Here is a 55144-nt window from a genome sequence, read left to right on the forward strand (position 1 = left end):
GGTTCCGTAAAGCTTACAGCTTTGAGTATGCTTTTAAAGCCCCTTTTGATTTGTTAGAAAACCTTGCGGTCTGGCAACTGCAAAGGTTCATTCGAAGAATCGAAAGGAGGTCCCGATGGGGGACGAAAAGAGCTTAGCGCACACGCGATGGAACTGTAAATATCACATAGTATTTGCCCCAAAGTACCGGAGGCAGGTGTTCTACAGCGAAAAACGTAGAGCAATAGGCAGCATATTAAGAAAGCTATGTGAATGGAAATGCGTAGCGATCCTGGAAGCAGAATGCTGTCCAGATCATATCCACATGCTTGTGGAGATCCCGCCGAAAGTGAGTGTATCGAGCTTTATGGGATATCAGAAGGGCAAAAGCAGCCTGATGCTTTACGAGCAATTTGGAGAGCTGAAGTACAAGTATCGCAATCGGGAATTCTGGTGTCGAGGATACTACGTAGATACGGTGGGTAAAAATACAACAAAAATAAAGGATTACATAAAGCATCAGTTGGAACAGGATAAGCTGGGAGAGCAACTGTCGATCCCGTATCCAGGCAGCCCGTTTACGGGCCGTAAGTAACGGTCGAAACGCAAATGTCAGATTGCTATGCGCCTGTTAGGGCGCGGCTGGTAAGAGAGCCTTACAGGCGCATATGAAAAACCTCCGGCTATGCCGGAGGATATTTATTATTTCTCGCGCACGCCTTCTACGGAGATGATCAGCTCAACGTCTTGCGACGCCGGGCCCAGATCGGTGGTGATGCCGAAGTCTTTCAGCTTGATCTTGCCGTTGGCTTCAAAGCCGGCGCGGTAGCCGCCCCACGGATCGTTGCCCTGGCCAATCAGTTTGGCGTCCAGCGTGACCGGCTTGGTCACGCCGTTCAACGTCAGGTTACCGACCACCGCATAACCGTCGCCGCTTTTCTTCACTTCGGTGGATTCAAACTTGGCCTGCTTGTTCTTCTCTACGTTGAGGAACTCAGCGCTGCGCAGGTGCTTGTCGCGTTCGGCGTGGTTGGTGTCGACGCTGGCGGTATTGATGGTCACGTTGACCTTGTCCTTGGACGGATCTTTTTCGTCGAAGGTGAAGCCGCCGTCGAAGTCTTTAAAGCTGCCGTACAGCCAGCTGTAGCCCAGGTGCTGGATGCGGAATTCGATAAAGGCGTGCTGGCCCTGTTTGTCGATCTTGTAGTCCGCCGCCAGTGCGGAACCGGCGCTCAGCAGCAGGGCGCCTGCGGTCAGGCCCAATACGGTCTTTTTCAACATAGCAATCTCCATAAATCCAAAGGTTAATCGGCGCTGCTACCCAGCATCCGTTTCAAAGTGACATCACGATCGATAAAGTGATGTTTAAGCGCGGCCAGCCCGTGCAGTACCGAGAGCACTACCACGGCCCAGGCCAGGTAAAGGTGAATGGCGCCGGCGGTATCGGCTTGCTTCGCCATGCCGGTCACGGTGGCGGGCACGTCGAACCAGCCGAATACGCTGATCGGTTGGCCGTCGGCGGTCGAGATCAGATAGCCGCTGATCAGAATGCCGAACAGCACGGCGTACAACGCCAGATGCGCGAGAATGGCGCTGACGCGAGTGAGGCGACCATAGCTGGCCAGAGGCTTGGGCGGCGGCGAGACAAAGCGCCAGATCACGCGGATCACCATGATGATGAACAGCAGCGCGCCGATGCTTTTGTGGATCTCCGGCGCCTGGTGGTACCAGACGTCGTAATAGCCCAGCGTGACCATCCACAGGCCGAGTGCGAACATGCCGTACACCGTCAGCGCCACCAGCCAGTGGATCAACACTGACACATGGCCGAAACGATCGGCGGTATTTTTCCAGAGCATCCTGTTTCCTTCGATTACCGATTGGCTGGCTGCAATAATTAAACTTTAGGAAACATAAAATCAATAATAAATTTAACTATGTTACTTCTTAGAAATATTAGTCAGTGAATTTGTTTGAGATGTTCGGAGTTCATCAGATAAATCGTTGAAGATGATATTATTTCTTTCACGTAACGATTATGCTAGTTGTTGAAAATTAGGCTTATTATCTATTAATGTCAGCTTTTGTCATTTTACGTAAACCGTCCATAAATTGCTCGGTGGTATTATTTGTTGGCAAAGGTTATGCCTATTTCTCGCGGCGAAGAGCAGGGTGGAAAGATTAATTTTTTCGAACGGTTACGCGAAATCCTCTGCGGCATAACGGCGGACTTTGCTACCATTAGCGCCAAGCGTCGGCTCTTGATGGCCGGTTAACCCAGTGAAATAACAAGGAAACGTCATGGGCCGAACCCGTGTAACCGACAACAGCCTGCGTTTGGCCGTCCTGCTGGCGATGTTGGTGATCATTCTGGCTGGGGTGAAAGCCGCCGCCGACATCGTGGTGCCGTTTCTACTGGCGGTGTTCCTCGCCATGGTGCTGAACCCGCTGGTGGCGATGCTGGAACGCAAGCGCATACCGCGTATCGTCGGGGTGACGCTGCTGGTGACGGCGGTGATTGTGGTCGTGATGCTGTTCATCGGCATGCTGGGCGCTTCGCTGAACGAGTTCGCCCGTTCGCTGCCGCAGTACCGCGGCATGATGATCGAGAAACTGCGCGAGCTGCAGTATTACGCCGATCGCTTCAATATCAGCCTCTCCAGCGAAGCGATGCTGCAATATGTCGATCCCAGCGCGGCGATGAATCTGGTTACCCGCATGCTGGGGCACCTGTCTGGCGCCATGACCAACGTCTTCCTGCTGCTGATGACCGTGGTGTTTATGCTGTTCGAAGTGCAGCTGCTGCCTTATAAACTGCAGCAGGCGCTGGATAAGCCGAATGAAGGCCTCGCCGCGATGCGGCGGGCGCTGGACGGCGTGACGCGCTATCTGGTGATTAAAACCATTATTAGCCTGGCCACCGGGGTGATCGTCTGGATCTTTCTGGCGGCGGTCGGCGTACGCTTCGCCTTTATCTGGGGGCTGCTGGCATTTCTGCTCAACTATATTCCCAATATCGGCTCGGTATTGGCCGCCATTCCGCCGCTGATTCAGGCGCTGCTGTTCAACGGATTGGGTGATGCGCTGGTGGTGGCGGGCGGCTTTATCGCTGTCAACATGGTGATCGGCAATATCTTCGAGCCGCGGGTGATGGGGCGCGGACTGGGGTTGTCGACGCTGGTGGTATTCCTGTCGCTGATCTTTTGGGGCTGGCTGCTCGGCCCGGTCGGCATGCTGCTGTCGGTGCCGCTGACAATCGTGGCGCGCATCGCGCTGGAGACTACCGAGGGCGGCTATCGGCTGGCGGTCATTTTGGGTGACGGTCGCCCGCCGCGTCAGCCGCCGGAGTGAGGTAATTTCTTGTAGCCACGTTGAGCCGTGCGTTGTTAATGAGTTTTGAATAAGCCACCCAACGGTGGCTTAACGCTTCTACTGCTAATGCATATTGTGAACATTGGCTATTCAGTAAAAACTACAACCACTTAGACCACTTTACATAGGCGACACAAACGACAATGGCCCAGATGAGGGTGAGGTAAAAACCAGAGTTTGGGAACACTGAAACGAAAATAACCCCGCCGATAATAATGAGTACGATAGGGATTAGGTAAGCGAACGAGTTACCCAGCCATTCAATCAACCACTTCATTTTGTGAGCACCCAAAGTTCAGAAAGATTTTCTATTTTACTCCTAAAGACTATATGGGTAACAACAGGAATATCACTTCGGTAAATTAGCGGCATCCAAGGGTTCGTAAAATTTATCTTTATCCATATCATTTTCAATATATATGATGCGGTAGTGATTAATGACAGGAATTACGAATGATATAGCTAGTGAAATACTTTTACGAGAACAGTGATAACTGTTATACATACCAAGAAAAGCGGTAGAGTACATAAATGTACCAAGCATAAGGATATGTGCATGTTGATAATGAGGATGAGTTACAACGATCTTTCAAAAAACGGAGGAGAAGCGAAGCTCCACGTCTATGGGCTAGGTACTTTCCCCGTTTTTTCTGGTAGGCAGCCGTACACAAATGATCCTAACTGCACCTACATTGAGAACAGTGCAATACCTGTTGGTCGTTATTGGTTGGTTGACAGACCGAGAGGTAGTCTAGCCAATCAAGTTCGTTCGTGGGTGCTTGACCAGTACACAGGAAACGATCATAGCGACTGGTTAGCTCTGTTCAGTGCTCAAACAATGAGTGACAGCATGTTTGTAAATAGGATCGCACGTGGTAGTTTTAGATTGCATCCGCTCAGACCCGATGGCCGCGGTTATAGTGAAGGGTGCATTACGTTTGTGAGTCGTCTGGAGTTTTACAAGGTCCGTCGCTTCATCCTTGGAATGAAGCTTATTAGAGTTCCTGGGTCACGCAGTACGTTGATGACCTATGGTTTTGTTGATGTGCAAGGGGAGAGCAAGTTTGAAAAATGCATCGCTCGTTAAGAATATAGTACTGTATATTGCATGTTTCATTACTGCTTTCTGTTTCTCTCGCTATGGGATGCCACTGTATGGCTTAACGTCACTCATCATCGATACCTCTCAACAACTCTTTGGCAGGTATCAAACAGGTTTCTATGAAATGGACGCAGATCCACTGACATTCAGTACGCTGATATTCACTGTGGCACTCTATGCCTTGGTTATATTCGGTTTGGTGAAGATGGCATTAAGACAATTCAGATAAATACAGAATGTCCGATGTGTTAATAAAATGGCATCTCACCACTAATAAGTTTGCATTATCGGGAAAGTCGCCTTTTCCTCCATTGCATTTTATTTATTGGGAACTCCGTTGAATAATAGTTCATCCGCCGTAACCATCTCCGATGCCGTCGGCGTAAGAAAGATTTTGCCGTTCACACCGGGCTGCGCAGCGTGTTGCAGCGCCGCTGCGTACTGATATAAAGGGTAAATAGCCGCGGGCGGGCGCAGCGTCAGCTGGCCGCGCCGCAGCAGCTGGAATAGCTGATAAAACGCCGTTTGCCACTGCGCCGGTGCCGCCTGCGCATTCCATTTACGCAGGTGGAACAGCGAAGCACGCAGCTTCAATTCGTCCACCACGCGCCGCCAGTCCACCTGGCGCCCACCCAGCAGGCCCAGCGCCACAAAGTCGCCGCCGGTGCGAACCGCCCGCGCCAGCTGCAATCCGTCTTCTCCGCCGATGCAGTCGATAGCGGCGCGGGCACCAAAGTGGGTCATTTGCGCCAGCTGCGGCGCCTCAATAACGCGCCAGGCACCGGCGGCCAGCAGCGCCGGGCGATGAGTGAGGTTGCGCACCACCACCGCCAGACGAATGCCACGCAGCGCCGTCATCTGTGCCAGCAGCAGGCTAACGGCGGAGCCGCCGCCGTTGAGCAGCAGCACGTCGCCGGCGTTGAGCGGCAGCCATTGCGTCAGCAGCACCCAGCAGGTGAGCGGGTTGATATAGATTTGCGCCGCGCTGGCGTCGTCGATGTCGTCCGGTACCCAGACCACCCGTTCTTCAGGCAGCGTGACGAAGGTTTGCCAGCTGCCGTCACCCGCTACCGCCAGTGCGCGTCGGCCGGTCGAGCGTCCGCTTTGCGGATCGACGATGACGCCTACGCCTTCATAGCCAGGCACCTGCGGCAGGGCGATGCGGTGCGCGTATTGGCCGTGAATCGGGATCAGGTCGGAAGGGTTGATCGGGGCATAGCGCATCTGCAGCAGCAGCCGGCCGGGGCGCAGCGGCGGCCTGCTCGTCTGCTGCAGCGCCAGCACCTGGGCGGGATCGCCGAAGCGGCTGAAGCTCAATCGGGGAAATGACGACGGCATGGGTTACATCACGAAGAAAAAATAGACATCCAGCGCCAGCAGCACCAGCCACAGACAAAGATACAGCACCAGGTGCTCACGCACGTTGTTGACGATAGCCGCCAGTATTCGGTTTAACATTTCAGCCGCCTGAAGAAAGAGACCTTTGATTATAGTCCTTTTCTCGGCACCTTTTATAGCGGGGCGCGCGTGAGCGCTGGAAGAGTGGCGATAAAAAAGCCTGCGTTATCGCAGGCTTGATGTTACACCGCCAGCAGCGCCAGCGGCGTCGAATTCGTTGGTGCGCTGGGCGGGTAGAAATAACGCAGCACGTTATACAGCGAGTAGAACTCCAGCCGGTTGCGCGCGTTGATCTTCTCCGTGATGTGACGCTTGTGCACATACACCGTATGCGAGCTGATCTGCAGCTTTTTCGCGATGCGGTAGTTGGGCATTTCTGCCATCCAATATTTCATCACCGTCAGTTCCTGCGGGCTGAACAGGGAACGCTCTTCGCCGTCATCGGCCAGCGCCAGCGGATTTTCGCGCAGCGTGCGCAAGGTGAGTGGCAGAATGCTTTTATTGAACAGGAACGCGTTATCGGCGATGCGCATTGGCGTTTCGCTGTAGGGGTAAGGCGTATCGAGATAGATAAACAGCAAGGCAGACTGACTGGCTTCCATAAACGCCAGCAGCTGTGCGTCCGCTTCGTTATAGCGGCACTGGTTGCTGAGGTTCACCAGAATGTGGCTCGGCTGAAAGCTGGCCAACAGCGGCGTAGCGTACTCAATGCTGTGGCAGCACTTGATCGTTGTAATCCCACTATCAGCAAAGTAGCTGGCTATACCGACCCGGGTGAAGCAGCATTCGTCCACGACAAGTAGTTTCATGGTGACGTCCTTGTTGAAAGCCGATGGAGCATATCTTCTGTAAAATAGGACTTACACTGCAAGTGTTCAATTCGGAAATTCAAATGCTGAATGCAAGAAATTTCCGTTATCAGAATTTTTACTTGGTATTTAAAAGAGTTAGCAGGTTAATAAATTGTAACTGCCAAATTTTGCTGTCCAGGGCACGACGGCAACCTGGACAGAGAAATCCTTCGCTTAGCTAAATCGTTTCAGACCAAAGCTGGCGACGTCGACCGGCGGCGCTTTGTCCTGCGCGAACAGGGCGGCAATCTCACCCAGCGCGCTGGCGAACTTGAAGCCGTGGCCGCTCAATCCGCTGATGACCATCAGGCGATCGCACTCCGGCAGGGTATCGATAATAAAGTCTTCGTCGGGGCTCATGTCATAACTGCAGGCTTCGCCGTGTAAACATACGCCTACACCCGGCAAAAACTGCCGCAGGAAGGAGAAAACTTCGGTGCCGTCACTGGCGTAGCTACCGAAGGGTTTGCGCTGCTCGGGGGCGTCCATCGGCTGCCCACCGTCGTGTTTACCCACTTTCAGGCCGTCGTTATCCGCCGGGAAGCCGTAATAGTGCGTGCCGTCCTGCGCTTCGACGGTAAAGGCCGGGAAGCGATTGTTCACGCTGTAGCGGCCGTCCGCCTGATGCCAGGAGAAAACCTTGCGCAATGGCGCAATCGGCAGCTGCGGCAACAGCGCTTTCACCCAGGTGCCGGCGGTGACCACGGCTTTTCGCGCCGTGAAACGCCCTTCGCCGGTGACGACTGCAACGCCACCATCGATAGGCTCCACCGCGCTGACCGGGCAGTTGAACAGCTGGCTGCAGCCGGCCTCTTTCGCCAGCTTGATCAGGCTGGCCACCGCCAGCTCGGAGCGCAAGAAGCCGGCATCCGGCTCGAAAACGCCGACGTAACCGTCTGGCGCGCGGAATTCCGGCCAGCGTTGAGCGATCTGTTCGGCACTGAGGGTTTGTGCGTTCAGGCGGAATTTCTGCGCGCTCTGCTGAGCATTGTGAATGAATTCGGAGTGCTGCGGCCCCAAATTGAGCACGCCGCACGACTGGAACAGTTCCTCGCCGGATTGTTGAATCAGCGCATTCCACAACGCCTGTGCGCGCAGCACCAGCGGCACGTACTTTTCACCTTCGCCGTAAGCGTGACGGATTATGCGGGTATCGCCGTGATGGCTGCCGTTGCGGTGCGGGGGAATGGCGCTGTCGATCATCAGCACTTTCAAGCCGGCCCGGGTAGCGTAATACCCTGCCGCCGCGCCGACTGAACCGCTGCCCACCACAATCAAATCATATTCCACGTGCCCCACCCTCTCTGATAGCGATTTCTTATCGCCCCATGATAAAAGGTTGCCGAGCGCAATGCACTGATTGAACGGCGAAAGGCAAAGAAAAAGGCGCCGGGAATGGGTCGCGGCGCCTCAGGGGTTAGGGGACGATGAATCAATGTTTTCTGCGATCAAGATCCTGGTAATCCGTAGCTTCAATCTTGGCGATGCCGGCCTCTAAGATATTGATTAATTGACGGGCGACATCTGTGGTCAGCCAAAGCGTTCTGTCTACTTGGGCTTCTTCTGGCGTTTGGTCTAGTGAAGACAGGTAATGAAGGCGTATCATCATGGCGTCGTAAACGTCGACAGTACTGATATCCCAACCGACAAGCGGGTGCGTCTGAATTACTTCATCATTTCTGTCCATAAAGACCCCTTATTGAGTAGTAACTACCGTGAGTGACTAACGAGGATCAATGCGGCTCATCATCATGAGAGCAATTACAGTATACGCATCCGCTTTCATCGGTGGAGGGGGTTGTCACCGAAATTTGCAAAATAAATATTTATTTGAACAATTATTCTACAAACCGGTATGCGAATTTTTGGATGAATAAAGCGCAGGGCATTATTCCGCGCCGGCTGGCGGCGGTGAACCGTGCAGGCATTTTTCCAGCTCTTCGGCCAAATGGGCGAAATGTTTCTGCGTTTCGGCGTCGCGGTTTTGGCTGTGCGATTCCAGCTTCAGGCTGTGGATCAGCAGTTGGTTGGCTTTGTCATCCAGGCTGAAGGCCAGATAAGAGAAAGCCACTTCCAATACGTTCAGGCGCCTTTTCTGATCGGCAATCAGCGCCAGCAATTCACCAAACGTCATCGCGTCTTCGGATTTCACCTTGTCCGGGGCCATGCTTACTCCTTTGCGTTAAATACAGCGCTGAGGCGGATTTTGTTCCAAAGTAAGGGTAAGCGATGAATGGGCAGGGCGCCAGAAACAAAAAAGCCGGAGAGCGACCCCCGGCAAAAACAGCATTGCAGTGTTATTCTGCGCTGAACCACTCGTCCGCGCTTTCCCAGGTTTCCTGAAGGATTTCCTCGATCAGATCCCGGTCGGTTTTGGCGCCTCCCAGCACGGAGAGGCCGTTGGCGCCGGCATAACGTACTTGCACGACGGCGTCTGGAAACTGGCGATTGACCCGCTTGCCCAGTTCGCCGGTCAGCGCCTCAATGGCACCCGCCGGCAGCGGCCGGGTTTTATCTATAGTGACTTCAACACGCATAATTGCCCCCGAAGCGATTTACTGTTTATTTATACAGTTAACCGGGTGCGGGAGCAAGAGGGCGAAGCAAAAATATCAGTCTTTCAGCGACCAGTTCAGGGTTTCACCGGCCAGGAAGGGGATCACGGATTCATTGCCCAGGGCGATCTCTTCCGGTTGGGTGGTCGGCACGCGCTGCAGCTCGATGAAGTCTTCGTTGAGCGGCAGACCATAGAAGCGTGGACCGTTGAGCGAGCAGAAGGCTTCAAAGTGCTCCAACGCGCCGAGTTGTTCGAACACGGCAGCGTAAGCCGGGATGGCATTCGGCGCGTTGAAGCAGCCGGCGCAGCCACAGCTGGATTCTTTGCGGTGCTTGAGATGCGGCGCGGAGTCGGTGCCGAGGAAGAAACGATCCGAACCGCTGGCGACCGCCTGACGCAGCGCTTCCTGGTGGACATTGCGCTTGAGGATCGGCAGGCAGAACAGGTGTGGGCGAATGCCGCCCACCAGCATGTGGTTGCGGTTGAACATCAGGTGCTGTGGCGTGATGGTGGCGCCGAGGAAACGATTGCCTGCCTGCACATATTGCGCCGCTTCTTTGGTGGTGATGTGCTCGAAGACGATCTTCAACTCTGGGAACTGGCGGCGGATAGGTTCCATGACCTGTTCGATAAAGCGCGCCTCGCGGTCGAAAATATCGACGGCAGGATCGGTCACTTCGCCGTGGATCAGCAGCGGCATGCCGATTTTTTGCATCTGTTCGAACAGCGGGTAAATGCCGGTCACGTCGCTGACGCCGTGGCTGGAGTTGGTCGTAGCGTTGGCCGGATACAGCTTGGCGGCGGTAAACACCCCTTGCTCGAAGCCGTTGACCAGTTCACTGGCCGCCAGGGAGTTGGTGAGGTAGCAGGTCATCAGCGGAGTGAAGTTGTGGCCCTGCGGGACCGCCGCCAGAATGCGATCGCGGTAGGCGCGCGCGGCGGCCACGGTCGTTACGGGGGGAACCAGGTTCGGCATCACGATCGCCCGGCCAAATACCTGGCTGGTATAGGGCACCACCGTTTTCAGCATCTCGTCATCACGCAGGTGGATATGCCAGTCGTCTGGGCGGCGGATTTTCAGAACTTGAGGTTGTGCGGTCATCTAGCTAGGCTCCGGCGGTCAAATACGTCTAATGAAAAGCGAATAATGGGTTTATTCACGCCGGGGTGTAAGGATAAGCGGAAAGTGCCTGAGATGCATCTGTTTGTTGGCGACAAGTTGAAATCAATAGGGCGGCGGGCGCATAGTGGCAGAGATTTCAACGATGCCGACGCCAATACCGTCGACCTTCATCAAGTGGAAAGGGAGAAAGCAATGGAAGTACGCGTTATCGCCACCCTGCAAGCGAAAGCGGGATTTGAAGCCGCCGTCAGCGAAGCGGTGCACGATATTATCGAGCCGAGCCGCCAGGAGTTGGGCAACCTGCAGTATGATTTACATCGCGATCTGGAAAAGCCGGGCGTCTTCGTGTTCTTTGAGCGTTGGGCCAGCAGCGAAGCGCTGGATAAGCATAATGAGACGGCGCATTTTCAGCAGTTCGTCAGCCGGCTTGACGGCAAGTTGGACGTTTTGGACATCAAGAAACTGAAAAAGATAGCCTGAGCCTTTTTACAGGCAAGAAAAAACCCGCCGATGGCGGGTTTTTTTTAGGGTTGCAGATTAACTCATTCGTTAACCGGCTGTGGCTTGGTGGCCGGCGCGGTCGCCTGGCTCACCGCCGAATGGCCGCCTGCCGAGCCTTTGCCTTCAAAGTTGAAGGAAGGGCGCTGCCAGTCGCTGTGCTTGCGTTCTTCCGGCACGTAGGCCGGCGCAGGCGCTTTGGTCATCGGCGCAGTGGCGATGTGTTTGTACAGCACGTCCTGCACGGCTTTCACCGGTGCCGGCTGCTGAGCAACCACAGGCGCAGGTTCCGCGGCGATTGGCGCTGGGACTTTTTCGACCGGAGCGGCTTCTACGGCGGCTGGCGCAGGTGCGGCTTCTGCCACTGGCGTTTCTTCCGCTGGCGTGGCTTCTGCCGGTGCAGTTTCGACCACAGGCTTCTCTTCCACCAGCTTGGCTTCAACCACAGGTTCTGCAGTTACGGCTTCAGCTACCGGCTCGGCTTCCACTGCCGGGGCAGTCTCTTCCGCTTTCGGTTCTTCAACTGCGGCAGGTGCCGGTGCGGCTTCCACCGGCGCCGGGGTTTCCTCGGCCGGGGTGGCAACGACCGGCGCCACGGCTGCAGCTTCTTCTTCCGTTACGGTGACGGCTGCAGTTTCAACGGCGGCTTCTGGAGCCGGCTCGTTGACGCTGGCCGCAGCCTGAGTTTCTTCCACGGCAGCGCTGTGTTGTTCAACCGCTGCGGCGACAACCGGTGCCGCTGCCTGTTCTACGACTTCGGCCTGCACTTCGGCTTCTTCAACCTGAGCAACCGGGTAGCTTACCCAGACTTTGCCCGACGCCATTTCCGGCGAAGCGAACGCGCCCGCCAGCGGCATTGGGGATTGCAGCGGGTAACGCTCATCACGGTAACGGCGGCGGCGCTGGCCGCTGACGCGCAGGTGACGCGGTGAACGACGGGAGCGACGCGGCATGCCTTCGCCGTTGCCGCGGTTTTCGCCCTGGGCATCGTCTTCCGGCTGAACGGCAACGGTTTCCGGCAGCAGCTTGACGCTGTCGTCGGCGGTCGGCTGTGCGTCGGCGGCTTTCGCGACCGGCGCTTTCGGTGCCAACAGCTCTTCCGCTGCACGCTGCAGTTCTTCTTCCGCAGACAGGATGCGCACTTTCTGCGACAGAGGGCGGCGCTGACGGCGCTGCATGTTCTGCTGCTGGCGTTCTTCCTGCTCTTCGTCGGTGCTCTCGACCGCTTCAACGCTTTCCAGCGCTTTCACTTCCTGCTGAGCCTGGCGCTTCTCTTCCTGACGACGACGCTGGCGTTCAGCACGTTGCTCACGACGCTGCTGCTGATCTTCGCGCGGCGCTTTAGCGCTTTCTTCCGAGGCGGTTTCCTCAGCGACCGGTGCGTTCTGCTGCTGGTTGCGGCGGTTACGGCGCTGTTCATCGCGGGATTCACGCGATTCACGGCCTTCACGGTTCTCACGCGGTTCACGGTTGTCGCGCTCGCGATTGTCACGGCCTTCACCGCGCTCTTTACGCTCGCCGCGTTCCGGACGATCGCCACGCTCACCGCGCTCTTTACGGCCGGTGCCTTGACGGCGCTGACCGCGACGATCCTGACGACGGTTTTCACCGTTGCCTTCCGCCTTCGGCGTTTCGGCCGGTTTGGCTTCTTCGACGGCAGGTTGTTCTTCACCGGCGAACAGGCTCTTCAGCCCCCCGAACAGGCGGCCCAGGAAGCCCGGCTTGGCGGCGACCGGCGCTGCGGCTTGAGCCTTGGCGGCGGCAGCGGCAGGCTTGGCCACGGCGACAGCTTCTTCAGCCGGCGGCGGCGCATCGGCGGACAGGGAGAAGGAAGCCAGGGCCGGTTGCTCCGGACGCTTGCGTTCCATCGGCGCATCTTCCAGCGGGCGCTCCATGTCTTCTTCATGCAGCTTCGGCAGCAGGTAGCTCAGAGTAGAGGTTTCCTCACCTTTACGCACACGCAGCACCGAGTAGTGCGGGGTTTGCATCTGATCGTTCGGCACGATGACGGCTTTCACGCCGCCCTGGCGTTTTTCGATCGCGCTGACGGATTCGCGCTTTTCGTTCAGCAGGTACGAAGCGACCTGAACCGGCACGATAGCGTGAACTTCTTTGGTGTTTTCCTTCAGCGCTTCTTCTTCGATCAGGCGCAGGATGGACAGCGCCAGCGATTCGTTGTCACGGATGGTGCCGGTGCCGTTACAGCGTGGGCACACGTGGTGGCTGGACTCGCCCAGCGACGGGCTGAGGCGCTGACGGGACATTTCCAGCAGGCCGAAACGGGAAATGCGGCCGATCTGGATGCGCGCGCGGTCCTGGCGCACGGCGTCGCGCAGGCGGTTTTCCACTTCGCGCTGGTGGCGAACCGGCGTCATGTCGATGAAGTCGATGACGATCAGGCCGCCAAGGTCACGCAGGCGCAGCTGGCGAGCGATCTCGTCCGCCGCTTCCAGGTTGGTGTTGAACGCCGTCTCTTCGATGTCGCCGCCGCGGGTTGCGCGGGCGGAGTTGATGTCGATGGCGGTCAGCGCTTCGGTGCTGTCGATGACGATCGAGCCGCCGGACGGCAGGCGCACTTCGCGCTGGAAGGCGGATTCGATCTGCGATTCGATCTGGTAGTGGCTGAACAGAGGGATTTCACCGCTGTACAGTTTGATTTTGCTGCTGAAATCCGGGCGGCCCAGCGCAGCGATGTGCTCTTTGGCCAGATCGAGAATTTTCGGGTTGTCGATCAGGATTTCGCCGATGTCCGGGCGCAGGTAATCGCGGAAGGCGCGCACGATAACGTTGCTTTCCTGGTGGATCAGGAACGGCGCAGGGCGGCCTTCGGCGGCTTTTTTAATCGCTTCCCAGTGCTTGAGACGGAAGGAGAGATCCCACTGCAGCGCGTCGGCGGATTTGCCTACGCCCGCGGTGCGAACGATCAGGCCCATGCCGTCCGGCAGTTGCAACGAGGAGAGCGCTTCTTTCAGCTCGGTGCGATCGTCGCCCTCGATGCGGCGGGAAATGCCACCGGCACGCGGGTTGTTCGGCATCAGAACCAGATAGCTGCCCGCCAGGCTGATGAAGGTGGTCAAGGCGGCGCCTTTGTTGCCACGTTCTTCTTTGTCTACCTGAACGATGACTTCCTGGCCTTCGCGCAGCACATCTTTGATGTTCGGGCGGCCATGGGAAGAGTAATTGCTAGGGAAGTATTCGCGGGCGATTTCTTTAAGGGGGAGGAAACCATGTCGTTCTGCGCCGTAGTCCACGAACGCTGCTTCAAGACTTGGTTCAATGCGGGTGATTTTGCCTTTGTAAATATTCGCTTTTTTCTGCTCATGACCCGGACTTTCGATATCCAAATCATACAGCCGCTGTCCATCTACGAGGGCAACACGCAACTCTTCCTGCTGAGTTGCGTTAATCAACATTCTTTTCATCTTAACTTACTCGTTATTTTTACATTATCGACAAAGCTGCGGGCAAAATAACCTCATGGCCGGAGTTAAACCGAAAGCCCCGTGTCTTCTCGCAAAGCCGTCAACCTCACGGTTGTCGCCTGCATAGGGGCGCATTATCTCGGTAAGCCTGCTTTTCTTTGTGAAAGACAGCACTTTTACTAGGGGAATAGCCTCTGATTTACGTCGACAGATCTGATTCCATTTGCCGGCCAAGCTGCAACCCGCAGCCCGCTAATTGTTTGATTTCGCATTACGTCTTACGCCATTGCTGCGTTTTTGCGCGATCAGACAAATTTTATAATTCCACCGTTTTCCCTGTTTAACGAGAATCAACGCGGAAAGTGACTGCATTATTCCACTGCTGATGCCGTTATAGCAAGGTGACTTTTCCTTAACTGCGGAAGAAATCGCAAACGTTCAAATCGGCTTGCTGCCTTATTGTCCGCTGGGGTTTCGCCCGCCGTCAGAGAGACAGTTAAGCACAGAAAAAGATGTGGCGCTATTCACGCGCTCTATTTAGAATCCCGCACCATGAAAACGAACAATCCAGCAGTACAATTCATCACGATTTCCGACGACGAAGCCGGTCAGAGAATCGACAACTTTCTGCTCGCTCGCCTGAAAGGCGTGCCGAAGAGCATGATTTATCGCATCGTGCGTAAGGGCGAGGTGCGGGTCAATAAAGGACGCATCAAGGTCGAATACAAATTGGCGGCCGGCGACGTGGTGCGCGTGCCGCCGGTGCGGGTAGCCGAGCGCGAAGAAACGCCGGTGTCGGCCAAGCTGGATAAGGTAGCCGCATTGGCCGACTGCATCCTTTATGAAGACGACCACCTGCTGATCCTCAACAAGCCCTCCGGCACCGCGGTGCATGGCGGCAGCGGCCTGAGCTTCGGCGTGATCGAAGGGCTGCGCGCGCTGCGCCCGGAAGCCCGTTTCCTCGAGCTGGTGCACCGTCTGGATCGCGACACCTCCGGTGTGCTGCTGGTGGCCAAGAAGCGCTCCGCGCTGCGCTCGCTGCACGAACAGCTGCGGCTGAAGGGGATGCAGAAGGATTATCTGGCGCTGGTGCGCGGCCAGTGGCAGTCCCACTGCAAGGCCGTACAGGCGCCGCTGCTGAAAAACATTCTGCAAAGCGGTGAGCGCATCGTGCGCGTCAGTAGCGAAGGCAAGCCTTCGGAAACCCGCTTCAAGGTGGAAGAGCGTTACGAATTCGCCACCCTGGTGAAGGCCAGCCCGATAACCGGGCGCACTCACCAGATCCGCGTGCACACGCTGCATGCCGGGCACCCGATCGCCTTTGACGATCGCTATGGCGACCGCGAGTTCGATCGCCAGCTGGCGGGTACCGGCCTGAAGCGGCTGTTCCTGCATGCCGCGGCGCTGCGCTTTGAGCATCCATCCACCGGCGAAACGATGCGCATCGAAGCGCCGATGGACGAAGAGCTGCGCCACTGCCTGCAGGTGCTGCGCCGGCAGGCGGCCAAGTAATCCGCGTCAGACCAGCGGGTTGATCTCCTCAGCCCGCAACATCTCCAACAGCGCGATCAACGGCAGGCCGATCAGGGCGTTCGGGTCCCGGCCTTCCAGCCTGTCGAACAGTGCGATCCCCAATCCTTCACTCTTAAAACTGCCTGCGCAGTTCAGCGGTTGCTCCAGGCGAACATAGGCAGCGATCTCCGTTTCGCTCAGCGCGCGAAAATGCACGTGGAACGGCTCGCACAGGGCCTGCAGCTGCTTGCTACGGCCGTTGTACAGCGCCAGGCCGGTATAAAAAGTCACGGCCTGGCCGCTGGCCTGGCGCAGCTGCGCCCGGGCGTTCTCCTCGGTATGGGGCTTGCCGGTGATGTTGCCATCGATCACGCAGACCTGATCGGAGCCGATGATCAGATGCTCGGGATAGGCGAGGGCCAGCGCCTGAGCCTTCGCCGCCGCCAGGCGCAGCACCAGCGCTTCGGCGGTTTCACCCGGCAGTGGGGTTTCATCCACCTCGGGTGCGGCGCAGTCGAAGGGCAGCTGCAGCTTCTCCAGCAGCATTTTTCGATAGGGGGAGGTGGAGGCTAAAAGCAATCTCTGCATAATTTTTTTCGCAAACCGTAGCGTAAATGGGTACGGCATTTTAAACTGTCGGCCGCTGTGGAAGCGAATATTGGTGAAAGGAGCCGTTTTACGGCCTTTTTCTTTGACTCTATGTCGTTACAAAGTTAATATGCGCGCCCTATGCAAAAGGTAAAATTACCCTTGACCATTGATGCGGTACGTACCGCTCAGAAACGCCTGGACTATGCTGGTGTCTATGCGCCTGAGCAGGTTACTCGTGTTGCCGACTCCGTGGTCAGTGTGGACAGTGATGTCGAGGTGTCGTTGTCGTTCAATATCGACAATCAGCGCCTCGCGGTGATAACAGGGCATGCGGACGTCACGGTAACGTTGATGTGCCAACGCTGTGGAGTCCCGTTCGAACATCAGGTTCACACAACATATTGTTTTAGCCCGGTCGTCAATGATGAGCAGGCTGAGGCATTACCGGAAGCGTACGAACCGATCGAAGTTGACGAGTTTGGCGAAGTCGATCTGTTGGCAATGATTGAAGACGAAATTATTCTTTCACTGCCTGTCGTTCCGGTACATGAATCTGAACACTGTGAAGTGTCCGAAGCGGACATGGTATTCGGCCAACTGCCTCCCGAGGCGGAGAAACCGAATCCGTTTGCCGTATTAGCCAGTTTAAAGCGTAAGTAATTGAGGAGTAAGGTCCATGGCCGTACAACAGAATAAACCAACCCGTTCCAAGCGTGGCATGCGTCGTTCTCACGATGCTCTGACCACGACTACTCTGTCTGTAGACAAAGTATCCGGTGAAACTCACCGTCGTCACCACATCACTGCCGACGGTTTCTACCGCGGTCGCAAGGTTATCGGCTAAGTAGCGATACCTTGACTCGTCTAACCCTGGCGTTAGATGCAATGGGCGGGGACTTCGGTCCCTGCGTCACAGTGCCTGCTTCGTTGCAGGCACTGGCCTCTAATCTACAGCTTCATCTCCTGCTGGTCGGCAATCCCGACGTCATCTCCCCTTTGCTTGCCCACGCCGATCCGGTTCTTCTGGAGCGTCTGCAAATCGTGCCCGCCGAGTCCGTGATCGCCGGCGACGCCAAACCTTCACAAGCGATACGCGCCAGCCGCGGCACGTCGATGCGCATTGCGCTCGAGCAGCTCAGCAGTGGCAAAGCGCAGGGCTGCGTCAGCGCCGGCAATACCGGTGCGCTGATGGGATTGGCGAAGCTGTTGGTCAAGCCGCTGGAGGGCATCGAACGCCCGGCGCTGATGACGGCTATCCCGAATCAGCAACGCAGTAAAACCGTGGTGCTGGATCTGGGCGCCAACGTCGAGTGCGACAGCACCATGCTGGTGCAGTTTGCCGTGATGGGCGCGGTGATGGCGGAAGAGGTGATCGGCATTGCGCAACCGCGGGTGGCGCTGCTGAATATTGGCGAAGAAGAGACCAAAGGCCTGGATAATATCCGCGAAGCGGCCGCTGTGCTAAAAAATACTCCGGCAATCAACTATATTGGTTACCTGGAAGGAAACGAACTGCTCACCGGCAAGACCGACGTGTTGGTTTGCGATGGCTTCGTGGGCAACGTCACCCTGAAAACCATGGAAGGGGTGGTCAGGGTGTTCTTATCGCTGCTGAAATCGTCCGGCGACGGAAACAAGCAAGCGTGGTGGCTGAAATTGTTGGGCCGTTGGTTGCAAAAACGGGTGGTTAAGCGGTTCGGCCACCTGAACCCCGACCAGTATAATGGCGCATGTCTGTTAGGATTGCGCAGCACCGTAGTCAAGAGCCACGGCGCTGCGAACCCTCACGCGTTTGCAGTCGCAATCGAACAGGCTGTGCAGGCGGTGCAGCGGCAAGTCCCGGAAAGGATTGCTGCGCGCCTTGAGGCTGTATTACCTAAGAGTGACTGATCGTACATGTATACAAAGATTCTCGGTACGGGGAGTTATTTGCCCGTACAAGTGCGCACCAATGCTGATTTGGAAAAAATGGTGGATACCTCTGACGAGTGGATCGTCACGCGTACCGGTATCCGCGAACGTCGCATCGCCGCTGCGGATGAAACCGTTGCGACGATGAGCTTCCAGGCCGCTGAGAAAGCGCTGGAAATGGCAGGTGTGGCTAAAGAAGACATTGGGCTGATCGTCGTGGCGACCACCTCGACCACTCACGCGTTCCCGAGCGCGGCGTGCCTGGTGCAGCAAATGCTGGGCATCAAAGACTGCGCGGCGTTCGATCTGGCTGCGGCCTGCGCCGGCTTCACTTACGCGCTCAGCGTGGCCGATCAGTACGTGAAAAACGGCGCGGTCAAACATGCGCTGGTTATCGGCGCGGACGTCTTGTCGCGCACGCTGGATCCTGAAGATCGCGGCACCATCATTCTGTTTGGCGATGGCGCAGGGGCGGTGGTGCTGGGGGCTTCTGAAGCGCCGGGCATTCTGTCTACCCATCTGCATGCCGACGGCAGCTACGGCAACCTGCTGACGCTGCCGTACAAGGATCGTCAGAATCAAGACAAGCCGGCCTATGTCACCATGGCGGGCAACGAAGTCTTCAAGGTTGCGGTTACCGAGCTGGCGCGCATCGTCGATGAGACGTTGCAGGCCAACAACATGGACCGCAGCGAGCTGGATTGGCTGGTACCGCACCAGGCCAACCTGCGCATCATCAGCGCAACGGCGAAAAAATTGGGCATGGGAATGGACAAAGTGGTGGTGACGCTCGATCGTCACGGCAACACCTCTGCCGCCTCGGTGCCTTCCGCGCTGGACGAAGCCGTGCGCGACGGGCGAATTCAGCGTGGCCAACTGGTGCTGCTGGAGGCCTTCGGCGGCGGCTTTACCTGGGGCTCGGCGCTGGTTCGTTTCTGATTTGGACAGGAAGAAAAAATGACGCAATTTGCTTTTGTTTTCCCGGGCCAGGGGTCACAGACCGTTGGCATGCTGGCCGAATTGGCCGCACAGTTCCCGATCGTCGAAGAAACCTTCGGCGAGGCCTCTTCCGCCCTGGGTTACGACCTGTGGCAGCTGGTGCAGCAAGGCCCGGCGGAAGAGCTGAACAAAACCTGGCAGACCCAACCGGCTCTGCTGGCCGCCTCGGTGGCGATTTTCCGCGTTTGGCAGCAGCAGGGCGGTAAAGCGCCTGCGCTGATGGCGGGTCACAGCCTGGGCGAATACTCGGCGCTGGTCTGCGCTGGCGTGCTGGACTTCAAGGCGGCGATCCGTCTGGTCGAGCTGCGCGGCAAGCTGATGCAGGAAGCGGTGCCGGAAGGCACCGGCGCGATGTACGCCATCATCGGTCTGGACAACGACGCGATCGCCAAGGCGTGTGAAGAGTCTGCGCAAGGGCAGGTGGTTTCTCCGGTCAACTTCAACTCGCCGGGCCAGGTGGTCATCGCCGGCAACAAAGAAGCGGTTGAGCGCGCAGGCGCCGCCTGCAAAGCCGCCGGCGCCAAGCGTGCGCTGCCGCTGCCGGTGAGCGTGCCTTCGCACTGCGCGCTGATGAAGCCGGCCGCCGACAAGCTGGCCGTGGCGCTGCAGGACATCACCTTCAACGCGCCGCAGGTGCCGGTGGTGAACAACGTCGACGTGCGCACCGAAAACGATCCGGAAGCGATCCGCAGCGCGCTGGTGCGTCAGCTGTACAGCCCGGTACGTTGGACCGAGAGCGTAGAATTTATCGCAGCACAGGGAGTGACGTCGCTGCTGGAAGTGGGGCCGGGCAAAGTGCTGACCGGCCTGACTAAACGTATTGTTGACACCCTGACGGCTGCGGCGGTGAACGACACCGCCAGCCTGTCGGCGGCGCTTGAACAATAAAGAGGAAAATGATGAGCTTCGAAGGTAAAATCGTTCTGGTCACCGGCGCGAGCCGCGGTATTGGCCGAGCTATTGCAGAAACGTTTGTGGCACGCGGCGCCAAAGTGATCGGCACCGCAACCAGCGAGAGCGGCGCTGAAGCGATCAGCAGCTACCTGGGCGCAAACGGTAAAGGGTTTATGTTGAACGTTGTTGATGCGCAATCTATCGACAGCGTGCTGGCATCGATTCGCGCCGAATTTGGCGAAATCGACATTTTAGTGAATAATGCCGGCATCACGCGTGATAACCTGCTGATGCGTATGAAGGATGACGAGTGGGAGGATATCCTCGACACCAACCTGACTTCCGTATTCCGCCTGTCAAAAGCGGTAATGCGCGCTATGATGAAAAAGCGGTTTGGCCGTATCATCACCATCGGTTCCGTTGTCGGCACCATGGGGAACGCAGGGCAGGCGAACTACGCGGCGGCTAAAGCCGGTTTGATTGGTTTTAGCAAATCTTTGGCACGTGAAGTTGCTTCGCGTGGCATTACGGTCAACGTCGTGGCACCTGGCTTTATTGAGACGGACATGACACGGGCGTTGACAGATGATCAACGCGCAGGCATTTTGTCATCAGTTCCAGCCAACCGGCTGGGCGATGCTAAAGAAATCGCCAGCGCTGTTGCATTTTTGGCCTCTGATGAGGCCGGCTATATCACCGGTGAAACGTTACATGTCAATGGCGGCATGTACATGATTTAAAAAATGTGAAAACCATTTGCGTTATTTGAGGCAAAAACCGCAAAATAGCGTAAAATCGTGGTTTGACCAGCCGGGATTTAGTTGCATCTTTTTCAGCATTTTATACACTACGAAAACCATCGCGAAAGCGAGTTTTGATAGGAAATTTAAGAGTATGAGCACTATCGAAGAACGCGTTAAGAAAATCATTGTTGAGCAACTGGGTGTTAAACAGGAAGAAGTTTTGAACAACGCTTCTTTCGTTGAAGATCTGGGCGCTGATTCTCTTGACACCGTTGAGCTGGTAATGGCACTGGAAGAAGAATTCGACACCGAGATTCCAGACGAAGAAGCTGAGAAGATCACTACTGTTCAGGCAGCTATTGATTTCATCAACGCTAGCCAGCAGTAAGAGAACATATCTAGGCGGTCGTTCGACCGCCTAAGTTTTTTCTATCCCTAGTGTCATATTTTTCCCTCCCTGGAGGACAAACGTGTCTAAGCGTCGAGTAGTTGTGACCGGACTGGGCATGTTGTCTCCTGTCGGCAATACGGTAGAGTCCACGTGGAACGCTCTTCTTGCCGGTCAGAGTGGCATCAGCCTGATCGACCATTTCGATACCACTGCCTATGCGACCAAGTTTGCTGGCCTGGTAAAGAATTTTAATTCTGAGGATTTCATCTCTCGCAAAGATGCGCGCAAGATGGACGCCTTTATCCAGTACGGTATCGCTGCCGGCATGCAAGCCATGCAGGATGCAGGCCTGGACATCACCGAGGCTAACGCCACCCGCATTGGAGCCGCGATCGGTTCCGGCATCGGCGGCCTGGGTTTGATCGAAGAAAACCACAGTTCACTGGTTAACGGTGGCCCACGGAAAATCAGTCCGTTCTTCGTGCCATCCACCATCGTGAATATGATTGCAGGCCACCTGACAATCATGTACGGCATGCGTGGCCCAAGCATTTCCATCGCCACCGCCTGTACTTCAGGTGTGCACAACATCGGCCATGCGGCGCGTATCATTGCTTACAATGATGCTGACGTGATGCTGGCCGGTGGGGCAGAGAAAGCCAGCACCCCATTGGGCGTCGGCGGCTTTGGCGCAGCGCGCGCCCTGTCCACCCGTAATGACAACCCGCAGGCGGCGAGCCGTCCGTGGGATAAAGATCGCGACGGCTTCGTGCTGGGCGACGGCGCCGGCATGATGGTGCTGGAAGAGTACGAGCACGCGAAAAAACGCGGCGCGAAAATCTACGCCGAAGTGGTGGGCTTTGGGATGAGCAGCGATGCTTATCACATGACGTCGCCGCCGGAAAACGGCGCAGGCGCTGCGCTGGCGATGGAAAATGCCCTGCTTGACGCCGGTGTGACCCCGTCACAAATCGGCTACATCAATGCGCACGGCACCTCTACGCCGGCGGGTGACCAGGCGGAAGCGCAGGCGGTGAAATCCGTCTTCGGCGCCGATGCCCACCGCGTGCTGGTGAGTTCGACCAAATCGATGACTGGCCACCTGTTGGGTGCGGCAGGCGCGATCGAGTCTATCTTCACCGTGCTGGCGCTGCGCGATCAGGCGGTACCGCCAACCATCAACCTGGATAACCCGGATGAAGGTTGCGATCTGGACTTCGTGCCTCACGAAGCGCGCCAGGTCAGCGATATGGAGTTCACCCTGTGTAACTCTTTCGGCTTCGGCGGCACCAACGGCTCGCTGATCTTCCGCCGAGTGTAACTCGCGCTGCGGATAGCTGACGAAAAGCCCGGTTTTTTAACCGGGCTTTTTTACGCCCGCCGTTTGGCCGCCGGTGGGGCTGCGTATCGTCTCGCCGCCTGCTATCCTGCGAGCGTAATGAGATAACCCGGCAACAGGAGGAAGCATGTACTGGATTAACGGACAACGCCACGATGCGCTGGCGCCGAGCGATCGTGGCCTGCAGTTCGGCGATGGCTGCTTTACTACCGCCCGGGTTATCGACGGTAACATCGAGCTGCTGCCCTGGCATCTGGAGCGGCTGCAGCAAGCGGCGCAGCGGCTGATGCTGCCTGCCACCGATTGGCTGGCTTTCGAGCGGGAGATGGCGCTGGCGGCCGAATCAATTCCACTCGGCGTGGTCAAAGCGATACTGACGCGCGGCAGCGGCGGGCGGGGTTACAGCCCGACGGGATGCGAAAACCCGACGCGTATCGTCGCCCGCAGCAGCTACCCTGCGCACTATTTGCAGTGGCGCGAGCAGGGCATCACGCTTGCGCTCAGCCCGGTGGCGCTGGCGCGCAATCCGTTGCTGGCGGGGTTGAAGCATTTGAATCGCCTGGAGCAGGTGCTGATCCGCGCGCATCTTGACCAGACGGCCGCCGACGAGGCGCTGGTGCTTGACACTGCCGGTATGCTGGTGGAATGCTGTGCGGCTAATTTGTTCTGGCGTAAGGGAAAAGCGGTATTTACCCCGGATCTGAGCCAGGCCGGCGTCGCGGGCCTGATGCGGCGGCGGGTGATCGCGCTGCTGGCGGGCTCGGAATACCGTCTGCAGTGCGTCAGTGAACCGCTGGAGACGCTGGCCGATGCCGACGAAGTGCTGGTGAGCAATGCGCTGATGCCGCTGCTGCCGGTAAACGCTGCGCAATCATGGCGTTATGCTTCGCGCCAGCTGTATGATTTTTTGCGTCCACACTGTTAACCATGGCTGATTGATGAAGAAAAGAAAGCTGAAGGTCCTGTCTGTTATTGTTGTTCTGGTATTGGCGCTGCTGTTTTGGGGCTACCAGAAGATCGAACGCTTTGCCGATACGCCGCTGGCTATCCAGCAAGAAACCATCTTCAAACTGCCGGCCGGCACCGGCCGGGTAGCGCTGGAAGGGCTACTGGTGCGCGATAAACTGGTGCGCAACGGGCGCTGGTTCCAGTGGCTGCTGAAGCTGGAGCCGGAGTTGGCGGAGTTTAAAGCCGGTACCTACCGGTTCACGCCGGGCATGACGGTGCGCCAGATGCTGAAACTGTTGGCCAGCGGCAAAGAGGCGCAGTTCACCGCACGCTTTATCGAAGGCTCACGCCTGCGTGACTGGCAGCAGGTGCTGCAGCAGTCCAAATACCTGAAACACACTCTGGCGGGCAAGAGCGAAGCGGAGATTGCCGCAGCGCTTGGCATTCCTGCGGGAGAAACGCCGGAAGGGCATTTGTACCCGGATACCTATCAGTATACCGCCGGTATGAGCGACATCGCGCTGCTCAAACGCGCACACGTGCGCATGAACAAAGCGCTGCAGGCCGCCTGGGCCGGCCGAGACACCAGCCTGCCGTATAAAACGCCGGAAGACCTGCTGACCATGGCCTCGATCGTCGAGAAAGAGACCGCGGTGCCGGAAGAGCGCAGCAAGGTCGCGTCGGTGTTCGTCAACCGCTTGCGCATCGGCATGCGCCTGCAGACCGATCCGACGGTGATCTACGGCATGGGCGAAAGCTATAATGGCAACATCACGCGCAAGGATCTGGAGACGCCGACGCCGTACAACACCTATGTGATCGCCGGCCTGCCGCCAACGCCGATCGCCATGCCGGGGGAGGCCTCGCTGCAGGCGGCCGCCAATCCGGCCAAAACGCCTTATCTCTATTTTGTCGCCGACGGCAAGGGTGGGCATACCTTCACCACCAATCTGGCGAGCCATAACCAGGCGGTGCGCGTGTACCGTCAGGCGTTAAAGGAAAAGAATGAAAAGTAAATTCGTTGTTATCGAAGGGCTGGAAGGCGCGGGTAAAACCACCGCGCGCGATACGGTGGTCAATGTGCTGCGCGAACACGGCGTCAGCGACATCGTCTTCACCCGCGAGCCGGGCGGCACGCCGCTGGCGGAGAAGCTGCGCGATCTGTTCAAGCGCGGCATCGACGGCGAATTGCCGACCATCAAGGCCGAAGTATTGATGCTGTACGCCGCGCGTGTGCAGCTGGTGGAAACCGTGATTAAACCGGCCCTGGCGCGCGGCGCCTGGGTGGTGGGCGATCGCCACGATCTCTCTTCACAGGCTTACCAGGGTGGCGGCCGCGGCGTGGATCCGCAGCTGATGAGCTCGCTGCGCGACACCGTGCTGGGGGATTTTCGCCCGGACTTGACGGTGTATCTCGATCTGCCGCCGCTGGTCGGCCTGCAACGCGCACAGGCGCGCGGTCAGTTGGATCGCATCGAACAGGAGGCGCTGCCGTTCTTCGAGCGCACCCGCGCTCGCTATCTCGAGCTGGCGGCGCAGGATAAAACCATCGTCACCGTCGACGCCGCCCAGCCGCTGGAGCAGGTGACCGCGGCGATCCGTGACTGCGTCGGCCACTGGCTGCGGCAGCAGGAAGGCGCATAATGAACTGGTACCCGTGGCTGAACGGCCCTTATCGCCAGCTGGTTGGGCAGTACGCCGACGGCCGCGGCCATCATGCGCTGCTGCTGCACGCGGCGGCGGGCAACGGTGACGACGCGCTAGCCTACGGCCTGAGCCGCTGGTTGATCTGCCAGCAGCGCAACGGTGAAAAAAGCTGCGGCGAGTGCCACAGCTGCCGGCTGATGCTGGCGGGGAACCACCCGGATTATCACGTGCTGGCGCCGGAAAAGGGCAAGAGCAGCCTGGGCATTGAGCCGATCCGTCAGGTGATTGAAACGCTGTACGCCCACGCCCAGCAGGGCGGCGCTAAAGTGATTTGGCTGCCGCAGGCGGAACAGCTGACCGAGGCGGCGGCCAACGCGCTGCTTAAAACGCTGGAAGAGCCGCCGGAGAAAACCTATTTTCTGCTGGGTTGCCGTGAGCCGTCGCGGCTGATGGCGACGCTGCGCAGCCGCTGCCTGTATTGGCATTTGGCCAGCCCGGATGAGCAGCTCAGCCTGCAGTGGCTGGGCCGACAGGCGGCCGGCTCTCAGACGGACCGCCTCACGGCGCTGCGCCTGCACGACGGCGCGCCGCTGGCCGCCGAACAGCTGTTGCAGCCGCAGCAGTGGCAACAGCGCAGCGCCCTGTGCGCCGCGTTGAGCGCCGCGCTGCCGCAGCGCGATATGCTGTCGCTGCTGCCGGTGTTGAACCATGAAGACGTCGCCGAGCGCCTACACTGGCTGTGCGCGCTGCTGGTGGACGCGATGAAGTGGCAGCAGGGCGCGCATCAGTATGTATTGAATCAGGATCAGCAACCGCTGGTGCATCAGCTGGCCAGCCTGCTGAGCAGCGCCTCGCTGCAGCAGATCGTGCAGCAGTGGCTGAACTGCCGCCATCAGCTGCTCAGCGTGGTGGGCGTCAATCGCGAGCTGCTGCTGACCGAACAGTTACTTCGCTGGGAACAGATGCTTGGCGCCGCCGGCTATTCCCACCCTCATTCGCTGTAAAGTAAAAGAGTTAAACATTATGTTGTTAGTCGATTCTCATTGCCACCTTGACAGTCTGGATTATCAAACGCTGCACCAGAATGTGGACGATGCGCTGGCCAAGGCCAAAGCATGCGACGTCGGCTATGTGCTGGCGGTCGCTACCACGCTGCCGGGCTACCGTTCCATGACCGAGCTGATCGGTAAGCGCAACGACGTGGCCTTCTCCTGCGGGGTGCATCCGCTTAATCTGGAAGAGGGGTATGATTACGCCGAGCTGCGCCGCCTGGCGGCGGCGGAACAGGTGGTAGCGCTGGGGGAAACCGGGCTCGATTACTTCTACCAGAAAGACAATCTTGAGCTGCAGCAGGACTCTTTCCGCGAACATATCCGCATCGGCCGGGATCTGAACAAGCCGGTGATCGTCCACACCCGTGATGCGCGCGAGGACACGCTGGCGATCCTGCGTGAAGAGAACGCACAGGACTGCGGCGGCGTACTTCACTGCTTCACCGAAGATCTGGCCACGGCCGAAGCGCTGCTGGATCTGGGCTTCTACATTTCCTTCTCGGGCATCGTGACCTTCCGCAACGCTGAACAACTGCGTGAGGTGGCCCGCTATGTGCCGCTGGACCGCATTCTGGTGGAAACCGATTCACCTTATCTGGCGCCGGTGCCGCATCGCGGCAAAGAAAACCAACCCGCCTATGTGCGCGATGTGGCTGAATACATGGCGGTATTGAAGGGCGTCAGCCTGGAACAACTGGCCGAAGCGACCACCGCCAACTTTTCACGCTTATTTCACCTCGATCTGTGATCTTTGACCTAGGCTATAGCTGTAGGTCATTGTCTGCGTAATTTTTTTTAAGCTCGTAATTAATCACTGAAACGGGTAAGGTTCCTTCCCGTTTCAGGGTGATTGATGCGTGTTTTTTGGCCTTTTTTGCCAGAAAACAGCCGCTTTATGCAAAGTTACCGCGGCTCGATCATCGAAACGTGATTGTCATCAAACATTGCGCAGGCTATTTATTTTACTCTGCGTAATAAATTCAAGGGGTGCTCAGACACCCTGAATTGCAGGGGTTTTTCTCCCCCCCTTGCAGCGCGAATTATCGCGACAAGAAGTAGCAAAGCATTATTACTCAGGAGCACACTCAACTATGTTCAAGAACGCATTTGCAAACCTGCAAAAAGTAGGTAAATCGCTCATGCTGCCGGTGTCCGTGTTGCCTATCGCAGGTATCCTGCTGGGCGTCGGCTCCGCCAACTTTAGCTGGCTACCTGCGGTAGTCTCCCACGTGATGGCGGAAGCGGGCGGTTCGGTCTTCGCCAACATGCCGCTGATTTTCGCCATCGGCGTCGCTTTGGGCTTCACCAACAACGACGGCGTTTCCGCGCTGGCGGCGGTGGTGGCCTACGGCATCATGGTGAAAACCATGGCGGTGGTTGCGCCGCTGGTGCTGCACCTGCCGGCTGAAGAGATTGCGGCCAAACACCTGGCGGATACCGGTGTGCTCGGGGGGATTATCTCCGGTGCCATCGCGGCCTATATGTTCAACCGCTTCTTCCGCATTCAACTGCCGGAATACCTGGGCTTCTTTGCCGGTAAGCGCTTCGTGCCGATCATTTCCGGTCTGGCGGCGATCGTTCTGGGCGTAGTGCTGTCCTTCATCTGGCCGCCGATCGGTACGGCTATCCAGACCTTCTCGCAGTGGGCGGCTTATCAGAACCCGGTCGTGGCCTTCGGCATTTACGGCGTGGTTGAGCGTGCTCTGGTGCCATTCGGTCTGCACCACATCTGGAACGTACCGTTCCAAATGCAAATTGGTGAATTCACCAACGCGGCGGGCCAGGTATTCCACGGCGACATCCCTCGCTACATGGCGGGTGACCCAACCGCGGGCAAACTGTCCGGCGGCTTCCTGTTCAAAATGTACGGTCTGCCTGCTGCGGCCATCGCCATCTGGCACTCGGCCAAGCCGGAAAACCGCGCGAAAGTCGGCGGCATCATGATCTCTGCCGCGCTGACCTCGTTCCTGACCGGTATCACCGAGCCGATCGAGTTCTCCTTCATGTTCGTCGCGCCGATCCTGTACGTGATCCACGCTATCCTGGCCGGTCTGGCGTTCCCAATCTGTATCCTGTTGGGCATGCGTGACGGCACCAGCTTCTCGCATGGCCTGATCGACTTTATCGTACTGAGCGGCAACAGCAGCAAAATCTGGCTGTTCCCAATCGTCGGCATCGTCTACGGTCTGGTGTACTACACCATCTTCCGCGTGCTGATCGCCAAGCTGGATCTGAAAACCCCGGGCCGTGAAGACACCGCTGCCGAGCAGACTGCGCAGGGCGGTTCCGAAATGTCCGCGGCGCTGGTTCAGGCCTTCGGCGGTAAAGAAAACATCACTAACCTGGATGCTTGCATCACCCGTCTGCGCGTCAGCGTGGCCGACGTGTCCAAAGTTGACCAGGCGGGCCTGAAGAAACTGGGCGCAGCCGGCGTAGTCGTCGCTGGCTCCGGCGTGCAGGCCATCTTCGGCACCAAGTCCGACAACCTGAAAACCGATATGGACGAATACATCCGTAATCACTGATTCAGGCAGGGGAGTTGCCAAGGGAGGCGAAAGCCTCCCTTTTTTGTTGTTTATTTTATTGAAAAATATAAGTTTTATATTTTTGTTGACCACATTTTTACCCATCTGGTTTGCTTTGTGTCTGGCATCTCTATGAAAACAGATGATAAAAAACCCCGCTCAAAGGCGGGGCCGATTCATAGTGACAGGTTCAGCTGATCACGCCCATAGTGGGACGTTGGGAAGGCGTCTTGCGGGATAAAGTCGGGCGGTAATTCTTCGCGCGGGTCGCGCTTTGTTACCAGCTTTTCAACGCTGTTTAGCGTCGTGAACGTGATAATGCATTCGAAATTCTGACACTGATGATATTGGCGTATCGTCATTTCACTGAGACGGCGACTGGTGCGGGTGCGGGCCATAGTACCGCAGATCGGGCAAACAAACATGATGGCCTCCCATGGCGGGGGTTGAACTCCCCGTTATTATGGTCGTCAACGATACGCCGATCAGCTGGTACGGGCTGGCTCGCCAGTTCGGCCACGCCAGCTGGCACCAGTCGGCGCTGATATTCAAGCGTAACGTGCTGGCTGGTTGTTTCATCCCGCACAAGCTGCTGTCACGCCAGGCGTTCTCCGCCTTCGCCATGGATTGGGTGGTGTTCGGTAATGCTTACCTGGAGCTGCGCCGTAACGTGTTAGGCGGGCCGCTGGCACTGCACCACACGCTGGCGAAGTACACGCGCCGCGGCTCTGACCTGGATACTTACTGGTTTATCCAGGCGGGGTTTGATGATTATCAGTTTCCAACCGGCGCCGTCTGCCATGTGATCAACCCGGACATTCACCAGGAGATCTACGGCATGCCGGAATATTTCGCGGGCCTGCTATCCGCGAACCTTTCGCACTCGGCCGACACGTTCCGCAAGCTGTACTATGACAACGGCAGCCATGCCGGCTGTATCGTCTATGTCAACAGCGCCATCGCCGATCAGGAGAGCCTCGACAAGCTTAAGAAGACGCTGACCGACACGCGCCGCGGCGGGGCGTTCAAAAACATCCTGCTGCACGCGCCTAACGGCGGTAAGGACTCGGTGCAGATCCTGCCGTTTAGCCAGATCTCAGCCAAGGATGAATTCCTGGGCGTCAAGTCCGCCACGCGTGACGATATCCTCGCCGCGCACCGCGTGCCGCCGCAGCTGATGGGCGCCATGCCGGAAGGTAACGGCACCTTCGGCGACGTGGAGAAAGCGGCGCGGGTGTTCGCCATCAATGAGCTGACGCCCATCATGGAAGCCATGAAGCACGTCAACGACTGGATGGGGGAGGAAGTGATCCGCTTCAATCCGTATGCACTGCTCGATGTAGAGTAACCCCGGCGCTGCAGCACGGCCGCCGCTGTCTATGGCGGCCATCCCACATCAAGTAGCCCCATCACGCGCCACGCCTATCACTTCGAATCGTTCCCCACCGCCAGCCGCGCTATGCGGGCCGCTGGCGCGTTAACGCCTGTTCATCACCTCAATAGCATCACGACGGCGAGAGCCTCACAGCGACCCACTCAGGCAACACATGACCCCCTTCCCATACCCCAAAGCGCGCGCTTGCTCCCCCGCCTCGCCTGCGCGTCTCACACCCTCTTTTTTGTGCAAGATCCAAAGTAGATCGAACCCGCGCCAGCATTGGCGCAGGTTCGCAATAGTGGAGATCGAATTATTGTGCAAAATTGTGCACGTTTTTGCATCTATATGTAGACTGATTTATCAACCTATTTTTGCAACTACTGAATCAATTACTTTCTCTCTTTTTCTGACTCTAAATTGTACGTCTTCTTTATTAGTAATGATATCTAAGGCAATTTTTTCTAAGAAATCCTCATGTAATTTGCTCTTAACACTATTGAGGAAAAGTATTGTATCGCCCGCACTATCTTCAGATGTAATATCTTTTGCGCACTGGCTGCTAGGGTTGAGTTTATTATTCAAAATCAAAATTAGTGCAACAGCATAATCAGCAAAGGAGTACACTTCTGATATATATGAAATGCCTGACTCCCGTTCTCTTATGTTTATATCATCGAATGGGGTTACATAATCAAGATGCGGCGAAAAAAGGTTTGCGTAAGTCTCTTCAATATAATAAATGCCATTTATTGCTTCAGGGTGTGACCATGCCTTAATGCATTTAATAATTTCTTTTTTTTCATTTTCCATTTCATCTTCATCGTTATAATTTGATGATATATAATCGAGTCTGTTTAGTAGCAACGAAAAATAACATTTCATTGCCATTATTAGCATGTGATGACTTGCCTTTATTTTTCTATTTGCAGGGATTGAAAATCCGAATCGTTTAATTGTAAAGTGCTTTGATGCAATTAGAAAGAATTCGTAGTCACGTCTGGTAATCATTTTGGCTAGCCATGATAGGTATTTCCCAAGGTTTGTTTCATTGTTCCGGGAAGTTGTCACATGATAACCGAATGAGGTATTTAATTGATGGAGATATGTCTTAAAATCTTCTTTTTCTAAACGGTCGTATGGGTAATTTAGCATAAAGCTAAAGGCTTTACCATTGTCATTATAACTTGATTTTACGACACTATTAACAAATTTTTTAAAAAAATCACGCAATATGAATACATTCAATTGTTTTGTTTTGTTTTGTTTGTAGAAAAAGTCTTCTAGTTTAGATATGTTATCCGATATATTTCTTTCAGTGCTTAATGCTATAAATGAGTCTAATGAAAATTGAGTGAATAGATCTTTGCTGGAAATCATGGAACTATAAATACTTCTAAATGTGGAGCTTAATAATATTTTGTGATATTTGTAAAACTCCGGTTTTTCTTTTATTTCAAAGCAAGAGACTATTAACCTGCTAAGTTTTTTATCAGATATGCTTTTGTTACCGATAAGCGAGTAAGTTATCTTTATTTCACTGCCTTTGTGAAAGTGATCAATCATTATGCTTACAGATGTCGTGTCATCTATTTTTTTTATTTCATTAGATAATTTTTTAAATTTATTAATATTTAATTTTGATATTTTTTTATTTTCATCAAAAGAAATTGTCTCATAAGTTGCGCCGGGTGTTGATGATGTAATTGCTCTAATAGGGACGATGTTATTAAATTTATTGTTTATTTCGAGAAATTCCCTTGTGATAAGATACGGCTCTGCAACCTCATCGTCTAGAAGTTTTGTGCATAGCTTTATTTCGCTGAGCATAATCAGACCAGCTTGTTCATTATTTTCTATTACTTTATATAGAGAGTGGTAAATTCGTAGGTAATTTAAGAAAAATAAAAGAGATGCAATGATAGATATAAAGTAAACTATCAAGCCGCCACCAAAAGAGTAAAAGAAAATTCCATAAATCAAATATAATACAGAATTTAAACTGAAGCTTGAAAAATTGAAGTTTCTAAGTATTATTTTCCTGTTAACGGAGTGATAGGACTCTTCCACGGAATCTGAAATTTGGTTTATTATCATTCCAATAAAAGATATGGTGAGAGCAACCAGGGTGCCATGAATTGCCAGAACACCTATCCATGTGCTGTTAACCCATGATAATACTGTGGTTGCTGTCAATGCTGGTGAAATAAAAAGCCATTGACTCCCATATTCATTAATAAACCCCATGATGGTGATTGTTAGCCCAAAGAAGAATAATATAAAGAAAATGGCTAGTGAGCTTCGATTTTCTTTAAAGAAAAAGCTATTGTTTTTTGTGCTGGGTTGAATAATCATTTCAATTCTCTTGCTGGAGAGGTGAGTAAAATTTTTAATGCTGCAAATGACATTTCATGATTAAATTATTATTTCCCGTGTATTGGTGTGGGATTTGATAGCTAATTTATTTTACCCTTGTGCATAATTTAGATAATTCTTTGCATTGAATGTCAAGCTTGTTCAAAACAGGGTTTTGATCTAAAAAAAGCCACAAGAATCTAAACTCTTTTTGAACTGCATAAGGAATAGCCGGTTTTATAAAACCAATGTTTACTTTTGGTACGTTTAGATCCGTACCTTCTCTGTCCAAGTAATGAACGTCATCATATAACGCTTGAATTCTTGTATTCTTGTGAATCCTGGCTATCTGTTCAGTAACGAGTACACAAAATTTGTGTGCATTGGATATTTCAACACAGTATTTACCAAATGAGTCAGAAAATATATCTGGGTCAAAATATTTTGTAGTGCACAAAATGTAAGCATCATCTAATCTTCTTCTTGCTGTAATGTCCGCAAAGGAGTTTCCTCTCGACTCGGGGTCTACTCTAACCCCAGCCCATCTTAAGGCTTCAATTTGTTTTTTGCTTGGTTCATAATCATTCACTAAACTTATGCTATGTTTCCAAGTCGCTTCACCTTTATCACCTTGCTCTGCATTTTCATAATCTCGACAGGCATTAAGGGTGCTAATTCGTATTTTTCCTTGGCAAAACTCATTGGCATATTCTTCTTTATCAAAGAATCTGTATACTTTTCCTGTGTAGCCAAGGGACTGTAATTTTGTATTTACAATGATATTATTACTCATTTAATTATAACCTTTTAAACTTTCTAATGGGTAAGAATTTAAAGCTTACTCCAACTCTGGATTTTTTTCACTCTTCTCATCAAGTTTTTAACGCGCAGATCTCTTGCTCGCCTCTCTCGATATATAATACCGTCATGTCCGGCTCGATATTCGATACTTTGGATATTGACAGTGTGTCCCATGACTAGCCTTCGCAGTGCCGATCTGCTGATATCTATCCCGATTGTGTAAGCATAGTCATCCAATTTCTCGATTAAATTATCATGTTGTGAAGATAGCGCCCGTTCTCCTAGTGTAAGTGGTCGCTTTTCAGGCCTGCAGTTCAGTGTTTTCTGGTCCATATTTCTCAACCGCGTCAGTAAATCGCGCCGTTCTTTGTATCCCAACCTTTCAAAATCAGTACCTTTCGGCTCTCCATGTGCGGCAATCCCGGCCTCTAAACTGTTCGGATCTTGTTCAAGGGGACAGTTATTGCCACGAGTCCAAGGGGCGGAGGGGCCGCCCTGACGGTCAACGTCAAACCCGAAGCGATCGCCGCCGGTGGCGTCGGTCGCTGGGTTCGGGGTGTCGCTGGCCGTCTTGCGCACCATTTGCCAGTCGCCGGTGTGGGTGCAGATGCGGGAGTTATCGCCCAGGCGTGGCGACCAGATGCCATAGATTTGCGTGCCGTGATCGCCGTAGGTGTTGGGCTTGTCTGCCAGAGTGTAAGCGGTGCGGACAACGTGGTATTTGCGAGGAACCAACACGCCGCCCTGTTTACTGATGTAGGTCGCGAAGCAGCCGACGTCAGCGGCAGCCAGCACGGCGTCCATCTGCTTGTCGGCCAGCAACTGGGCGCCGGGCTTTCTCGGCTGTTGTGGATCTTGCTTCCGGTTGAGCTGTCCGGCTAGCAAACGCAATTCACGATAAGCCTGACGTGATGGAATGCCGAAGAAGCGGAACTGTTGCACGCGGTGCAGCGATGCCCAGGCGGTGACGTTCTCTACCGTGTCTTTCAGCGATTTGCCGGTCTCTTTGCTGATGGTGTCTTTCAGCCCGCGGCCGTCCACGTTCTTACTGATGTATTTCGCCAGATAGGACGTCGGCGTGCCTTTCCGCTTGGTGATCAGCTCGGCGTCAAAACGCGGCTTGATGTTCTTGCCCAGGCCTGGCCCCAGCTCGGCGCGGTCTTCACGAATGGCGAAATTGCGCATCAATGTGGTGATCGCCTTTCGGTCTTTCTTGCGCATAAAGCACAGCAGATGCCAGTGGACTGTTCCGTCGTGGTGCGGTTCAGCGACGCGCACGCCGTACCAGCGCAGCCCCTTGCGGTGCATAGCCTTGCGGATACCGGCGAACAGATTAACCAGGTAGTCGCTGGTTTCCCGCGGGGTGGTGTGGTTCCACTTCGGGTTAGGCTTTCCGCTCGACAGCGTCGCGTGATATTTCGACGGGCAGGTGATCGTATAGAAAACAGCGCAGTCGCCGCGCATTTCTGCCAGCAGTTCCAATCCTTTGGAGCAGGCCATCATTTCGTTACGGCGGTGTTTCGGGTTGCTGTTGCTGGCGGCGATCACGTCTTCCATCGATAGGGTGACGCCGTCGTCGTTGACCAGTTCGTGCGCCTTGAAAAACTCCATGGCTTTGCGGCGCTGTTCGCGCTTATGCAGCAAGGCGTCGTGGCTGATGTAGACGGATGCGTGTTTGCTTACCAGACAGACGGAGCGGAGCTGGGCTTCGCGCCATTCGCAGCGTAGCCGCCATAATTTGCGATACCACCAGTCCGAGCAGCGCAGGCGGGCCAGCGCACCGTGTATCAGGTGATAGGGGATCTCCGCGCGGCGGGTGCCTTGGTGCAGTAACGCATGATAGCCCGGCGGCTGTACGGACAACTTCGCCGCTTCATCGGCAACCAGGCGGTACAGCTGCAACAAATCATCCAGCGGGATGTTGTCGGGGTCGTCGACTATCTCTTCATAGAGATCGATAAATCGCAGTTCCATATGGGCTGCAACTTTCACGGCCAATCCTTTCACCTCGTCTTGGTACAGTTGAGGCAAATCCAATAGGGCGTCCAGGCCGTCGCGGCCTGCCATGTAACGAAATCCGATACTTTGCTGGCGGTTACGTACCGCCTCCAACCGTGCCAATTCGCTTTTTACGATGTCGCATAAAAACGCATTGGCCCGATCGTCGCCGTGTTCCCGGCGCAGATAATCGACCCGCTGTTGCAGCGGTTGGCGGATAAATTTTGGTTGAGCGTTCAGGTCTGCCTGGGCGGCCAGCGCTGGATCATGCTGTTGCATTGTCTTCGTCAGTTGGGCCTGGCCCAGCCGTTTTTCTTGGAGGAAGTCTTGCAGCTCAGGGTCGCGTTCTTCGGTGTTGAAAAATTTGCGCCAGGCGGCTTCGGCCAGAGCTTCTTTGTGTTCGGCTAGGTCACGGCGCTCGTTAGCGTACAGAGCGATGATATCGGCCAGCGATTGCAGATTTGGGGAGGGCTGGAATGGTTCATCCAAATAAGGGTTCACTGCTGGGCGCGGTGCGTTCCAGGAGAAGGAAAAATTAGGGGCAACCGCGCCGCTGCCCGGATAGGGTAGCGGCGGGGATGGCTGGCGTCGTCCGCGTGAGTTATTCGTCACTCGGAGTTACCTGCCCCTATCTTTTGATACCAGCCGATACCGGTATCTTGTGGTCTCATGGTTGCGATGATCTCGCCAGCATCTGCACGGCTGGCAGCTTTAGCGCTGACCGACCGGCGGGCAGTGAGCGTGGTGATAGCAAAATCGGAGTACAGCGCCTTGGCTGTGTCTGTCTCGCTGTTCGACGCTACGACGTGACGGCCGCGTTTAGCGGCGATGCGCAGCATGCGGGCCAGCTTTTGCTGCTGCTCGTTGGTAAAGCCGTCAGTGTGATAGCTGGTAAAGCTGGCGGTGGCGCTGGCTGGGATGTAAGGCGGATCGCAATAAATCACGTCGCCGGCCTGGGCCATCCTGATCGCTTCCGGGAAGGTACAGCACAGGAATACCGCTTTTTTGGCCTGCGCCTTTTCCGCGAAGGCTCTGGTCTCGTCTTCTGGAAAGTAGGGCGCCATTCGATGACCGAACGGCGAATTGAACTCGCCGCGCAGGTTGTAGCGGCATACACCGTTGAAGGTGTGGCGGTTCAGGTAAAGGAACTGCGCGGCGCGATAGATGAAATTGCTGTCACAGCACAGATTGAAGTCGGCCCGCACAGCGTAATATCCAGCCTCGCTGGCGTGCTCCTTGAACAGGTGGCGCGCTTCGCGGATCAGCACCTCAGGATGGTTTTTTGCGACGTTGTGGAAATTGATCAGATCGCTGTTGATATCGCACAGCAGATAACTGTCATAGTCGGTATTGAGGAATACTGCACCGGAGCCGACGAACGGCTCAACCAGCCGTTTCCCTTCCGGCAGATGCTGGCGCAGTGTGTCGATGATACGGGCTTTGCTGCCGAGCCATTTAAGGGCGGGCTTGTTCATGGGTTACCTCTGATATGTCGTGCTTTGGCTTCATGGATTTCCTGGCAGGTAACGCAGCGCGTTACGCCATGAACGAGAGCGCGGCGTGCTTCTGGTATCGGTGCATCGCAGGTTTCGCAAGTGAACGCAGAAGGCCCACACGGCTGTGGACGAGCGCTAGCGATTTGAGACTCAAGAACCAGTTGATGCCGCTCCTGAGCTATATCGATTTGGTCAGCCATTGTTGTTCCTAGTCGTAATTGCGTTGTTCTGGCGGCAAACACTGCCGATTGAATGCACGGCAAAATTTGCAATAGCGGTAGATAACCCAGCCAACCAATCCCATGGAGATAACCGCCCAAACAGCAGCGAGTGAGAAGAAGAACGCCATCATTGCGTTGTCTCCGGCTTGGTTTCGTTGGCGGAGGGGCGGCGAAGGTTGATCCAGTCTTTTAGCGCACTGAATACCTGGTCGCGGGAGGTTTTATCGGCCGCAAGGCGATCAAGTTTGCTCTCTAACAGCTCAAGTAATTGCAACCGTTCAGAACTGCGCGCATTCATAAAAGCTGTGTGTAATTCGTCATCGTGCATAACCCCTCCTGAATATAGGGTGTGAGAATCCCGCCACCTTGAAGCGACATTTTGTAGAGAACGTTATTTTTATATTTCAGTGAGTGCGCTAATTACTCACTGGAATATATGCCGGTTTTTAACCATGCCGGCTCATGGGAAGGGCAATCTATTTATCTGCTCTATTGCAGCCCACGCTTTTATAAGGACGCGACCAGATTTTAGTGATTGCCCAGAACGCTCCGGGATTACGCGCCCGGCCGCGTTGTGGTATCTTCGCCATGCCCACCAGGTTCTGGCAGGAACATGGGCATGACAACCACCCACCACAAGAAGGAGCCTCTATGGGCGACAATGACAATTCGCAATCTCGCGATAAATCCGATGACTTCCACGTGTTGCATAAACCTGAGCCACCGGAGGATGATGACGAGGAGTAAATTTTTATGGCACAACAGCCGACTGAGTATGCTTTGCGCTTCCGCATTTGGTACAGCTATTGGCTGGAGGTGATGACAGAAACTATTAACCGCAGAATTGATCTTACGGCTAATGCTGTGATGCTTATTCTTGGCGCTGGTATTTTTGCTAACAGCGGGCTCAGTCAGTTGTTTGGCGCTATAGTCGCAATTATTAGTGGTATTCGAGTTGCCTTTCAGCATGGAAAGAAATCCGAAGCTGCGCGTCAGCAGGCTAAGCGATATCTTTCGCTTATTAACGAAATGCATAACCTCAGTGTTGATGAGATGAACGCGCGCGTTAATATGCTTGAAGAGTTTGACAGTAATGCTCTCTCCAGCCTTTTTAACCCGGCAAGAAATCGAGCTATGATTTCGCTTGGTAAAAAGAAGCATCATGAAAAACTCTCCATTGTTGAACGTCTCGTTTCTGCTCTTGCTGGTGGCGTACCGCGTTAAACCTTTCCCCATTTGAGAGCGCATCCCGTGACGCCAATCACCCACCGTTAATGGAAGGGATGCACTCTCAGATGGGCCGGGTTAACCCGGCTCATGCAGATAATCCAGGTTGCGGAATATCGCCGTTGTTGCAGCGCATGATTAGGCGATCGATAACGGCGGCGGCCGGGCCATCGCCAGCGGCTTCTGCGGTGCTCAGTAAACCGGTCAGGCCAATGCACAGGCGGAAAGCGTAATCGTTCAGTGATACCTGACGTACCTCTGGCGCGGTGGCGGTCGCCATCTGCAAGTTGGCCGTTTTGGTGTGGTAGTGCTGCAGGAGTTCCTCAATGAGGATCTTGTAAGGCTGTTTCATTTTCTTCCCCGAGCTTTGACCATGTTGTCGACTGTGCGCATGGCTTCCGCCAGTGCGAAATCACGACCGAAATAATCCCCGTTGCTCATCAGTTGGTAGGCCGTGCGGTTCGTTTCGCTATGGCGCGGGCACTTATGGATAGTGAACCCACGGTAGACGAACGTGTGCTTCGAAAGCTGGATTAGGGCGCGCGGTTGCATCTCTGTCATGAGCGACCTCCTCAAGAGCCCATATGCGCGACAAACTTCTCCGCGTGACGTTTGGCATTCAGGTAGATGGCGTAAAGATTGACCCGGCGCTTGGCGCCTGGACGAGCTTGTAAAATCGGTAGGGCGCCGGTGTCGGCCTGAGTGCGGATCGTTTGCGGATTCTTACCAATGCGGCGCGCGTAATCAGAGATCGATTCCTCTAACAGGTCACCGAATGGGTAATCTGCAGGTAATTGATTTTCCCTCACTCCAATCACCTTTTTTTGTCGGTTTTTGTTCATAGTGATACCCTTTAAGATCACGCAGATTTCAGTTATTGAAGGTTCATAATTATGAACCAAGGTGACTTTAGTTCATAGGAATGAACCATGTCAAGCACTCTAGGCGACAAAGTGAAGGCGATCCGTAAGAGCGAAGGGGTCAGTCAGAGCGAATTTTGCGAAATAACAGGCATTTCGATCAGCACCGTGAAGAAGTATGAAACCGGCTTGATAGAGCCTGGTGGTACGACATTGATGAAGATTACGAGCAATGCGCGTTTCAAAAAATACACGATGTGGCTGATGACAGGGGATGTCGCGCCGGAAATCGGACAGATCTCTCCTGCTCTCTCCCCTGATGGACACGACAGCACATCCAACCACCAAAAAGGCCAGAAGGCTGGTTAACTGCTTGGCGTATAAAGAATTCGTGGGGTAAAGGTGGGATTTGTGCTGAAAGGAGTCTCTGGGGATGAGTATTAAGTCTCTTGGCGCTGACGGTTACATGGTGGATGTACGACCACAAGGTAGAGACGGGAAGCGCGTCCGCAAAAAGTTTAAAACGAAGTCTGAAGCGCAACAGTTCGAGCGCTGGGTGATTGCGACACAGAACAACAAAGAATGGCTCGATAAGCCCGCTGACCATCGCCCATTAACAGACCTGATCGATCTGTGGTGGAACCATCACGGCCAGCACCTGAAAGACGGAGTGAAGAGAGCGCAGAAATTGCGTGTCATGGCGGAGAAAATGGGGCAACCCAAAGCGAGCCAGATCACCCGCACTTTCTTCGCCGACTACCGGGCGCTGCGATTTGCTGAAGGCAAGAAAGCCAAGACAGTCAACCTTGACCAGGAAATGCTGGGTGGCGTGTTCTCCGTTCTCATCGAACTGGGGCATTACCACGGCGAGCACCCGCTCAAGGCCATGAAGAAAATGAAGCTGCCTGCGCAGGAAATGGGGTTTCTTACCCAGACCGAGATCGCCGCGCTGCAAGAGCGGCTTGAGGGCGATCACCTGAAGGCAGTTAGGCTTTGCCTGGCTACGGGCGCCCGCTGGGGTGAAGTGGCGAAACTGCGAAAGGAAGAGGTGATTGGCAACAAGGTCACCTACCTAAACACCAAGAACAACAAGAACCGGACGGTGCCGATCTCGCCCGAACTCTGCAAAGAGATCACCTGCGGCGTGAAGTCGGGGCCGCTGTTCAACGATCTGAATTATCCCTATGTCCGGCTGTGCGTGAAGGAAGTCGCGCCCGGCCTGCCGGCGGGTCAAGCGGTGCATGTGCTGCGGCATACGTTCGCCAGCCATTTCATGATGAATGGCGGCAACATTCTGGCGTTACAGCGGATTTTAGGGCATTCAAGCATTTTGCAAACAATGGTTTATGCGCATTTTGCGCCGGACTATTTAGAAGACGCGGTGAGATTTAACCCACTAGTAAACGTAAAGGAGAGCGTTGCCCATGTCTGATAATATTGAAGTGCCTAAAGAAGGTTTGTATGTATCCACAATTCCGGGTGGAGAACGTTTGGTTGTTGTTGATGTAAACGTGGTAGAGGATGACGATGATGAAGAAGGGGATGAAATCTTTTTCTTGGTAACATTCGTTAATGAAGGCGATGAGGGTGACATGTCAGCGCCAAGTTGGGAATTCGATTCCACTGAATGGCGGGAACATGTTGCGAGAGAGAAACTAGAATTTGTTGGCTAAGGTGTATTCACTCAGACTTGGGCTGAAAACATTCTCTGGCAGCACACAATCAAATCTGACAGTCTGCTCTAAGCGAAAAGGAGGCATACGCTTTAGTATAAATGACATTTAGTCATCACACTTTTGGTAGTTTGCCTTGGGTGCTCTTTAAAAGAATAAATAATTTAACGACTGAATCATTTTTTTCATGTAGGCTATAGTCTATTTAATTGAATGATTTCTATAAAAAATCAGATGAACATCATCATTAATAATTTAAACGGAGAGTGATTAATGATAAGCAAGACTACGCACGAACAATTAAATATTGACGAATCATGTGATCATTATATAAATAATTTAGGTTATACGGAGTTGAATGTGTCAGGCCCATTAGGGAATAGAGTTTTTCTCAGTTCGTGCGGAAATGTAATAGTTAGAATAGGGCATGATGTGGGTTATGATATTTTTGCATCATCAGTTATGAATGGGAGCCTTGTTTTGTCTAATGTCGTGAAAATATATGACCATTGCAAAATAAATCGCTCCAACGATGTGTTTTATACCATTACCGAAATGGAACGTTTAGATGAATTAAACGCGCAAGAAATATCGGGACTGAATGCTTGGAGAGTAAAGATTGAAAAAGAACTCAATCAACCCAGTGGTTTAATTGACCCGTACTATCTTTTGAGTGATTTTGTTACTCTTTTCAAATTTATTAATGGTTACAGTAATCAAACATTAACACATGATTACTTGCAAAGTAAAAATATCATGAAGAGAGGCGGGGAATTTATTATAATTGATCCAATTGCATAAATCTCATGAATTTTTTACTATATAAACACAACATGCCAGAAAATTTTTATTTTAGTTTGTAGAGTTAATTAATAAAACCAAAAGTCTTTATATTCCTAGCCGTTATCCAAAAAATTACTGTTCCAGCAATGTTCGTCTCTTGCTCGAGGCGGACATGCGTGCGACATGATCCGCTCTGAGCGAGGAGCGGAAGTTAGAGGCTTTTAATTTCCTTTTGGGGTGGGAAGTGAAGTATTGCAGTTTCTAAAAATCATATTTTTCCAAAAGGGTAGATTTATAAACATTGCATTTATTTAATTCATATTTTGAGCATATAGCTTTTACACTGCTTTCATAAGGTTCAGATACAAAAGGAGAGATAACTATATCATGAATCATTTCGTTAATATCTACATTAACAAAATGTGGTTTTATGGTGTATTTTTCCCAGTAATCACTAAATACTATATTTTGAGGGTTAAGTAAATCATGTTCATCAGGCTTGTGATAGAGTCTGACTTCTTTTTCATGTTCATATTCTTTTCTTTTGAAAAGAATGCTGGCAATGGCCTTATCACCATCCGTAAGCTCCTCTTCCATTAATTTAGTGTCGTCAAAATCTAAATACTTTATTCTATCTAAGAAGACAAGTTTATCATTATCCACTGACTCTATTGATTTTTTTAGTGCGCCAACAGTGGTTTTGATTGCTATAGATTTCCCGTTGTCACCGTATAACTTCCACATTGCTTCTGATTCAAATTGACTTTCGTACCAGCAGCAAATGCTTTGACGATCACGAGATTTTTCTTTCATTAACTCAATCCTTCGATTAGAGGTAACATTCCATGTTCTGATAGAGTCTTTCATTTCACTAGACATCTCTTTATCATCTTGATAAAAATTATTACGCATGGAGCGCAAAGTGTTTTCCATGCGTATATGAAATTTTTTGGGAAGGTGACCTTCTAAAGGATCGCTATTTTTGAAATATGATATTGGAGAAAGAAATATTGTCTTGGAATCAATTAGGTTGACGAATTTCTCAAGACTCATGTAACGCCATAGAATAAGGTTATCTAGAAGCTTAGGGGCGATTGATATTTTGTTTTTTAGTTTCATTTTCTGTAAGTATCTTTGTAATTTGATTGTATTAATAAATATCAGTTTATTTGTTTAATAAAAATACAGAGTGTATGGTTTTTTTAAAGTTATTTATTTCCCATAAAAAATGGTTAAGTTAATTTTTTAAATAAAAGAGCAACGTCCACTTCTGGCACAGAGCTGCCTTATTGGCTTAGGTTAAGCTATGTCTGTGGCAATGTCAGCTCAAATCTGAGCTAATTCAGCTAAGGTCATGATCCACAAATTGCCCAAAACCCCTACGCTACACCCATTTTAAGCACGCAGTTACGGGCATCTAAATTGCTGATAATCCTTTAACTACTTGTTTTTCCTAACCACAAAATGGCGGCGAAAGCCTCCCTTTTTTATTGCCTGCCGTCAGGCACCGAGCCGCTGTTCGAGTTCGGCGAGAGAAGGGAGGAACCAGACCTGTTCGCTGCGGTTGGCTTCACGCACAAAATCTTGCAGCGCGTTGCTTTGCGCCAGCCAGGGGGTGATATCGCCCAGCAGTGCCACGCGCAGGCGGTAGTTGATGAATTTCTGCAATACGGCGCCGGCCATGCCGCTTCTGAGTTGGAAGAAGGCGGCGTCGAGGCGGTTGACGGGGAGGGCAATCATCCCGGCATCGTGTTCAAAGGCGGGCGCGATAAACGGGCTGACGTCGTTTTCGTCTTTCAACGGCGGCCCGGCTTCGGCGAAAACCACCAGGCGCCGATCATGGATTTGCCGCACGGCGTAGCTCATCGGCGCTCCGGCAGTCAGGGTTTGGCGTGCTTTTGCAGGTAATGCTCGAACACCGCCAGCGTTTCGTCCGAGATATGGTGTTCAATCCCTTCGCTGTCCAGCTCGGCGGTTTCGCTCGGCACCCCGACGCACATCAGCAGATCGACCACGATGCGGTGACGGCGGCGCACCTTCTGCGCCAGCTGCTCGCCTTCTTCCGTTAAAAACACCCCGCGATAAGGGCGCGATTCCACCAGCCCGGCGCTTTTCAGCCGCGCGATATTTTTGATCGCCGTCGGGTGAGACACGCCGAAGCGGCGCGCGATGTCGGTGGTTCTGGCTTCGCGGGTGCTTTGCAGCAAATCGGCGATCAGCTCAACGTAATCTTCGATCAGCGCATTGGACTGCGCTTCGCGGGCGCGGCTAAAACGCAGGGCGTGCTCGGCCTCGTCCGGCATGTCGGTCTGGGCGTGGCGGTCGGCGTTATCTGGCGCGCGGGTAACCATAGCGTGGGGCGTCCTGTAAGCATAAAAATGGCATCTCCCGGCAATACGGGGAGGGTTGCCCTAAGTTAGTCCAAATAGCACACATTATCAATTCGATGCCACGCATTGTGGTAGTTAGAAATATCTCTACACAAAGCCAATGAATTTCGCCTGTTGCATAAAGTGTAGCCGATGCTACATTGTCAGCATGATAGGTGGAAAAATAACCAGTGAAAGATTGAGGGTACTTCATGCGTGATGCGGCAACCACTCCATCGTTAACCGAACGGACCAACATTGCGATTGGCGCCGCCCTTGCCGGACGCAAGCGCGGCGCCTTTACGCCGTTGCTGTTCGCCGGCCCGGCGGTGATTGCCTCTATTGCCTATATGGATCCCGGCAACTTCGCCACCAACATTCAGGCCGGGGCGAAATACGGCTACAGCCTGCTGTGGGTGGTGGTGATGGCCAACCTGATCGCCATGCTGTTCCAGGCGCTGTCGGCCAAGCTGGGCATCGTCACCAACCGCAATCTGGCGGAGATGTGCCGCGACCAGTTTTCACGGCCGGTAGTGATCGGCATGTGGCTGCTCAGCGAAGTGGCGGCGATGGCCACCGATCTGGCGGAGTTTCTCGGCGGGGCGATCGCGCTGGCGCTGCTGTTCCATATGCCGCTGCTGGCGGGAATGGGGGTGACGGCGGTGATCACCTATGCGCTGTTGATGGTGGAAAAAAAAGGTTTCCGCCCGGTCGAGCTGATGATCGGCGGCCTGGTGGGGATCATCGCGCTGTGTTACCTGGTCGAGATGTTCATCGTACCGGTGGACTGGCAGGCGGCCGGGATCGGCATGGTGACGCCGCAGCTGCCGGACGCGCAGGCGTTGACCATCGCCGTTGGCATTATCGGTGCCACCGTGATGCCGCACGCCATTTTTCTGCATTCGGGGCTGACCCAGCACCGCAGCCCGGCCAGCGATAACGGCGAACGGCGCAAGCTGCTGCGTTTCTCCAATATTGAGGTGGTGATCGCGCTGGCGCTCGCCGGGTTGGTGAATATCGCGATGGTCATCATGGCCTCGAGTGCCTTCCACGCCGGTAACAGCGACGTGGCCGAAATTGGCACCGCCTATCATACGCTGACGCCGCTGTTCGGTGCGGCGGCCGCCGGCATCTTCCTCGCTTCGCTGATCGCCTCCGGCATTTCCAGCTCGGTGGTGGGCACCATGGCCGGGCAAATGATCATGCAGGGCTTCGTTGGCTTCCGCATTCCGGTGTGGGTGCGCCGCCTGGTCACCATGGTGCCGGCGTTTATCGTGGTGGCGATGGGCGTCAACGCCACCGACGCGCTGGTCTACAGCCAGGTGGTGCTGAGCCTGGCGCTGCCGGCCCCGATGATCGCGCTGGTGATGTTTACCCGCCGCCGCGACATCATGGGCGAGTTCGCCAACGGCCGCTGGACCAGCCTGGCGGCGGTGGTCGGCACGGTGGTGATCGTGCTGCTCAACGTGGTGCTGCTGTTGCAGACCTTCGGCGTCGAGATCCCTGGGCTGGGGTGATCTTATGGGCCGCGCGGGGTGCGGCCGCGTCGCTAAATTAAATTATAAATTCCCCACGCCACCGTCCATCTGCAGCTCGGCGCCGACCATAAATGCCGACTCGTCCGCCGCCAGAAACACCGCCGCTTTGGCCAGCTCCAGTGCGCTGCCCATGCGGCCGATCGGCACCAGCGCGCGGATATCGTCGCGCAATGCCTGCTCATCCGCTTCCGCCAACCCCAGCTTACCCAACGCCGGGGTTTCGGTCGGGCCGGGGCTGAGGCCGTTGACGCGAATGCCGCGCGCGTGCAGCTCGCCGGACAGCGTTCTGGCCAGCGACAGCAAGCCGGCTTTGCTGGCGGCATAGGCGCTGCTCTGCGGCAGGCCGATATGGGCGCTGACCGAACCGCACAGGATCACCGAAGACGGGTTGGCCAGCAGCGGCAGCAACGCCTGGATCAGAAAAAACGGCCCCTTCAGGTTGATGTCCATCAGCCGCTGATAGCTCTGCTCATCCCACTCCTGCAGCGGGCGATGCGTAACGTCGCCGGCGTTGATGTACAGCACGTCCAGCCGCGGCCACCGTTGCCCCAGCCGCTGCGCCAGGTCGCGCTGCTGCGGGATATCGCCGGCGTCGCTCAGCAGCAACAGCGCCTTGCCCGCCAATGCCTGGCCCGCCGCGTCCAGGGCGCTTTGGCTGCGCCCGGTGATCGCCACCGTCGCGCCCTCGGCGATGAACTGGCGGGCGGTTTCCAGCCCGATGCCGCTGGTGCCGCCGGTAATCAATGCGTATTTGCCTTGCAGTCGTGACATAACCGATTCCTCTTTAGTGTCAGTTGCGGCATTATTTGCGCTATAGTTCCTTTTGCATAGTAGGCACCTTTTGGATACTAAAGGGCGAGGTGGGATGAAATGACGGCGCAAACGCCATTAGCGGCGGAAAATAATTTGGCGGCGTTGCCGATGCCGGGCGAATCCTGCCCGATGGTGGACTTCGTCAATCTGGTGTCGGGCAAGTGGGCGATCCCCATCCTGTACCGGCTGATCGTGATCGACGGCCCGGTGCGATTCAGCGAGCTGCAGCGGGCGGTGGCGCCCATTGCGCAAAAAGAGCTGACGCGCCAGCTGCGGCTGTTCGAGCAGCGCGGTCTGGTGACGCGGCGGGTATTTCCCGAAGTGCCGCCGCGGGTGGAGTATCAGGTCACCGCGCTCGGCAAATCGCTGCGGCCGACGCTGGACTCGCTGGCCGAGTGGATGCGTCGGCACGCGCCGCAGCTGATCGGCGGCTAGTCGCCGATGCCCGGCGGGTTGATGGCGGAGCGCTCGACCTTTTCGTCGCCTTCGCCCCAGCGCTCCAGCACCTGCGCGTATTCGCCGCTGACGATAACGCCGTTGATGGCGGCGTTGACGGCGTTGACCAACCCGTTGCCTTTCTTGCTGGTGACCGCGACGTAGGCCACGCTGGGGCCGATGCCGACCATTTTGGTTTTGCCGGTCAGCGCCGCCTTGTAGGCGCCGGTGGAGTGGGGGCCGAAGAACGCGTCGGCGCGCCCGGACTGAATGCTCAGGTTGGTGGCGGCGTCGTCGGTCACATAGATCGGCTGCACCGGCGGCAGCCCGGCGGCGCGGTTCTGTTTATCCCATCCCAGCAGAATGTTTTCCTGATTGGTGCCGGATCCGACGATGATCCGCAGCCCGGCGACGTCCTGCGGCCGGTTGATCGAGGTGATGTGGCTGGTGGATTTGACGTAAAAGCCCAGCGTGTCCACCCGATAGGTCGCGAAGTCGAATTTGGTCTTGCGCTGTTTGGTGACGGCGATGTTGAAGATCGCCGCATCGTATTTGCCGGCGCTGATGCCCAGCGGCCAATCTTCCCAGGAGGTGGGCACCAGATTCAGCGCCAGCCCGAGGCTGTCGGCCACCAGGCGGGCGATGTCCGGATCGCTGCCGATCAGCGTTTTATTGTCTTCGGCGAACAGCGCCAGCGGCGGGGAGTTCTCGAACGCCACCGCCACCGTCAGCTTGCCGGGCACCGCAAAGTGAAAATTCGCCGGAATCAGTGCGATAGCGGCCGGGTTCGGCTCTGCGCGCATCGGCTCTCGGTTAGCCTGCAGATCGATACCGCCCGCCGGGGCGGCCTGAACGGCGGCGCTCAGCAACAGCGCGCACAGCGCCGAAATCCTCAGTGGCATAACACCCTCTACTCTTTGCTAATCATGGGGTTACTATTGGCGGCGGCATGGGGCAAGTAAAGCAACAATAGTGAATAACCAAAGTGAAAAGATGCACAAGCGGGGCGCCGGCCTGCGCGAATCTGCAGCACTCGACGCGGAAAGTGCGCAATCAGGTTGAAAGCAGTAGAATTTGTCACTCATACTGCGTACAGCTAATTGTGTAAAAAGGAACGCCAGATGGCCGAAGAAACGATTTTCAGTAAAATTATCCGACGCGAAATCCCTGCTGATGTGGTTTATCAGGATGAACTGGTCACCGCTTTCCGTGACATCTCCCCTCAGGCACCCACCCATGTGCTGATCGTTCCCAACGTGCTGATCCCAACCGTCAACGACGTGACCGTGGAGCACGAAGCCGCGCTGGGCCGCATGATCACCGCCGCGGCGAAGATCGCCGAACAGGAAGGCATCGCCGAAGACGGCTATCGTCTGATCGTCAACTGCAACCGCCACGCCGGTCAGGAGGTCTATCATATTCATATGCACCTGGTCGGTGGCCGCTCGCTGGGGCCGCTGTTGTCACGTTAAGCGAGGAAATCATGCGCGGTAAAAAAACTCTGCGTGGTCTGGTGGCGTTGGCGTTGCCCGCCGCGTTGCTGATGGGGTGCAGCTCGCCGTCCGGCATCGCGGTCAATCAACGCCAAACGGTGGTGATGGATCCTTCGGTGCTGACCGCCGGCATTTTGGCCGATACGCCCTCGATTTCGAACGCCTCCGGGCGGGTGATGGCGACCTCGGTGCTCAACAACAGCCAATCGACGCCGGTCACCGTGCATTATCGTTTCTATTGGTACGACGCGCAGGGGCTGGATATTCGCCCCTTCGAGAAACCGCGCGAGATCGTCGTGGCGCCCGACTCGGACGCCAAAATCTACTCGATTAACGGCAACCTGGACGCCAAAAGCGCGCGTCTGTATCTGTACCTGTAAGCGCTTGCCAGGTTTGGAGAAAAAGCATGAAAAAGTACGTCTTAGTGGCGCTGGCCGCATTAACCCTGAGCGGCTGTCTGTCGCGTCCGCCTGAGCCGGATCAGCCGCCGCCGCCGGTCACCGTTGAGCCGGATCAACCGAAGCCGCCGGTCGAGCAGCCACAGCCGCCAACCACCGAGCCAGTGCCGCAGCCGCCGAAAATCCAGCAGCTTGACTGGCTGGGCAGCGTTCAGCCGCTGGTGGGGCAGATGCTGAAGGCCGATGGCGTCACGGCCGGCAGCGTGCTGCTGCTGGACAGCGTCAAGAACAATACCAACGGTTCGCTGCAGATGGGCAAAGCCACCGCGGCGCTGTACAAGGCGCTGGCGTCGAATTCCACCTTCAGCGTGGTGCCGGAAGCGAAGCTGACCAGCGCCCGACAAACGCTGGGCCTGTCGGCGGATGACAGCTTCGGTTCGCGCAGCAAGGCGATTGGCCTGGCGCGCATCGTCGGCGCGCAGTACGTGCTGTACAGCGACGTCAGCGGCGACGTGAAGTCGCCGGCGTTGGATATGCAGCTGATGCTGGTGCAAACCGGCGAGATCGTCTGGTCGGGCAATGGCGCCGTTAAACGCTGAGGCCGCGCTGCGACGATTGATGGAAACCAGACTGCCGGCGGTGAATACCGCCGGTTGTCATTTCAGCCCGGTGCAGGGGCTGACCGGCGAGAGCTGGCGCATCGACGGCGCGGGCATCACGCTGTTGGCGCGGCAGCACAGTGCGGAAAAACGCGCGCTGGGCGTGAGCCGCCGGCGGGAAGCGCGGGTCTTGCGCCGCTGCGCGCCGGGGCTAGGGCCACGGGTTTTCGCACAGAATAATCAGTGGCTTATCCTTGAATGGCTCGAAGGTGACGTCGTCACAGATGCCGAGTTTGCGGCGCTGAATCAGCGTGGCGAGCTGGCGGCGATGGCGGCGGAACTGCACCGGCGGCCGCTCAGCGGTTACCGACTGGATCTGCGACGGCAGTTCCGCCGCTACTGGCAGCAGCTGGATAGGCGGCGTTTAACCCCTGACTGGCTGCGCCTGCAGCGTCATTTTTTACGCAGCGCCTTACCACGGCCGCTGCGCCTGGCGCCGCTGCACATGGACATCCATCCGGGCAATCTGCTCGCCACCGGCGAAGGACTGCGGCTGATCGACTGGGAATATGCCGCCGACGGCGACGTGGCGCTGGATATCGCCGCGCTGTTTCGCGGCAACGGTTGGTCGGCCGGCCAGCAGCAGCGCTTTTTGCAGCACTACGCGCGCCAGGGCTATCACGACGTCGCCCGGCTGCAGACGCAGGTGCACCGCTGGCTGCCGTGGGTCGATTATCTGATGCTGCTATGGTTCGAAGTGCGCTGGCAGCAGAGCGGCGACGCCGAATTTTTGCGCTGGGGCGCGGCGGTGCGCCGGCGGCTTTGTTTATCATCATCCGAATTCTGAACGAACAATAATGAAGTGAGGTGCCCGTGGGCCCAGTAATGCTAGATGTCGCCGGCTACGAGCTGGATGCAGAAGAACGCGAAATTTTGAAACACCCGCTGGTTGGCGGATTGATCCTGTTTACCCGCAACTTCCACGATGCGGAGCAGCTGCGTGAGCTGGTGCGCCAGATCCGCGCCGCCTCGCACGATCGGCTAGTGGTGGCGGTGGATCAGGAGGGCGGGCGCGTACAGCGCTTCCGCGAGGGCTTCACCCGCCTGCCGGCGGCGCAGTCGTTCGCCGCGTTGCACGATGCGCAGGAAGGCGGCCGGCTGGCGCAGGAGGCCGGCTGGCTGATGGCGGCGGAAATGATCGCACAGGATATCGACATCAGTTTTGCGCCGGTGCTGGACATCGGCCACGGCAGCGCGGCGATCGGCGAGCGTTCGTTCCACAGCGATCCGCAGCAGGCGCTGGCGATGGCGGAACGCTTTATCCTCGGCATGCACAGCGCCGGCATGAAAACCACCGGCAAACACTTCCCGGGGCACGGCGCCGTCAGCGCCGATTCGCACAAGGAAACCCCGCGCGATCCGCGGCCGCTGGCGCAGATCCGTGAGCACGACATGGCGATCTTCCGCGAGCTGATCAACCGCCAACTGTTGGACGCTGTCATGCCGGCCCACGTCATCTATACTGAAGCGGACCCGCGTCCGGCCAGCGGCTCGCCTTACTGGCTGCAGCAGATCCTGCGTCAGGAGCTGGGCTTCGACGGCGTGATTTTCTCCGACGATCTGTCGATGGAAGGCGCCGCCATTATGGGCAGCTACGCCGAGCGCGGCCAGGCGGCGCTGGATGCCGGTTGCGACATGATCCTGGTGTGCAACCACCGCGAAGGTGCGGTCAGCGTGCTGGATAACCTGTCCCCGGTCAAAGCAGAGAAGGTGAAGCGGTTATATCATCGCGGTCAGTTCACCCGTCAGGAACTGCGCGACTCCGAGCGCTGGCAGCAGGCGCACAAGGCGCTCAGCGCGCTGAGCGAACGCTGGGAGGAGCACAAGCAGCGTTCGCAAGGGTGAATCCAGGCGCCGCATCGCGGCGCAGAGCGGAAATGATGAGGGCCGCGCCCGCGGCCCTTGGCTTGTTGCGAGGATCCACATGATTATCTATTTGCACGGCTTCGATTCCACCAGTCCCGGCAATCATGAAAAGGTGTTACAGCTGCAGTTTATCGATCCGGACGTGCGCTTCATCAGCTACAGCACGCTGCATCCGCGTCACGACATGCAGCATCTGTTGAAAGAGGTGGACAAGGCGGTGCAGCAGGGCGGCGACGCGCACCCGTTGATCTGCGGGGTTGGCCTCGGCGGCTTCTGGGCGGAGCGCATCGGCTTCCTGTGCGGCATTCGCCAGGCGATGTTCAACCCCAATCTGTACCCGGAAGAGCACATGCACGGCAAGATAGACCGGCCGGAAGAGTATCGCGATATTGCCACCAAGTGCGTGGAGGATTTCCGCGAGAAGAACCGCGACCGCTGTCTGGTGGTGCTGTCGCGGCACGACGAGGTGCTGGATAACCGGCGCAGCGCCGAATTGCTGCATCACTACTACGAAATCGTCTGGGATGAACAGCAGACGCACAAGTTCAAAAACATCTCACCCCATCTGCAGCGGATCAAGGCGTTTAAGGCGCTGGGTTAACAGTTTCATAACGCCGCCGCGAGCCGCGCCCACCGTTTTGTACCGACGGAAAGTGCGGCTTTTTTGTACGCCAAGGTAAAGTTTTTCGTGGCAATCGGCAAAATTTAAAACTGTGACTCAGCGCTAACTATTTGAATCACAATCCCCAAAAAATCCCCGCGTCCAGCCTTTAACCAAAAAAATTTGATGTACGTCAATTTTGGTATGACCAAATAACCTCGCATGTTATTCTGGCCTCAGAGAGCCGATTTATTTTAAGCGAACCCTATGTATTCTAAGGATATTATTTATTTACCCTGGAATAACAAATGGTTCACATTTAGGGGGTTATTTTGACAACGCCAAAGAAGAAAATCGTTATTGTTGGCGGCGGCGCCGGTGGCTTGGAGCTGGCGACCAGCCTGGGCCATAAACTTGGCCGCAAGAACAAAGCGGAGATCACGCTGGTGGATCGCAACCACAGCCATTTGTGGAAACCGCTGCTGCACGAAGTGGCGACCGGTTCCCTCGATGACGGCGTGGATGCGCTCAGCTACCTGGCGCACGCGCGCAACCACCATTTCAGCTTCCAACTGGGGTCGTTGACCAACATCAACCGCGAGATGCAAACGCTGCAGCTGGCGCAGATCTGCGACGAGCAGGGCGGCGAACTGGTGCCAGCGCGCGAACTGCCGTACGACATCCTAGTGATGGCGCTGGGCAGCACCTCGAACGATTTCGGTACGCCGGGCGTGAAAGAGCACTGCATCTTCCTGGATAACCCGCATCAGGCGCGCCGCTTCCACAACGAAATGCTCAACCTGTTCCTGAAGTTCTCGGCGCAGCCGGGGCAAAAAGAGCGGGTCAACATCGCCATCGTCGGCGGCGGCGCCACCGGCGTTGAGCTGTCCGCCGAACTGCACAACGCGGTGAAGCAGCTGCACAGCTACGGTTTCGAAGGCCTGGACAACAGCGCATTGAACGTGACGCTGGTGGAAGCCGGTGAGCGCATTCTGCCGGCGCTGCCGCCGCGCATTTCCGCTGCGGCGCACCAGGAGCTGATCAAACTGGGCGTACGCGTGCTGACCAACACCATGGTGACCAGCGCCGATGCCAAAGGCCTGAACACCAAAGGCGGCGAGTTCATCGATGCCGATCTGATGGTATGGGCGGCCGGCATCAAGGCGCCGGACTTCATGAAAGACATCGGCGGCCTGGAAACCAACCGCATCAACCAGCTGGTGGTGGAGCCAACGCTGCAGACCACGCGCGATCCGAACATCTTCGCCATCGGCGACTGCGCCTCCTGCCCGAAAGAGGGCGGCGGTTTTGTGCCGCCGCGCGCTCAGTCGGCGCACCAGATGGCCTCGCGCTGCGCCACCAATATTCTGGCGCTGATGAACGGCCAGACGCTGAAGCCATATGTGTATAAAGACCACGGCTCGCTGGTGTCGCTGTCGCGCTTCAGCACCGTCGGTAGCCTGATGGGCAACCTGATGCGCGGTTCGATGATGGTGGAAGGGCGCATCGCGCGCTTCGTTTACATCTCACTGTACCGCATGCACCAGGTGGCGCTGCACGGCTACATCAAAACCGGCCTGATGATGCTGGTAGGCGGCATCAACCGGGTGATCCGCCCGCGTCTGAAAATGCACTGATCCTGCCTTTGTCGACCAACCCGCGCCGGTTCGCCCGCGCGGGTTTTTTTATGGCGGCGCGAGGCGAACGGCGGCGGTTGCTTGATTCTTCAGCATAAGCTGTCGTCGGCATGGGTAAAATTCTTAAGATTCCTCCTAAACAGCGGCGAAACGGCCGTTTTCCCGCATTTTTGGTCCCCTTGTCTTATTGCGGGCCCTCAAATCATTGTGCAGACTTTACCTCGTTTACAGACGGCGCGTCGCGCACGCCGTAAACCGGGATACCGCAAGCCGCCCATGCGCAAAATAATAAGCGCGGTGCAGCCGGTCACAGACCCCGGACAAAATGCGTGGTAACACTTTCAGGAGGTTTCCTGTGAACAAGTCAATGTTAGCCGGTGTTGGGATTGGTATCGCTGCCGCTCTGGGGATTGCCGCGGTAGCCAGCCTGGACGTCTTTTCTGCCGGTCCGCAGTACGCGCAGGTGCTCGCCGCAACGCCGATTAAAGAAACCATCAAAACGCCGCGTCAGGAATGCCGCAACGTCACCGTTACGCACCGTGCGCCGGTGCAGGATGAAAACCGCATCGCCGGTTCTGTGCTGGGCGCAGTGGCGGGCGGCGTGATCGGCCACCAGTTCGGCGGCGGTCGCGGGCGCGACGTGGCGACCGTGGTCGGCGCGCTGGGCGGCGGCTATGCCGGCAACCAGGTGCAAGGGGCGATGCAGAACAACGACGTCAGCACCAGCGTTCAGCAGCGTTGCAAAACGGTCTACGACAAGTCCCAGAAAATGCTGGGTTATGACGTGACCTACAAGATCGGTAATCAGCAGGGCAAGATCCGCATGGATCACGATCCGGGCACGCAAATCCCGTTGGATAAAAACGGCCAGCTGGTGCTGAACAGAGCCTGATCGCCACATTCGAATTAAGCCCGCGGGCAGTGTTAGTTCTGATCGTTTAACCCGGTTAAGCGAGCGGCGTTAACATTGACGCGGGTTTCTGTTTTCTGCCTGCCCAAAAATTTGCGATCGTTCTAATGTCTGCGTGCGATATCACTGGGCAAAACTTCAAAAAAGCCCCCGCGTTTGTTATATTATTGTGCAATTAAGCGGTGTGTTCGGCGCCAATCGCCGCACCGGTAAAACCCGAGTATTTCGTCTCGCAGAGATAACGACATGTTAGATTTTCGCTTTCCGACAGCGTTGCAAATGGTCCTTAGCGTCGCCGTAGCTGAGAAGCAGGGCATGCGTTCGACGAGCGCCACCCTCGCCGCCGCTCTGGAAGCCAACCCCAGCTTTATCCGCAAACTGATGGTCCCGCTGACCAAAGACGGCATCATCGTTTCCACCCTGGGCCGAAACGGCTCTATCCATCTCGGCCGCCCGGCGGAAGAAATCACCCTGCGGGACATCTATCTGGCGGTGATCGACGACAAGCGCATCTGGGCTTCCCGCCCTGAAGTGCCGGCCCGCTGCCTGGTGAGCGCCAACGCCTGCTGGTATTTCAAATCGGTGGTGAACGAGGCCGAGCAGGCCTCGCTTGCGGTGCTGGCCCGCCACACCGTGGCCGATTCGCTGGCCGAACTGGAGCGGGGCGACAAGCGCGCCTGCGCGGAATATGCCGCCGAGCAAGAGGCCGAAGCCGCCGGTAAATAATCGCGGATCGCATGTATAAAAAAGGTCGGGCAATGCCCGACCTTTTTGCATGTTAA

Annotated in this window: 63 protein-coding genes; 36 read left to right on the plus strand and 27 right to left on the minus strand. The window is 55.5% G+C overall.

Annotated elements, in window-relative coordinates:
• Positions 1-115: 115 nt before the first annotated feature.
• The gene (gene tnpA, locus QOL81_RS14570) at positions 116-574 is read left to right on the plus strand and encodes an IS200/IS605 family transposase (protein ID WP_060422544.1); all 459 of its coding nucleotides are present in this window, start codon (positions 116-118) and stop codon (positions 572-574) included.
• Between the two features lie 107 nt (positions 575-681).
• On the opposite strand, the gene QOL81_RS14575 is transcribed toward tnpA, so the two are convergent.
• Complete coding sequence (locus tag QOL81_RS14575; protein ID WP_016928208.1) at positions 682-1260, minus strand: YceI family protein; 579 nt, start codon at positions 1258-1260, stop codon at positions 682-684.
• 23 nt (positions 1261-1283) lie between these two features.
• Entirely contained in the window at positions 1284-1838 is a 555-nt protein-coding gene (locus QOL81_RS14580; protein ID WP_169318261.1) for a cytochrome b, read from the minus strand.
• Between the two features lie 442 nt (positions 1839-2280).
• Here QOL81_RS14580 and QOL81_RS14585 point away from each other — a divergent pair, with 442 nt between their 5' ends.
• Both QOL81_RS14585 and QOL81_RS14590 read left to right on the plus strand, forming a co-directional pair.
• The gene (locus QOL81_RS14585) at positions 2281-3330 is read left to right on the plus strand and encodes an AI-2E family transporter (protein ID WP_197757974.1); all 1050 of its coding nucleotides are present in this window, start codon (positions 2281-2283) and stop codon (positions 3328-3330) included.
• Positions 3331-3922: 592 nt separating this feature from the next.
• On the plus strand, positions 3923-4438 hold the full coding sequence (locus tag QOL81_RS14590; RefSeq protein ID WP_230200972.1) for a DUF2778 domain-containing protein: 516 nt from the start codon (positions 3923-3925) through the stop codon (positions 4436-4438).
• A gap of 333 nt (positions 4439-4771) precedes the next feature.
• Here QOL81_RS14590 and QOL81_RS14595 read toward each other — a convergent pair whose 3' ends face one another.
• The 8 genes from QOL81_RS14595 to pyrC form a co-directional block, all read right to left on the minus strand.
• The gene (locus tag QOL81_RS14595) at positions 4772-5791 is read right to left on the minus strand and encodes a zinc-dependent alcohol dehydrogenase family protein (protein WP_060419546.1); all 1020 of its coding nucleotides are present in this window, start codon (positions 5789-5791) and stop codon (positions 4772-4774) included.
• A 3-nt stretch (positions 5792-5794) separates the two neighbouring features.
• Complete coding sequence (locus QOL81_RS14600; RefSeq protein WP_004927822.1) at positions 5795-5911, minus strand: DUF2770 family protein; 117 nt, start codon at positions 5909-5911, stop codon at positions 5795-5797.
• A 122-nt stretch (positions 5912-6033) separates the two neighbouring features.
• Positions 6034-6660, minus strand: coding sequence for a LuxR C-terminal-related transcriptional regulator (locus tag QOL81_RS14605; protein ID WP_038875489.1), 627 nt, complete (start codon positions 6658-6660; stop codon positions 6034-6036).
• Positions 6661-6876: 216 nt separating this feature from the next.
• Positions 6877-7992 carry an N-methyl-L-tryptophan oxidase gene (gene solA / locus QOL81_RS14610; protein WP_197827429.1) on the minus strand — a complete coding sequence of 372 codons (1116 nt, stop codon included), beginning with the start codon at positions 7990-7992 and terminating at the stop codon, positions 6877-6879.
• Positions 7993-8134: 142 nt separating this feature from the next.
• The gene (bssS, locus tag QOL81_RS14615; protein ID WP_004927812.1) at positions 8135-8389 is read right to left on the minus strand and encodes a biofilm formation regulator BssS; all 255 of its coding nucleotides are present in this window, start codon (positions 8387-8389) and stop codon (positions 8135-8137) included.
• A 201-nt stretch (positions 8390-8590) separates the two neighbouring features.
• A complete protein-coding gene (locus QOL81_RS14620) occupies positions 8591-8869 on the minus strand; it encodes a hypothetical protein (RefSeq protein ID WP_038875495.1) in 279 nt (92 codons plus the stop codon).
• Positions 8870-8999: 130 nt separating this feature from the next.
• Positions 9000-9239 (minus strand): DNA damage-inducible protein I, encoded by a 240-nt coding sequence (gene dinI / locus QOL81_RS14625; RefSeq protein ID WP_038875499.1) that lies wholly within the window; start codon positions 9237-9239, stop codon positions 9000-9002.
• Between the two features lie 75 nt (positions 9240-9314).
• Entirely contained in the window at positions 9315-10361 is a 1047-nt protein-coding gene (gene pyrC, locus QOL81_RS14630; protein ID WP_038875502.1) for a dihydroorotase, read from the minus strand.
• 213 nt (positions 10362-10574) lie between these two features.
• On the opposite strand from pyrC, the gene QOL81_RS14635 reads away from it, so the two are divergent.
• Positions 10575-10862, plus strand: coding sequence for a putative quinol monooxygenase (locus tag QOL81_RS14635; protein ID WP_015377446.1), 288 nt, complete (start codon positions 10575-10577; stop codon positions 10860-10862).
• 62 nt (positions 10863-10924) lie between these two features.
• Here QOL81_RS14635 and rne read toward each other — a convergent pair whose 3' ends face one another.
• Positions 10925-14302 (minus strand): ribonuclease E, encoded by a 3378-nt coding sequence (rne, locus tag QOL81_RS14640; RefSeq protein WP_072265401.1) that lies wholly within the window; start codon positions 14300-14302, stop codon positions 10925-10927.
• A gap of 552 nt (positions 14303-14854) precedes the next feature.
• Here rne and rluC point away from each other — a divergent pair.
• Complete coding sequence (gene rluC, locus QOL81_RS14645) at positions 14855-15814, plus strand: 23S rRNA pseudouridine(955/2504/2580) synthase RluC (RefSeq protein WP_038875510.1); 960 nt, start codon at positions 14855-14857, stop codon at positions 15812-15814.
• A 6-nt stretch (positions 15815-15820) separates the two neighbouring features.
• Here rluC and QOL81_RS14650 read toward each other — a convergent pair whose 3' ends face one another.
• Positions 15821-16402 carry a Maf family protein gene (locus QOL81_RS14650; protein WP_075335116.1) on the minus strand — a complete coding sequence of 194 codons (582 nt, stop codon included), beginning with the start codon at positions 16400-16402 and terminating at the stop codon, positions 15821-15823.
• A 141-nt stretch (positions 16403-16543) separates the two neighbouring features.
• Between QOL81_RS14650 and yceD the strand changes: the two genes are divergently transcribed.
• The 14 genes from yceD to ptsG all read left to right on the plus strand — a co-directional run bounded on the left by yceD (position 16544) and on the right by ptsG (position 28854).
• On the plus strand, positions 16544-17065 hold the full coding sequence (gene yceD, locus QOL81_RS14655; protein ID WP_004927780.1) for a 23S rRNA accumulation protein YceD: 522 nt from the start codon (positions 16544-16546) through the stop codon (positions 17063-17065).
• 16 nt (positions 17066-17081) lie between these two features.
• On the plus strand, positions 17082-17249 hold the full coding sequence (rpmF, locus tag QOL81_RS14660; RefSeq protein ID WP_004927778.1) for a 50S ribosomal protein L32: 168 nt from the start codon (positions 17082-17084) through the stop codon (positions 17247-17249).
• Between the two features lie 11 nt (positions 17250-17260).
• Positions 17261-18295 carry a phosphate acyltransferase PlsX gene (gene plsX / locus QOL81_RS14665; protein WP_169318274.1) on the plus strand — a complete coding sequence of 345 codons (1035 nt, stop codon included), beginning with the start codon at positions 17261-17263 and terminating at the stop codon, positions 18293-18295.
• A 6-nt stretch (positions 18296-18301) separates the two neighbouring features.
• A complete protein-coding gene (locus QOL81_RS14670; RefSeq protein ID WP_060419538.1) occupies positions 18302-19255 on the plus strand; it encodes a beta-ketoacyl-ACP synthase III in 954 nt (317 codons plus the stop codon).
• A gap of 18 nt (positions 19256-19273) precedes the next feature.
• Positions 19274-20203 (plus strand): ACP S-malonyltransferase, encoded by a 930-nt coding sequence (gene fabD / locus QOL81_RS14675; RefSeq protein ID WP_015377451.1) that lies wholly within the window; start codon positions 19274-19276, stop codon positions 20201-20203.
• A gap of 11 nt (positions 20204-20214) precedes the next feature.
• Positions 20215-20949, plus strand: a complete 735-nt coding sequence (fabG, locus tag QOL81_RS14680) for a 3-oxoacyl-ACP reductase FabG (RefSeq protein WP_016928193.1) — start codon at positions 20215-20217, stop codon at positions 20947-20949.
• A 154-nt stretch (positions 20950-21103) separates the two neighbouring features.
• Positions 21104-21340 (plus strand): acyl carrier protein, encoded by a 237-nt coding sequence (gene acpP / locus QOL81_RS14685; protein WP_004719003.1) that lies wholly within the window; start codon positions 21104-21106, stop codon positions 21338-21340.
• A gap of 82 nt (positions 21341-21422) precedes the next feature.
• Positions 21423-22664, plus strand: a complete 1242-nt coding sequence (fabF, locus tag QOL81_RS14690; protein WP_049197999.1) for a beta-ketoacyl-ACP synthase II — start codon at positions 21423-21425, stop codon at positions 22662-22664.
• 145 nt (positions 22665-22809) lie between these two features.
• On the plus strand, positions 22810-23607 hold the full coding sequence (gene pabC / locus QOL81_RS14695; RefSeq protein WP_060419536.1) for an aminodeoxychorismate lyase: 798 nt from the start codon (positions 22810-22812) through the stop codon (positions 23605-23607).
• A 13-nt stretch (positions 23608-23620) separates the two neighbouring features.
• Positions 23621-24646: an endolytic transglycosylase MltG gene (gene mltG / locus QOL81_RS14700; protein ID WP_047727793.1), complete on the plus strand. Its 1026-nt coding sequence runs from the start codon at positions 23621-23623 to the stop codon at positions 24644-24646.
• Positions 24636-25274: a dTMP kinase gene (gene tmk / locus QOL81_RS14705; RefSeq protein WP_033646442.1), complete on the plus strand. Its 639-nt coding sequence runs from the start codon at positions 24636-24638 to the stop codon at positions 25272-25274. Before mltG ends, tmk begins: the two co-directional genes overlap by 11 nt.
• Positions 25274-26281: a DNA polymerase III subunit delta' gene (gene holB, locus QOL81_RS14710; RefSeq protein ID WP_100396546.1), complete on the plus strand. Its 1008-nt coding sequence runs from the start codon at positions 25274-25276 to the stop codon at positions 26279-26281. The genes tmk and holB overlap by 1 nt, the downstream gene beginning before the upstream one ends.
• A 19-nt stretch (positions 26282-26300) precedes the next feature.
• Positions 26301-27077: a metal-dependent hydrolase gene (locus QOL81_RS14715; RefSeq protein ID WP_197757979.1), complete on the plus strand. Its 777-nt coding sequence runs from the start codon at positions 26301-26303 to the stop codon at positions 27075-27077.
• 343 nt (positions 27078-27420) lie between these two features.
• The gene (gene ptsG / locus QOL81_RS14720; RefSeq protein WP_016928184.1) at positions 27421-28854 is read left to right on the plus strand and encodes a PTS glucose transporter subunit IIBC; all 1434 of its coding nucleotides are present in this window, start codon (positions 27421-27423) and stop codon (positions 28852-28854) included.
• Between the two features lie 176 nt (positions 28855-29030).
• On the opposite strand, the gene QOL81_RS14725 is transcribed toward ptsG, so the two are convergent.
• Positions 29031-29279 (minus strand): Ogr/Delta-like zinc finger protein, encoded by a 249-nt coding sequence (locus tag QOL81_RS14725; RefSeq protein WP_075335076.1) that lies wholly within the window; start codon positions 29277-29279, stop codon positions 29031-29033.
• 11 nt (positions 29280-29290) lie between these two features.
• Here QOL81_RS14725 and QOL81_RS14730 point away from each other — a divergent pair, with 11 nt between their 5' ends.
• The gene (locus tag QOL81_RS14730) at positions 29291-30202 is read left to right on the plus strand and encodes a phage portal protein (RefSeq protein WP_230458159.1); all 912 of its coding nucleotides are present in this window, start codon (positions 29291-29293) and stop codon (positions 30200-30202) included.
• Between the two features lie 390 nt (positions 30203-30592).
• Here QOL81_RS14730 and QOL81_RS14735 read toward each other — a convergent pair whose 3' ends face one another.
• The 6 genes from QOL81_RS14735 to QOL81_RS14760 all read right to left on the minus strand — a co-directional run bounded on the left by QOL81_RS14735 (position 30593) and on the right by QOL81_RS14760 (position 37428).
• On the minus strand, positions 30593-32584 hold the full coding sequence (locus QOL81_RS14735) for a hypothetical protein (protein ID WP_283439897.1): 1992 nt from the start codon (positions 32582-32584) through the stop codon (positions 30593-30595).
• 106 nt (positions 32585-32690) lie between these two features.
• The gene (locus QOL81_RS14740; RefSeq protein ID WP_283439898.1) at positions 32691-33377 is read right to left on the minus strand and encodes a hypothetical protein; all 687 of its coding nucleotides are present in this window, start codon (positions 33375-33377) and stop codon (positions 32691-32693) included.
• 38 nt (positions 33378-33415) lie between these two features.
• Positions 33416-35872, minus strand: a complete 2457-nt coding sequence (locus QOL81_RS14745) for a replication endonuclease (RefSeq protein ID WP_283439899.1) — start codon at positions 35870-35872, stop codon at positions 33416-33418.
• A 119-nt stretch (positions 35873-35991) separates the two neighbouring features.
• On the minus strand, positions 35992-36858 hold the full coding sequence (locus QOL81_RS14750) for a Dam family site-specific DNA-(adenine-N6)-methyltransferase (RefSeq protein WP_283439900.1): 867 nt from the start codon (positions 36856-36858) through the stop codon (positions 35992-35994).
• Positions 36855-37079: a TraR/DksA family transcriptional regulator gene (locus tag QOL81_RS14755; RefSeq protein ID WP_072062304.1), complete on the minus strand. Its 225-nt coding sequence runs from the start codon at positions 37077-37079 to the stop codon at positions 36855-36857. Before QOL81_RS14755 ends, QOL81_RS14750 begins: the two co-directional genes overlap by 4 nt.
• A gap of 148 nt (positions 37080-37227) precedes the next feature.
• Positions 37228-37428, minus strand: a complete 201-nt coding sequence (locus QOL81_RS14760) for a hypothetical protein (RefSeq protein WP_048233405.1) — start codon at positions 37426-37428, stop codon at positions 37228-37230.
• A 425-nt stretch (positions 37429-37853) separates the two neighbouring features.
• Here QOL81_RS14760 and QOL81_RS14765 point away from each other — a divergent pair, with 425 nt between their 5' ends.
• Positions 37854-38324, plus strand: a complete 471-nt coding sequence (locus QOL81_RS14765) for a hypothetical protein (protein ID WP_072271152.1) — start codon at positions 37854-37856, stop codon at positions 38322-38324.
• 91 nt (positions 38325-38415) lie between these two features.
• Here the strand turns inward: QOL81_RS14765 and QOL81_RS14770 are convergent, their stop codons facing one another.
• From QOL81_RS14770 to QOL81_RS14780, 3 genes are read right to left on the minus strand one after another with little or no spacing between them, the layout of a single operon-like run.
• Positions 38416-38679 (minus strand): hypothetical protein, encoded by a 264-nt coding sequence (locus QOL81_RS14770; protein WP_048233408.1) that lies wholly within the window; start codon positions 38677-38679, stop codon positions 38416-38418.
• The gene (locus QOL81_RS14775; RefSeq protein WP_048233410.1) at positions 38676-38888 is read right to left on the minus strand and encodes a DUF4761 family protein; all 213 of its coding nucleotides are present in this window, start codon (positions 38886-38888) and stop codon (positions 38676-38678) included. Before QOL81_RS14775 ends, QOL81_RS14770 begins: the two co-directional genes overlap by 4 nt.
• A gap of 11 nt (positions 38889-38899) precedes the next feature.
• Positions 38900-39169 (minus strand): hypothetical protein, encoded by a 270-nt coding sequence (locus QOL81_RS14780; protein ID WP_048233866.1) that lies wholly within the window; start codon positions 39167-39169, stop codon positions 38900-38902.
• An 87-nt stretch (positions 39170-39256) separates the two neighbouring features.
• Between QOL81_RS14780 and QOL81_RS14785 the strand changes: the two genes are divergently transcribed.
• The 4 genes from QOL81_RS14785 to QOL81_RS14800 all read left to right on the plus strand — a co-directional run bounded on the left by QOL81_RS14785 (position 39257) and on the right by QOL81_RS14800 (position 41661).
• Positions 39257-39556: a helix-turn-helix domain-containing protein gene (locus QOL81_RS14785; RefSeq protein WP_086579645.1), complete on the plus strand. Its 300-nt coding sequence runs from the start codon at positions 39257-39259 to the stop codon at positions 39554-39556.
• A 64-nt stretch (positions 39557-39620) separates the two neighbouring features.
• Complete coding sequence (locus tag QOL81_RS14790) at positions 39621-40619, plus strand: phage integrase (RefSeq protein WP_283439901.1); 999 nt, start codon at positions 39621-39623, stop codon at positions 40617-40619.
• Entirely contained in the window at positions 40612-40860 is a 249-nt protein-coding gene (locus QOL81_RS14795; RefSeq protein WP_283439902.1) for a DUF8087 domain-containing protein, read from the plus strand. Before QOL81_RS14790 ends, QOL81_RS14795 begins: the two co-directional genes overlap by 8 nt.
• A gap of 273 nt (positions 40861-41133) precedes the next feature.
• A complete protein-coding gene (locus QOL81_RS14800) occupies positions 41134-41661 on the plus strand; it encodes a hypothetical protein (RefSeq protein ID WP_283439903.1) in 528 nt (175 codons plus the stop codon).
• Between the two features lie 243 nt (positions 41662-41904).
• Here the strand turns inward: QOL81_RS14800 and QOL81_RS14805 are convergent, their stop codons facing one another.
• From QOL81_RS14805 to mntR, 3 genes are all read right to left on the minus strand, one after another.
• Positions 41905-42762, minus strand: coding sequence for a DUF2971 domain-containing protein (locus QOL81_RS14805; protein ID WP_283439904.1), 858 nt, complete (start codon positions 42760-42762; stop codon positions 41905-41907).
• A 381-nt stretch (positions 42763-43143) separates the two neighbouring features.
• Entirely contained in the window at positions 43144-43509 is a 366-nt protein-coding gene (locus QOL81_RS14810; protein ID WP_197757980.1) for a DUF4180 domain-containing protein, read from the minus strand.
• Positions 43510-43523: 14 nt separating this feature from the next.
• Positions 43524-43994, minus strand: a complete 471-nt coding sequence (gene mntR / locus QOL81_RS14815) for a manganese-binding transcriptional regulator MntR (RefSeq protein ID WP_038875534.1) — start codon at positions 43992-43994, stop codon at positions 43524-43526.
• 230 nt (positions 43995-44224) lie between these two features.
• Here mntR and QOL81_RS14820 point away from each other — a divergent pair, with 230 nt between their 5' ends.
• Positions 44225-45529: an Nramp family divalent metal transporter gene (locus QOL81_RS14820; protein ID WP_049271379.1), complete on the plus strand. Its 1305-nt coding sequence runs from the start codon at positions 44225-44227 to the stop codon at positions 45527-45529.
• A gap of 42 nt (positions 45530-45571) precedes the next feature.
• Here the strand turns inward: QOL81_RS14820 and QOL81_RS14825 are convergent, their stop codons facing one another.
• On the minus strand, positions 45572-46321 hold the full coding sequence (locus tag QOL81_RS14825; RefSeq protein WP_060419510.1) for an SDR family oxidoreductase: 750 nt from the start codon (positions 46319-46321) through the stop codon (positions 45572-45574).
• A gap of 99 nt (positions 46322-46420) precedes the next feature.
• Here QOL81_RS14825 and QOL81_RS14830 point away from each other — a divergent pair, with 99 nt between their 5' ends.
• Entirely contained in the window at positions 46421-46798 is a 378-nt protein-coding gene (locus QOL81_RS14830) for a winged helix-turn-helix transcriptional regulator (RefSeq protein ID WP_169318279.1), read from the plus strand.
• Here the strand turns inward: QOL81_RS14830 and QOL81_RS14835 are convergent.
• On the minus strand, positions 46795-47700 hold the full coding sequence (locus tag QOL81_RS14835) for a transporter substrate-binding domain-containing protein (protein ID WP_197757981.1): 906 nt from the start codon (positions 47698-47700) through the stop codon (positions 46795-46797). The genes QOL81_RS14830 and QOL81_RS14835 overlap by 4 nt on opposite strands.
• Positions 47701-47919: 219 nt before the next feature.
• Here QOL81_RS14835 and hinT point away from each other — a divergent pair, with 219 nt between their 5' ends.
• The 9 genes from hinT to QOL81_RS14880 all read left to right on the plus strand — a co-directional run bounded on the left by hinT (position 47920) and on the right by QOL81_RS14880 (position 55088).
• Positions 47920-48270, plus strand: a complete 351-nt coding sequence (gene hinT, locus QOL81_RS14840) for a purine nucleoside phosphoramidase (RefSeq protein WP_004928776.1) — start codon at positions 47920-47922, stop codon at positions 48268-48270.
• An 11-nt stretch (positions 48271-48281) separates the two neighbouring features.
• On the plus strand, positions 48282-48671 hold the full coding sequence (locus QOL81_RS14845; RefSeq protein ID WP_060419506.1) for a YcfL family putative periplasmic lipoprotein: 390 nt from the start codon (positions 48282-48284) through the stop codon (positions 48669-48671).
• A 26-nt stretch (positions 48672-48697) separates the two neighbouring features.
• Positions 48698-49288, plus strand: coding sequence for a penicillin-binding protein activator LpoB (gene lpoB / locus QOL81_RS14850; RefSeq protein WP_197757982.1), 591 nt, complete (start codon positions 48698-48700; stop codon positions 49286-49288).
• Positions 49269-50135, plus strand: a complete 867-nt coding sequence (gene thiK / locus QOL81_RS14855) for a thiamine kinase (RefSeq protein WP_169318282.1) — start codon at positions 49269-49271, stop codon at positions 50133-50135. Before lpoB ends, thiK begins: the two co-directional genes overlap by 20 nt.
• 38 nt (positions 50136-50173) lie before the next feature.
• Positions 50174-51193 carry a beta-N-acetylhexosaminidase gene (gene nagZ / locus QOL81_RS14860; RefSeq protein WP_033646434.1) on the plus strand — a complete coding sequence of 340 codons (1020 nt, stop codon included), beginning with the start codon at positions 50174-50176 and terminating at the stop codon, positions 51191-51193.
• A gap of 79 nt (positions 51194-51272) precedes the next feature.
• Positions 51273-51815: an alpha/beta hydrolase YcfP gene (gene ycfP / locus QOL81_RS14865; RefSeq protein ID WP_033638056.1), complete on the plus strand. Its 543-nt coding sequence runs from the start codon at positions 51273-51275 to the stop codon at positions 51813-51815.
• A gap of 332 nt (positions 51816-52147) precedes the next feature.
• Positions 52148-53452 (plus strand): NAD(P)/FAD-dependent oxidoreductase, encoded by a 1305-nt coding sequence (locus tag QOL81_RS14870; RefSeq protein ID WP_072627812.1) that lies wholly within the window; start codon positions 52148-52150, stop codon positions 53450-53452.
• Between the two features lie 355 nt (positions 53453-53807).
• Entirely contained in the window at positions 53808-54344 is a 537-nt protein-coding gene (locus QOL81_RS14875; protein WP_168166356.1) for a glycine zipper 2TM domain-containing protein, read from the plus strand.
• 264 nt (positions 54345-54608) lie between these two features.
• A complete protein-coding gene (locus QOL81_RS14880; RefSeq protein WP_015377469.1) occupies positions 54609-55088 on the plus strand; it encodes an RrF2 family transcriptional regulator in 480 nt (159 codons plus the stop codon).
• Positions 55089-55144 lie beyond the last annotated feature (56 nt).

This window comes from Serratia sp. CC22-02, assembly GCF_900182895.1.
GTDB lineage: Bacteria > Pseudomonadota > Gammaproteobacteria > Enterobacterales > Enterobacteriaceae > Serratia > Serratia nevei.

Bases quoted from the DNA above. Each gene is read 5' to 3' on its own strand.
- tnpA (WP_060422544.1), top strand. From the start codon at position 116: ATGGGGGACGAAAAGAGCTTAGCGCACACGCGATGGAACTGTAAATAT.
- QOL81_RS14575 (WP_016928208.1), bottom strand. From the start codon at position 1,260: ATGTTGAAAAAGACCGTATTGGGCCTGACCGCAGGCGCCCTGCTGCTG.
- QOL81_RS14580 (WP_169318261.1), bottom strand. From the start codon at position 1,838: ATGCTCTGGAAAAATACCGCCGATCGTTTCGGCCATGTGTCAGTGTTG.
- QOL81_RS14585 (WP_197757974.1), top strand. From the start codon at position 2,281: ATGGGCCGAACCCGTGTAACCGACAACAGCCTGCGTTTGGCCGTCCTG.
- QOL81_RS14590 (WP_230200972.1), top strand. From the start codon at position 3,923: ATGAGTTACAACGATCTTTCAAAAAACGGAGGAGAAGCGAAGCTCCAC.
- QOL81_RS14595 (WP_060419546.1), bottom strand. From the start codon at position 5,791: ATGCCGTCGTCATTTCCCCGATTGAGCTTCAGCCGCTTCGGCGATCCC.
- QOL81_RS14600 (WP_004927822.1), bottom strand. From the start codon at position 5,911: ATGTTAAACCGAATACTGGCGGCTATCGTCAACAACGTGCGTGAGCAC.
- QOL81_RS14605 (WP_038875489.1), bottom strand. From the start codon at position 6,660: ATGAAACTACTTGTCGTGGACGAATGCTGCTTCACCCGGGTCGGTATA.
- bssS (WP_004927812.1), bottom strand. From the start codon at position 8,389: ATGGACAGAAATGATGAAGTAATTCAGACGCACCCGCTTGTCGGTTGG.
- QOL81_RS14620 (WP_038875495.1), bottom strand. From the start codon at position 8,869: ATGGCCCCGGACAAGGTGAAATCCGAAGACGCGATGACGTTTGGTGAA.
- dinI (WP_038875499.1), bottom strand. From the start codon at position 9,239: ATGCGTGTTGAAGTCACTATAGATAAAACCCGGCCGCTGCCGGCGGGT.
- pyrC (WP_038875502.1), bottom strand. From the start codon at position 10,361: ATGACCGCACAACCTCAAGTTCTGAAAATCCGCCGCCCAGACGACTGG.
- QOL81_RS14635 (WP_015377446.1), top strand. From the start codon at position 10,575: ATGGAAGTACGCGTTATCGCCACCCTGCAAGCGAAAGCGGGATTTGAA.
- rne (WP_072265401.1), bottom strand. From the start codon at position 14,302: ATGAAAAGAATGTTGATTAACGCAACTCAGCAGGAAGAGTTGCGTGTT.
- rluC (WP_038875510.1), top strand. From the start codon at position 14,855: ATGAAAACGAACAATCCAGCAGTACAATTCATCACGATTTCCGACGAC.
- QOL81_RS14650 (WP_075335116.1), bottom strand. From the start codon at position 16,402: ATGCAGAGATTGCTTTTAGCCTCCACCTCCCCCTATCGAAAAATGCTG.
- yceD (WP_004927780.1), top strand. From the start codon at position 16,544: ATGCAAAAGGTAAAATTACCCTTGACCATTGATGCGGTACGTACCGCT.
- rpmF (WP_004927778.1), top strand. From the start codon at position 17,082: ATGGCCGTACAACAGAATAAACCAACCCGTTCCAAGCGTGGCATGCGT.
- QOL81_RS14670 (WP_060419538.1), top strand. From the start codon at position 18,302: ATGTATACAAAGATTCTCGGTACGGGGAGTTATTTGCCCGTACAAGTG.
- fabD (WP_015377451.1), top strand. From the start codon at position 19,274: ATGACGCAATTTGCTTTTGTTTTCCCGGGCCAGGGGTCACAGACCGTT.
- fabG (WP_016928193.1), top strand. From the start codon at position 20,215: ATGAGCTTCGAAGGTAAAATCGTTCTGGTCACCGGCGCGAGCCGCGGT.
- acpP (WP_004719003.1), top strand. From the start codon at position 21,104: ATGAGCACTATCGAAGAACGCGTTAAGAAAATCATTGTTGAGCAACTG.
- pabC (WP_060419536.1), top strand. From the start codon at position 22,810: ATGTACTGGATTAACGGACAACGCCACGATGCGCTGGCGCCGAGCGAT.
- mltG (WP_047727793.1), top strand. From the start codon at position 23,621: ATGAAGAAAAGAAAGCTGAAGGTCCTGTCTGTTATTGTTGTTCTGGTA.
- tmk (WP_033646442.1), top strand. From the start codon at position 24,636: ATGAAAAGTAAATTCGTTGTTATCGAAGGGCTGGAAGGCGCGGGTAAA.
- holB (WP_100396546.1), top strand. From the start codon at position 25,274: ATGAACTGGTACCCGTGGCTGAACGGCCCTTATCGCCAGCTGGTTGGG.
- QOL81_RS14715 (WP_197757979.1), top strand. From the start codon at position 26,301: ATGTTGTTAGTCGATTCTCATTGCCACCTTGACAGTCTGGATTATCAA.
- ptsG (WP_016928184.1), top strand. From the start codon at position 27,421: ATGTTCAAGAACGCATTTGCAAACCTGCAAAAAGTAGGTAAATCGCTC.
- QOL81_RS14725 (WP_075335076.1), bottom strand. From the start codon at position 29,279: ATGTTTGTTTGCCCGATCTGCGGTACTATGGCCCGCACCCGCACCAGT.
- QOL81_RS14730 (WP_230458159.1), top strand. From the start codon at position 29,291: ATGGCGGGGGTTGAACTCCCCGTTATTATGGTCGTCAACGATACGCCG.
- QOL81_RS14735 (WP_283439897.1), bottom strand. From the start codon at position 32,584: ATGATTATTCAACCCAGCACAAAAAACAATAGCTTTTTCTTTAAAGAA.
- QOL81_RS14740 (WP_283439898.1), bottom strand. From the start codon at position 33,377: ATGAGTAATAATATCATTGTAAATACAAAATTACAGTCCCTTGGCTAC.
- QOL81_RS14750 (WP_283439900.1), bottom strand. From the start codon at position 36,858: ATGAACAAGCCCGCCCTTAAATGGCTCGGCAGCAAAGCCCGTATCATC.
- QOL81_RS14755 (WP_072062304.1), bottom strand. From the start codon at position 37,079: ATGGCTGACCAAATCGATATAGCTCAGGAGCGGCATCAACTGGTTCTT.
- QOL81_RS14760 (WP_048233405.1), bottom strand. From the start codon at position 37,428: ATGCACGATGACGAATTACACACAGCTTTTATGAATGCGCGCAGTTCT.
- QOL81_RS14765 (WP_072271152.1), top strand. From the start codon at position 37,854: ATGGCACAACAGCCGACTGAGTATGCTTTGCGCTTCCGCATTTGGTAC.
- QOL81_RS14770 (WP_048233408.1), bottom strand. From the start codon at position 38,679: ATGAAACAGCCTTACAAGATCCTCATTGAGGAACTCCTGCAGCACTAC.
- QOL81_RS14775 (WP_048233410.1), bottom strand. From the start codon at position 38,888: ATGACAGAGATGCAACCGCGCGCCCTAATCCAGCTTTCGAAGCACACG.
- QOL81_RS14780 (WP_048233866.1), bottom strand. From the start codon at position 39,169: ATGAACAAAAACCGACAAAAAAAGGTGATTGGAGTGAGGGAAAATCAA.
- QOL81_RS14785 (WP_086579645.1), top strand. From the start codon at position 39,257: ATGTCAAGCACTCTAGGCGACAAAGTGAAGGCGATCCGTAAGAGCGAA.
- QOL81_RS14790 (WP_283439901.1), top strand. From the start codon at position 39,621: ATGAGTATTAAGTCTCTTGGCGCTGACGGTTACATGGTGGATGTACGA.
- QOL81_RS14795 (WP_283439902.1), top strand. From the start codon at position 40,612: ATGTCTGATAATATTGAAGTGCCTAAAGAAGGTTTGTATGTATCCACA.
- QOL81_RS14800 (WP_283439903.1), top strand. From the start codon at position 41,134: ATGATAAGCAAGACTACGCACGAACAATTAAATATTGACGAATCATGT.
- QOL81_RS14805 (WP_283439904.1), bottom strand. From the start codon at position 42,762: ATGAAACTAAAAAACAAAATATCAATCGCCCCTAAGCTTCTAGATAAC.
- QOL81_RS14810 (WP_197757980.1), bottom strand. From the start codon at position 43,509: ATGAGCTACGCCGTGCGGCAAATCCATGATCGGCGCCTGGTGGTTTTC.
- mntR (WP_038875534.1), bottom strand. From the start codon at position 43,994: ATGGTTACCCGCGCGCCAGATAACGCCGACCGCCACGCCCAGACCGAC.
- QOL81_RS14820 (WP_049271379.1), top strand. From the start codon at position 44,225: ATGCGTGATGCGGCAACCACTCCATCGTTAACCGAACGGACCAACATT.
- QOL81_RS14825 (WP_060419510.1), bottom strand. From the start codon at position 46,321: ATGTCACGACTGCAAGGCAAATACGCATTGATTACCGGCGGCACCAGC.
- QOL81_RS14830 (WP_169318279.1), top strand. From the start codon at position 46,421: ATGACGGCGCAAACGCCATTAGCGGCGGAAAATAATTTGGCGGCGTTG.
- QOL81_RS14835 (WP_197757981.1), bottom strand. From the start codon at position 47,700: ATGCCACTGAGGATTTCGGCGCTGTGCGCGCTGTTGCTGAGCGCCGCC.
- hinT (WP_004928776.1), top strand. From the start codon at position 47,920: ATGGCCGAAGAAACGATTTTCAGTAAAATTATCCGACGCGAAATCCCT.
- QOL81_RS14845 (WP_060419506.1), top strand. From the start codon at position 48,282: ATGCGCGGTAAAAAAACTCTGCGTGGTCTGGTGGCGTTGGCGTTGCCC.
- lpoB (WP_197757982.1), top strand. From the start codon at position 48,698: ATGAAAAAGTACGTCTTAGTGGCGCTGGCCGCATTAACCCTGAGCGGC.
- thiK (WP_169318282.1), top strand. From the start codon at position 49,269: ATGGCGCCGTTAAACGCTGAGGCCGCGCTGCGACGATTGATGGAAACC.
- nagZ (WP_033646434.1), top strand. From the start codon at position 50,174: ATGCTAGATGTCGCCGGCTACGAGCTGGATGCAGAAGAACGCGAAATT.
- ycfP (WP_033638056.1), top strand. From the start codon at position 51,273: ATGATTATCTATTTGCACGGCTTCGATTCCACCAGTCCCGGCAATCAT.
- QOL81_RS14880 (WP_015377469.1), top strand. From the start codon at position 54,609: ATGTTAGATTTTCGCTTTCCGACAGCGTTGCAAATGGTCCTTAGCGTC.